Source organism: Curtobacterium sp. Csp2 (genome assembly GCF_013347165.1).
Genome location: NZ_CP054593.1, coordinates 1,184,717 through 1,225,806 on the forward strand (window position 1 = coordinate 1,184,717; position 41,090 = coordinate 1,225,806).

36 protein-coding genes and 1 pseudogene are annotated in these 41,090 nt (G+C 72.8%); 18 read left to right on the forward strand and 19 right to left on the reverse strand.

The annotated features are described in order from the left end of the window. Positions 1-50: 50 nt before the first annotated feature. Together HUN59_RS05920 and HUN59_RS05925 are read right to left on the reverse strand one after the other, a co-directional pair. On the reverse strand, positions 51-413 hold the full coding sequence (locus HUN59_RS05920; RefSeq protein WP_174777836.1) for a hypothetical protein: 363 nt from the start codon (positions 411-413) through the stop codon (positions 51-53). Then, on the reverse strand, positions 410-1,387 hold the full coding sequence (locus HUN59_RS05925) for an ABC transporter ATP-binding protein (protein ID WP_174777837.1): 978 nt from the start codon (positions 1,385-1,387) through the stop codon (positions 410-412). Before HUN59_RS05925 ends, HUN59_RS05920 begins: the two co-directional genes overlap by 4 nt. Before the next feature lie 118 nt (positions 1,388-1,505). On the opposite strand from HUN59_RS05925, the gene HUN59_RS05930 reads away from it, so the two are divergent. Together HUN59_RS05930 and HUN59_RS05935 are read left to right on the forward strand one after the other, a co-directional pair. Then, positions 1,506-1,928, forward strand: a complete 423-nt coding sequence (locus tag HUN59_RS05930) for a chemotaxis protein CheY (protein ID WP_174777838.1) — start codon at positions 1,506-1,508, stop codon at positions 1,926-1,928. Further along, positions 1,925-2,236: a winged helix-turn-helix domain-containing protein gene (locus HUN59_RS05935; RefSeq protein WP_174777839.1), complete on the forward strand. Its 312-nt coding sequence runs from the start codon at positions 1,925-1,927 to the stop codon at positions 2,234-2,236. Before HUN59_RS05930 ends, HUN59_RS05935 begins: the two co-directional genes overlap by 4 nt. Positions 2,237-2,486: 250 nt before the next feature. Here HUN59_RS05935 and HUN59_RS05940 read toward each other — a convergent pair whose 3' ends face one another. The 4 genes from HUN59_RS05940 to HUN59_RS05955 form a co-directional block, all read right to left on the reverse strand. Beyond that, positions 2,487-4,148, reverse strand: coding sequence for a glycoside hydrolase family 13 protein (locus HUN59_RS05940; protein ID WP_174777840.1), 1,662 nt, complete (start codon positions 4,146-4,148; stop codon positions 2,487-2,489). A 71-nt stretch (positions 4,149-4,219) separates the two neighbouring features. Then, a complete protein-coding gene (locus tag HUN59_RS05945; RefSeq protein ID WP_174777841.1) occupies positions 4,220-5,137 on the reverse strand; it encodes a carbohydrate ABC transporter permease in 918 nt (305 codons plus the stop codon). Further along, positions 5,137-6,087 (reverse strand): carbohydrate ABC transporter permease, encoded by a 951-nt coding sequence (locus HUN59_RS05950; protein ID WP_254630007.1) that lies wholly within the window; start codon positions 6,085-6,087, stop codon positions 5,137-5,139. The genes HUN59_RS05945 and HUN59_RS05950 overlap by 1 nt, the downstream gene beginning before the upstream one ends. A gap of 10 nt (positions 6,088-6,097) precedes the next feature. Beyond that, positions 6,098-7,396 carry an ABC transporter substrate-binding protein gene (locus HUN59_RS05955; protein WP_144804507.1) on the reverse strand — a complete coding sequence of 433 codons (1,299 nt, stop codon included), beginning with the start codon at positions 7,394-7,396 and terminating at the stop codon, positions 6,098-6,100. A 134-nt stretch (positions 7,397-7,530) separates the two neighbouring features. Between HUN59_RS05955 and HUN59_RS05960 the strand changes: the two genes are divergently transcribed. Further along, positions 7,531-8,727, forward strand: a complete 1,197-nt coding sequence (locus HUN59_RS05960) for an ROK family protein (RefSeq protein ID WP_114849812.1) — start codon at positions 7,531-7,533, stop codon at positions 8,725-8,727. Between the two features lie 160 nt (positions 8,728-8,887). Further along, positions 8,888-10,015 carry a glycoside hydrolase family 5 protein gene (locus HUN59_RS05965; RefSeq protein ID WP_174777842.1) on the forward strand — a complete coding sequence of 376 codons (1,128 nt, stop codon included), beginning with the start codon at positions 8,888-8,890 and terminating at the stop codon, positions 10,013-10,015. 106 nt (positions 10,016-10,121) lie between these two features. On the opposite strand, the gene HUN59_RS05970 is transcribed toward HUN59_RS05965, so the two are convergent. Both HUN59_RS05970 and HUN59_RS05975 read right to left on the reverse strand, forming a co-directional pair. After that, complete coding sequence (locus HUN59_RS05970; protein WP_174779391.1) at positions 10,122-11,312, reverse strand: alpha-hydroxy acid oxidase; 1,191 nt, start codon at positions 11,310-11,312, stop codon at positions 10,122-10,124. A 366-nt stretch (positions 11,313-11,678) separates the two neighbouring features. After that, positions 11,679-12,689, reverse strand: a complete 1,011-nt coding sequence (locus tag HUN59_RS05975) for a threonine aldolase family protein (RefSeq protein ID WP_174777843.1) — start codon at positions 12,687-12,689, stop codon at positions 11,679-11,681. 58 nt (positions 12,690-12,747) lie between these two features. Here HUN59_RS05975 and HUN59_RS05980 point away from each other — a divergent pair, with 58 nt between their 5' ends. Together HUN59_RS05980 and HUN59_RS05985 are read left to right on the forward strand one after the other, a co-directional pair. Continuing rightward, positions 12,748-13,662 carry a metallophosphoesterase gene (locus HUN59_RS05980; protein WP_174777844.1) on the forward strand — a complete coding sequence of 305 codons (915 nt, stop codon included), beginning with the start codon at positions 12,748-12,750 and terminating at the stop codon, positions 13,660-13,662. A 303-nt stretch (positions 13,663-13,965) separates the two neighbouring features. Next, entirely contained in the window at positions 13,966-15,027 is a 1,062-nt protein-coding gene (locus HUN59_RS05985) for an NADP-dependent oxidoreductase (RefSeq protein WP_174777845.1), read from the forward strand. Positions 15,028-15,097: 70 nt separating this feature from the next. Here the strand turns inward: HUN59_RS05985 and HUN59_RS05990 are convergent, their stop codons facing one another. The 7 genes from HUN59_RS05990 to HUN59_RS06020 form a co-directional block, all read right to left on the reverse strand. Then, positions 15,098-15,940 carry an ABC transporter permease gene (locus HUN59_RS05990; protein ID WP_174777846.1) on the reverse strand — a complete coding sequence of 281 codons (843 nt, stop codon included), beginning with the start codon at positions 15,938-15,940 and terminating at the stop codon, positions 15,098-15,100. Next, positions 15,927-16,979, reverse strand: a complete 1,053-nt coding sequence (locus HUN59_RS05995) for an ABC transporter ATP-binding protein (RefSeq protein WP_174777847.1) — start codon at positions 16,977-16,979, stop codon at positions 15,927-15,929. Before HUN59_RS05995 ends, HUN59_RS05990 begins: the two co-directional genes overlap by 14 nt. Further along, entirely contained in the window at positions 16,976-18,043 is a 1,068-nt protein-coding gene (locus HUN59_RS06000; RefSeq protein ID WP_174777848.1) for a LolA family protein, read from the reverse strand. The genes HUN59_RS05995 and HUN59_RS06000 overlap by 4 nt, the downstream gene beginning before the upstream one ends. 118 nt (positions 18,044-18,161) lie before the next feature. Beyond that, positions 18,162-18,647, reverse strand: a complete 486-nt coding sequence (locus HUN59_RS06005) for a ribose-5-phosphate isomerase (protein WP_174777849.1) — start codon at positions 18,645-18,647, stop codon at positions 18,162-18,164. Continuing rightward, complete coding sequence (locus HUN59_RS06010; RefSeq protein WP_058743378.1) at positions 18,644-20,383, reverse strand: dihydroxyacetone kinase family protein; 1,740 nt, start codon at positions 20,381-20,383, stop codon at positions 18,644-18,646. The genes HUN59_RS06005 and HUN59_RS06010 overlap by 4 nt, the downstream gene beginning before the upstream one ends. Positions 20,384-20,561: 178 nt before the next feature. Continuing rightward, positions 20,562-21,890: an MFS transporter gene (locus tag HUN59_RS06015; protein ID WP_217483592.1), complete on the reverse strand. Its 1,329-nt coding sequence runs from the start codon at positions 21,888-21,890 to the stop codon at positions 20,562-20,564. An 18-nt stretch (positions 21,891-21,908) separates the two neighbouring features. Continuing rightward, a complete protein-coding gene (locus HUN59_RS06020) occupies positions 21,909-23,087 on the reverse strand; it encodes a zinc-binding dehydrogenase (protein ID WP_174777138.1) in 1,179 nt (392 codons plus the stop codon). 142 nt (positions 23,088-23,229) lie between these two features. Between HUN59_RS06020 and HUN59_RS06025 the strand changes: the two genes are divergently transcribed. Continuing rightward, a complete protein-coding gene (locus HUN59_RS06025; protein WP_174777850.1) occupies positions 23,230-24,084 on the forward strand; it encodes a GolD/DthD family dehydrogenase in 855 nt (284 codons plus the stop codon). A gap of 53 nt (positions 24,085-24,137) precedes the next feature. After that, positions 24,138-25,103, forward strand: coding sequence for a sugar-binding transcriptional regulator (locus HUN59_RS06030; RefSeq protein WP_058743316.1), 966 nt, complete (start codon positions 24,138-24,140; stop codon positions 25,101-25,103). Positions 25,104-25,166: 63 nt separating this feature from the next. Here the strand turns inward: HUN59_RS06030 and HUN59_RS06035 are convergent, their stop codons facing one another. Further along, a complete protein-coding gene (locus HUN59_RS06035; RefSeq protein WP_058743315.1) occupies positions 25,167-25,703 on the reverse strand; it encodes a DinB family protein in 537 nt (178 codons plus the stop codon). A 190-nt stretch (positions 25,704-25,893) separates the two neighbouring features. Between HUN59_RS06035 and HUN59_RS06040 the strand changes: the two genes are divergently transcribed. Further along, the gene (locus tag HUN59_RS06040) at positions 25,894-27,396 is read left to right on the forward strand and encodes an MFS transporter (protein WP_114849802.1); all 1,503 of its coding nucleotides are present in this window, start codon (positions 25,894-25,896) and stop codon (positions 27,394-27,396) included. Between the two features lie 103 nt (positions 27,397-27,499). Here HUN59_RS06040 and HUN59_RS06045 read toward each other — a convergent pair whose 3' ends face one another. After that, complete coding sequence (locus HUN59_RS06045; RefSeq protein ID WP_174777851.1) at positions 27,500-28,537, reverse strand: GTP-binding protein; 1,038 nt, start codon at positions 28,535-28,537, stop codon at positions 27,500-27,502. Positions 28,538-28,595: 58 nt separating this feature from the next. Here HUN59_RS06045 and ykgO point away from each other — a divergent pair, with 58 nt between their 5' ends. Both ykgO and HUN59_RS06055 read left to right on the forward strand, forming a co-directional pair. Then, positions 28,596-28,718, forward strand: coding sequence for a type B 50S ribosomal protein L36 (ykgO, locus tag HUN59_RS06050; protein WP_058743312.1), 123 nt, complete (start codon positions 28,596-28,598; stop codon positions 28,716-28,718). Between the two features lie 28 nt (positions 28,719-28,746). Beyond that, the gene (locus HUN59_RS06055; protein WP_174777852.1) at positions 28,747-29,403 is read left to right on the forward strand and encodes a histidine phosphatase family protein; all 657 of its coding nucleotides are present in this window, start codon (positions 28,747-28,749) and stop codon (positions 29,401-29,403) included. A gap of 178 nt (positions 29,404-29,581) precedes the next feature. On the opposite strand, the gene HUN59_RS06060 is transcribed toward HUN59_RS06055, so the two are convergent. Further along, on the reverse strand, positions 29,582-31,327 hold the full coding sequence (locus tag HUN59_RS06060) for a glycerol-3-phosphate dehydrogenase/oxidase (protein ID WP_058743282.1): 1,746 nt from the start codon (positions 31,325-31,327) through the stop codon (positions 29,582-29,584). 189 nt (positions 31,328-31,516) lie between these two features. On the opposite strand from HUN59_RS06060, the gene HUN59_RS06065 reads away from it, so the two are divergent. The 4 genes from HUN59_RS06065 to ald all read left to right on the forward strand — a co-directional run bounded on the left by HUN59_RS06065 (position 31,517) and on the right by ald (position 36,230). Then, complete coding sequence (locus HUN59_RS06065) at positions 31,517-32,479, forward strand: sugar-binding transcriptional regulator (RefSeq protein WP_058743281.1); 963 nt, start codon at positions 31,517-31,519, stop codon at positions 32,477-32,479. Positions 32,480-32,529: 50 nt separating this feature from the next. Next, positions 32,530-33,570, forward strand: coding sequence for a helix-turn-helix transcriptional regulator (locus HUN59_RS06070; protein ID WP_174777853.1), 1,041 nt, complete (start codon positions 32,530-32,532; stop codon positions 33,568-33,570). Positions 33,571-33,620: 50 nt separating this feature from the next. Further along, a complete protein-coding gene (locus HUN59_RS06075; protein ID WP_174777854.1) occupies positions 33,621-35,009 on the forward strand; it encodes an FAD-binding oxidoreductase in 1,389 nt (462 codons plus the stop codon). A 123-nt stretch (positions 35,010-35,132) separates the two neighbouring features. Continuing rightward, positions 35,133-36,230 carry an alanine dehydrogenase gene (ald, locus tag HUN59_RS06080; protein WP_174777855.1) on the forward strand — a complete coding sequence of 366 codons (1,098 nt, stop codon included), beginning with the start codon at positions 35,133-35,135 and terminating at the stop codon, positions 36,228-36,230. A 151-nt stretch (positions 36,231-36,381) separates the two neighbouring features. Here ald and HUN59_RS06085 read toward each other — a convergent pair whose 3' ends face one another. Then, complete coding sequence (locus HUN59_RS06085) at positions 36,382-37,206, reverse strand: tryptophan-rich sensory protein (protein WP_254630008.1); 825 nt, start codon at positions 37,204-37,206, stop codon at positions 36,382-36,384. 135 nt (positions 37,207-37,341) lie between these two features. Here HUN59_RS06085 and HUN59_RS06090 point away from each other — a divergent pair, with 135 nt between their 5' ends. From HUN59_RS06090 to HUN59_RS19350, 3 genes and pseudogenes are all read left to right on the forward strand, one after another. Beyond that, positions 37,342-38,325: a magnesium and cobalt transport protein CorA gene (locus HUN59_RS06090; RefSeq protein ID WP_058742680.1), complete on the forward strand. Its 984-nt coding sequence runs from the start codon at positions 37,342-37,344 to the stop codon at positions 38,323-38,325. 79 nt (positions 38,326-38,404) lie between these two features. Continuing rightward, entirely contained in the window at positions 38,405-40,621 is a 2,217-nt protein-coding gene (locus HUN59_RS06095) for an alpha-galactosidase (protein WP_174777856.1), read from the forward strand. A 109-nt stretch (positions 40,622-40,730) separates the two neighbouring features. Next, positions 40,731-41,090 (forward strand): annotated as a pseudogene (locus HUN59_RS19350) (chloride channel protein); the annotation flags it as partial.

A 41,090-nucleotide genomic window follows, 5' to 3' on the forward strand; every position in this document is an offset into this window, starting at 1 on the left:
AGATGTGTATAAGAGACAGACGCTGCAGTCCGCGGCGATCTTCGCGCTGATCATCCCCCTGTACGCGGCGTTCTTCGTGATGACCACCCCGGGGTCCTGGGGTAGACGACGAACAGGTCGAGTCGCCCCGCACGGACAGCCGCCTGGTCGGCCTCGGGGTCGGTGGACGGTGAGCCGCCCCACTTCGCCGCGACCGAGCGGTCGACGAGCCCGGAGTGGTCGACGTAGTGGAACGGGGTCTTCGCGGCCGAGGAGCTCGAGCTGACCGAGTCCGCACCGGCGGCCTGGCCGACCCCGACGAGCAGCGACACGACGACCACGACCAGGGGGAGTGCGAGCGTGCCGATCCAGAACGCGGGCTTCTTCACGGCGCGGACGAACTCGAACCGGACGACCGTCCCGAGGCGGCTCACGCGGCTGCTCCTCTTGCGCCGGTGCCGGTGCGGGTCTTCTCGTGCTCGCTCGCGGTGGCCACGTCGTCGTGTCCGGCGTCGTGGCCGTAGACCTGCACGAAGATCTCGTCGAGGGGGATCCGCCGCATCGTGAACCCGGTCACGTGCACCCCGGCGGACACGAGCGCGGCGAGGACGTCCGACCCGTCCGGCACGGCGGCGTCGGTCAGGGCGAGGTACGCCACGTGCCCCTCGTGCCGGACCACCCGGTACAGCGGCGACTCCGGCACGCTGCCGTCGAGCGTCACGTGCGCGACCGCACCGCCGAAGGCGTCCTGCACCTCGGGGATGCTGCCGTACGCGGCGGCGCGCCCGTCCTTGAGCAGGAGGATCCGGTCGCACAACCGCTCGACCTCGTCCATGTGGTGCGTCACGAGCACGACCGTGGCGCCGTCGGCCTTCCGCTCGGCGACCAGGTCGAGGAGCAGCCGGCGGTTGACCGGGTCGAGGCCCTTCGTCGGCTCGTCGAGGATGAGCAGGCGCGGGCGGTCCATGATCGTGATGCCGAGCTGCACCTTCTGCTGTTGCCCACCGCTGAGCTTGTCCACGCGGAGCTTCGCGCGGTCCGCGAGCCCGACGCGCTCCAGGTAGGCGGTGCTCCACGCGGTCGCCTCGGGACGGCGCAGGCCACGGAGCATGCCGAAGTACGTCATCACGTCGATGACGGACTCCTTGCGGTAGAGCCCGCGCTCCTCGGGCAGGTAGCCGATGCCGCCGGTCGCCGGACGGTAGGGGACGCCGTCGACCGTCAGGGTCCCGGCGGTCGGGGTCGTGATGCCGAGCAGGGCCCGGATCGTGGTGGTCTTGCCCGAGCCGTTGCTACCGAGCAGACCGAAGGTCTCGCCGGGGGCCACGTCGAAGGACAGGCCGTCGACCACGTCCCGGTCGCCGAAGCGCATCATGAAGTCCCGCACGCTGATGTCCGCCCCGCTCATGGTGCCGACCCTACCGACGGTGGGGCGGGGGTCACCGGGTACCGGCACTTGCCACTTTGGAAAGTAGTTGTCATGATGGGAACACTTCCCGGGGTGGGGAGGGACCAGAGGGGGAACCATGACCGATCCGCAACCGTCCGAGGCCCGCGCACTCCTCGCGCACGCCGACCGTCTCGCCCGTCGCACGCACGACGCCGTCCGGTGGCCGTACGTCGCCTTCATCGTCGCCCTCGGCGCGACGACGTCCCTCGGGACCTTCGCGATGGGGATGTCGGCGGGCCGTGCCTTCGCGGCGGCCTACGTCGGCACGATCGTCGTCGTGCTCGCGCTCGTCCTGTGGTTCAGCGCCGCGATCCGTGGTCGTGCCGCCTTCGCCCGCGGCCGGCGGTGGATCACCTACGTCGCCGCGTGGGGGCTGAGCTACTGCGCCGCGATCGCCGTCGTGGGCTGGGCGCACGGCTCGGTGCTGTGGTCGGCGGTCACGTCCGGTCTCGTCCTCGTCGTGTCGCTCGCCTGCGCCGCGTGGGAGTCCCGCGGATGAGCAGCTCGCACCCGCGACACCGACTCGACGACCTGCTGCAGAACCCGGTGCGGTTCTCGGTCGTCGCAGCGCTCGACCGGGCTGGGACGCTCTCGTTCCGCGAGGTCCGGGACACGCTCGAGGTCACCGACTCCGCGCTGAGCAAGCAGGCCAGCGCGCTCGAGGCGGCCGGGTACGTCACGGTGGGCAAGGCGCACGTCGGCAGGACCCCGCGGACGTCGCTGTCCCTGACGCGGGCGGGTCGTCTCGCGTGGCAGGCGCACCTCGCCGCGCTCCGGGAGATCGCGGGATCGGTGGGCTCGTCCTGAGCGATCTGTCCCATCACTGGTGACGTGGGAGGTGGATCCGCGCATGGTGGGTCGGAAGGGGCGACCTCCCATGCGCGGATCGCCATCCCGCGCGCGGATCGGCACCCCAGGCGCGGATCGGCACCCCACGCGCGGATCGGCACGGCACGCCGGGTGCGGGACGCGACCCCGGGACGGACGGGAGGCACGGTGCCTGCCCGCACCGTGCCTCCCGTCCGCCTGCTGGTCCCGTCAGGAACGCGCGGTCCCGTCAGGAACGCAACCAGGCGGTCCCCACACCCGACAGGGCGCCGTCTGCCACCGGCGCGGAGGCGAGCAGGAGCTCGCCGGCGGGGAGTGCGAACGGCTCGTCGCCGAACACCGTCACGCTCGTCCACCCGTTCGGGCGACGGAACGCGAGCACGTCGTCGCGGCCGGTCTCGATCCACTCGAGGTGCTCCTCGGACCGGAGCTGGCCGCGCAGCCCGAGGGCCTTCCGGTACAGGTTGAGCGTCGAGTCCGGGTCGGCGTCCTCGGCCTCGACCGAGAAGTCGGCGAACCAGGCCGGCTGCGGCAGGTGCGAACCGCCCGTGCCGAAGCCGAAGGACGGCCCCGAGCGGGTCCACGGGATCGGCACGCGGCAACCGTCGCGGCCGACGTCGACGCCCGGGTTCCGGAAGAACGCCGGGTCCTGTCGTTCGGCGTCGGGGATGTCGCCGACCTCGTGCAGGCCGAGCTCCTCGCCCTGGTACAGGTACGCCGAGCCGGGCAGCGCGAGCTCGAGGAGCGTCGCCGCCTGCGCGCGCCGGAGCCCGAGGGCGCGGTCGAGGTCCTCCTGCGCGCCGCCGGCAAGGAGCCACGCGGCGCCCTGCTTCTCCTCGGCGCCGTTGCGGGCGGGGAGCGCGTACCGGGTGGCGTGCCGGACGACGTCGTGGTTCGAGAACACCCACGTCGTCGACGAGCCGGACTGCTCGGCGAGCCCGAGGTTGAACTCGATGATCGTGCGGAACTGCTGCGCGTCGAAGTCGGCCTCGAGCAGGTCGAAGTTGAACGCCTGCCCGAGCCCCTCGGCGGAGGCGTACCGGGCGCGGCGGTCGGCGGCGACCCAGGCCTCGGCGACCGCGGTGCGGGCGGGGGTGTACTCGTCGAAGACCCGGCGCCACTCGGCGTAGATCTCGTGCACGTCGTCGCGGTCCCAGAGGATGTGCGCGCCGTCCTTCGGGCTCGCGAGCACCTCGGCCCACGTGGGCAGCTCGCCGGCCGGCAGGTCCTTCGCGAGACCGTGGGCGACGTCGATGCGGAAGCCGTCGACCCCGCGGTCGGACCAGAAGCGCAGGGTGTGCAGGAAGTCGTCGCGGACCTCGCGGTTCGCCCAGTTCAGGTCGGGCTGCTCCTTCGCGAAGTTGTGCAGGTACCACTGGCCGTCGCCGACCGCGGTCCACGCCGGGCCGCCGAAGATCGACACCCAGTCGGCCGGCGGCTCCTGGCCGTCCGGGCCGTTGCCGTCGCGGAAGACGTAGCGGTCCCGCTCCGGGCTGCCCTTCGGCGCTGCGAGGGCCTCGCGGAACCAGGCGTGCCGGTCGCTCGTGTGGTTCGGCACGATGTCCACGATCACGCGGATGCCGGCGCCGTGCAGCGCCGCGACCATGTCGTCGAAGTCGGCGAGCGTGCCGAGCCGCGGGTCGACGTCGCGGTAGTCGTCGACGTCGTAGCCGCCGTCGGCGAGGGCGGAGGGGTAGAACGGGCTGAGCCAGACCGCCTCGATGCCGAGCGAGGCCAGGTACGGCACGCGGCTCGTCACACCGTGCAGGTCGCCGATGCCGTCGCCGTCCGCGTCGGCGAACGAGCGCGGGTAGACCTGGTAGACGCTCGCCTGACGCCACCACGTCTCGTCGGTGGTGGTCGCAGCGGGCTGGGCGAGGGTGTCGGTCACGTAGGGCCTTCCGTCGTTCGTGGGAGTGGGAGTGGGAGTGGGGGTCGTGGTCGTGGCGGTGTTCGGCTCGGTCACTTGATGGCGCCCTGCGTCACCCCGGCCATCACCCACCGCTGGGTGACGAGGTAGACGATGATCGCCGGTGCCATCGCCATCAGGTACGAGGCGAAGGACACGTTGTAGTTGTTGCTGAACTGGGTCTGGAACATCTGCTGCAGCACCGGCAGGGTCTGCAGCGCGGGGTCGGAGGTGATCAGCGACGGCATCACGAAGTCGTTCCAGGACGCGAGGAACGCGAAGATGCCGACGGTGGCGCTCATCGGTGCGAGGAGCGGGAACACCAGTCGCCAGAACGCCTGTCCCGTGCTCGCGCCGTCGATGCGTGCACTCTCCTCCAGTTCGGCCGGGATCGACCGCAGGAACGCGGTGAACAGCAGCACGCTGAAGGACAGTTGGAACATGACGTGCAGGATCGCGACGCCGAGTGGGTTGTCCAGGTGAGCCAGCCCGGTGAGCTTCACCTGCGAGAGTGCGAGGACCGGGAACGGCAGGAACATCGCGGCGAGCAGGTAGAAGAACGACCAGCGGAACAGCCGGCGCTCCCAGTTCCGGGCGATGGCGTACGCGGTGAACGACGCGAGCAGGATCGTCCCGGCGACGGTGATCGCGGCGATGAGCACCGAGACGCCGAACGCCCGCGGGAAGTCGGTGAGCTCCCACGCCTGGACGAACCCGTCGACGCTGAACGGCGCCGGCAGCGAGAACGCGTTGCCGTCGACGGCCTGGCTCGTGGTCTTGAACGCCATCGTCACCGTGACGTACAGCGGGACGAGGACGGAGAGCGCGCACAGCACGAGGACGATCGTCACCGGCCAGTTGGCGCGGTCGCCACGGCCGCCGCCGCGTCGTCCGGCGGTGCGGTCGGCGTCCACGGAGCGGATCGACCCGGTCGCGGTGGTGCCCGGTCGGAGGGGTGCCTGCATGGTCATCAGAGCGCTGCCTTCCCGCGGGTCGCCCGCAGCTGGATCACGGCGATCACGACCGCGATGACGAAGAAGATCGTCGCGTTCGCCATCTGGTAGGCGTAGTCGCCACTGCTGAAGCCCTTGAAGATCGACATCGCGACGCTGGTCGTCGCGGTACCGGGGCCGCCGTCGGTCATGCCGACGATGATGTCGTACGAGTTGAGGAAGTTCTTGAACCCGATCACCAGGTTGATCAGGATGTAGCCCGCCGTCAGCGGGGCCGTGATCGACACGAGCTGCCGCCAGGAGCTCGCGCCGTCCAGGGCGGCGGCCTCGTACACCTCCCCGGGGATCGACAGGACCCCGGCGATGTAGATGAGGAGCGTCGACGGGATCGCCTGCCACGCGGTGACGACCACGATCGCGACCCACGCCAGGTCCGGGTTCGCGAGGATGCTCTGCTCGAGCGGCGCGAAGCCCAGTGCGGTGGCGAGCGCCGGCAGCGAGTTCGCGAACAGGAACGAGAACACGTAGGCGATGACGATGCCCGAGATCACCATCGGCAGGACGAACACCGCCCGGAGCGCGATCTTCCCGCGCACCTTCGACGTCAGCGCGATGGCGAGCAGGAACGCGATCGCGTTCACGACGAGGACGGTGACGAGCGAGAACCCGATCGTGAACAGGTACGCCTGCAGGATCGCCGGGTCGGAGAACACGGCGACGTAGTTGGTGAGCCCGGTGAACCGGAACTCGCCGAACCCGACGGAGTCCGTGAAGCTCAGCACGATGCCCATCACCGCCGGCAGCGTGATGGCGAGCGTGAAGAGCACCAGTGTCGGGACGAGGAAGACGAGGAAGAGCGGTTCGACGCGCTTCCGGCGTCCGCGGCTGCCGGACTGGAGGCGCGGTGCGGCTCCGCCCCGTCGGCGGCGGTCCGCCGTCGTGATCGCTTCGGTGGTCGTGGTGGCCAAGGTCGTCTCCTTACGCGGCCGTGCGGAGCGCGAGCCGCGCCCAGTCGCCGTCGAGGGTGCGGAGTTGCGGAGCGGGGGCACCGCCGAAGGCGATGGACTGCAGGTAGTTCGCCACCGGGATCTCGGCGGGGATGAGCTGCGAGGCGCCGAGGGAGAAGGCGGCGCGGTCGTACGAGTCCTGCATGCCACGGAGAGCGGGGTTCGACACCGGTGGGGAGTCCTTGCGGACGCCGAAGCCGTTGTTGTCGGCGTTGTACCGGTCGCTGACCGCCGGGCTCATCAGGAACGACAGGAACTCGCGCGCGGCCTCCTGCTTGCGCGACGCCTCCGGGATCCAGAGCCCCAGGTCGACGTTCACGCGCACCTTGTTGTCCGCGGCGTCGTCGGTCGCGGGGAACGGGAAGGTGCCGAGCTCGACGTCCTTGTTCGACTTCGCGATCTCGCCGAGCGCCCACGGTCCCTGCAGGTACATCGCGGCCTTCCCCTGCGCGAACGCCAGGTTCCCGTCACCGTACCCGCGGCTCGCGGCGCCCTTCTGGTGCCACTGGAGCAGGTCCACCATGCGGTCCACGGGCGCCGCGAAGTCCTTCTCGAACGAGACACGGGAGCCCTTGCCGACCCGGGTTCCCTCGCGGTCGAGCGCGGCGAAGGTCTGCTGCAGGTCGAGCATGCCGCCGACCGAGTAGTCGAACATGCCCTGGGCGATCGTCCAGTTGTCCTTGTACGTGCCGTACATCGGGGTGATGCCGGCGCGGACGAGCCGCTCGCACACGTCGCGGAACGCCGACCACGTGGTCGGCACCTCGAGCCCCTGGTCGGCGAAGATCCGCTTGTTGTAGATCACGGACGCCGCCGTCACCGAGTAGGGCAGGACGCTGGTGCGGCCCGGGTAGTCGGCCGTCTGCTGCATGAGCGGCCACAGGTCCGGGTTGATCGTGTCCTTCTCCGGCAGGTCCGACAGGTCCGTCAGGGCGCCGTGCTCGACGAACGAGACCATCGCGTAGTTGTAGTTCAGGCACCCGAGGTCCGGCGGCCGGTTCCGGACGAAGTTCGCGGACATGTTCGACGTCGAGTCGCGGACCACGCGGATCTTCGACTGGCTGTCGTGGAACTTCGCGATGACGTCGTCGAAGTAGCCGATGACCTCGGGCTTCGACACGTAGAAGGTGATCGTCTCGGGTCGGCTGCTCGAACCGCCGAGCGGGGCGCACCCGGCGAGTGCCAGGCCCGCGCCGATGCCGCCGGCCCCGAGGAGGAACCCGCGGCGGCTGAGCGCGGCGGTGTCCCTGGTGGTGGCGTGTGGTCGCACGTCGTCTCCGTCCGTCCGGACCCGGCGTCCCTGCCGTCCCGGTCAGCGGACCGGCGTCGGTGCCGGCTCGCGACACTTAATCTACTCAGAAAATCTAATCGCGCAAGCAATGTTCCCCGCGGTAGGGTCAGCGCATGTCCCGACGCCGTGAGCCCGCTCGTGCGACCAGCGCCGAGACGGTCCTGGCGTCCGCGTTCGACGCCGCCGCGTTCACCGCGACCGAAGCCATCGACGCCACCGGCCTGACCCGCTCGACCGTCCTCGCCGCGTGCGCCGAGCTCGTCCGGCTCGGGTGGCTCCGCGACCTCGACGACGCCCGGGCTGCGGGGGAGGAGTACCGGAAGGGCCGACCCGCCCGCCGCTACGAACTCGACGCGGGAGCCGGGGTGGTCGTCGGGGTCGACGCCGGGCAGCACCGCGTCACGGCGCTCGTCGCAGACCTGCGCGGGACGGTGCTCGCACGGGCCGAGGGCGCACTCGGCGATGCCGGCCTCGAGGTCCCGGTCCGCCTCGGCGTCACGGCCGACACCGTGTCCAGGGCGCTCGCCGACGCCGGGGTCGACCCGACGCGCGTGCTGGTGACCGTCATCGGCATCCCCGCGCCCGTCGACGCCTCGGGTGCGTCGCCGGACGACGGCGGGTTCTGGAACCGGATGAACCCGGGCTTCGCCGACGTCGTGCCGCACGGTGTCGTGGTCGTCGAGAACGACGCGAACGCGGCGGCCCTCGCCGAACGGCCGTCCTCCGGGGACGCCTCGTTCGCGGCGCTGCTGTCCGGTGAGCGCTTCGGCGCCGGGCTCGTCGTCGACGGGGTCCTGCTGCGCGGGGCGCGCGGCGGTGCCGGCGAGCTCCGGGTGCTCGACCTGGTCGACGGTGTGGCGTCCTCCGACGGCATCGGTCGCACCGCACGCACGCTCGTTCGGCAGGCGCGGGCGGCGGGCCGTGTCGGCGCGTCCTCGCTCCTCGGCGGCGACGAGGAGCCCGACGCCGCGGCCGTCCTGACCGCCGCCGCACTCGGCGACGCGGTCGCGGTCGGGATCGTCGACGCGCTGGGGGATCGTCTGGCGCGGGTCTGCGTGCTGCTCGCGAGCCTGCTCGACATCGACCGCGTGGTCGTCGCCGGGGCGATCGCGGACGCGGTCGAGCCGGTGATCGACCGGGCACGGGCGCACCTCGCGGCGTGGGAGTACGACCCGACGCCGGAGGTCGTGGCCTCCCGGCTGGGTGGCGACGTCGTCGTGCTCGGGGCGCTGGCGCTGGCGCTCGACACTGTCCGCGCCGACCCGATGGCGTTCCCGCTGCCGGCCGCCCAGCCGGTCCCCGCAGCCTGACCGCCGCGCCGCCCGAGCACCCGTTGACACCGCGCCCGCGCAGTGCCACGCTGCTTGCGTGTTGACGTTGCCATGAGCGTGCCAGGGGGCACGCGGGAGCGCCGACGACCGGCACGACGACGTCGTCGTGCCGCTGCAACGATGCAGTCAGGGAGAACCCATGCACACCTCGACCACCCCACGCCGACGCCGCCTCGTCGGCACGCTCGCCGTCGTCGCCGGCGCCACCGCGCTCGCCCTCGCCGTCCCCGGCACCGCGACCGCCGCCCCGGCCGCGACCGCCGCGGCGCCGGCCCACAGCCGTCCGAACCCGGCGCCCGCCCTCGACCCGACGCAGTTCCACGGCGTCAACTGGGCCGACCCGCGGGACAACTACGTGAACGGGCCCGTCGTCCCCTCGGGGCTCTCGACGTCGGACGACTACCGCACCGTGTACAAGACCTCGGAGCGGATCGTCCGCGAGTTCCGGAAGGACCTCGGCGCCGACACCGTCCGCCTGCCCGTCAACCCGTACTCCGTCGGCACGGCGTGGTGGACGTCCTACAAGGGGGCGATCGACGCCGCCCGGCACCAGGGCGTCAAGGTCGTCCTCGGCTACTGGGAGGGCAGTGACGCCAGCAAGGACGGCAAGGTCGACGACCCCGCCGCCTGGACCGCCATGTGCGACATGCTGACGAGCACCTACCGCGGTGACGCCGGCGTGTACTTCGAGCCGATGAACGAGCCGTTCGGCTACGCACCCGCCGACTGGATCCAGGTGGCCACCGACTGGGTCGACCGCTACACGGCCCGTGGGATCCCGCGCGACCGCGTGTTCGTCAGCGGCACCGGCTACAACGACCGCGTCGACGCGGTCTGCGCTGCGCCGGCACTCGCCGGGACCTACGTGTCGCAGCACTTCTACGGGTTCTGGGGCACGCACGACGCCGCGGGCTGGGCCGCCGACTTCGAGAGCCGACTCGGCGACCAGGCGTGCGGCGCCCGCACCGTCCTCGACGAGTTCGGGGTCCCGATGACCACCGGGATCGACTACCGCGGTTCCGCGACGACCGGCAACGCCGACGCGGACAACTCGGTCGCCTTCCTGCAGACGGTCACGACGATCGTCCGCGAGCGGCACCTCGGCGCCGTGTACTGGCCGGGGCTGCGCACCGGTGACACCTACAGCCTCGAGGAACTGCAGGGCGCCGGGTCGCACGTGGAGCTCGCGGTGACGAACGAGTCCGGGCTCGCCCTGCTGCGGTGGGCCTGGGGCGAGGGTGAGCGCGCGCCCTTCGGGACCCGCTGACGCGACCACGGACCGGGACGCGCGACGCGACCACGGACCGGACGGGAGGCACGGTGCCAGCTGGCATCGTGCCTCCCGTCCGTGGGGTGGTCGCGTCGGCGACGGATCAGCGCCGGACCGGCGCCAGTCGCTGCAGCTGGGTGACGTGTCCCGGTTCGAGCTCGTCGAGCGTGGCGACGCCGAGCAGGCGCATGGTCCGTTCGATCTGCTCGGAGAGGATCTGGATCATCCGGTCGACACCGGCCTCGCCGCCGGCCATGAGGCCGTAGAGGTAGGCGCGGCCGACCATCGTGAACCGGGCGCCGAGCGCGACGGCGGCGACGACGTCGGCGCCGGACATGATGCCGGTGTCGAGGTGCACCTCGGTGTCCGCACCCACCTCCTTGACGACCTCGGGGAGCAGGTGGAACGGGACGGGGGCGCGGTCGAGCTGCCGGCCACCGTGGTTCGACAGGGTGATGCCGTCGACCCCCATCGACGCCAGGCGCTTGGCGTCCGCGAGGGACTGCACGCCCTTGACGACGACCTTGCCGGGCCACTGGTCCCGGATCCACGCGAGGTCCTCGTAGGTGACCGTCGGGTCGAACATGTGGTCGAGCAGCTCGCCGACCGTGCCCGACCAGCGGTCGAGCGAGGCGAACGCGAGGGGTTCCGTGGTGAGGAAGTCGAACCACCACCACGGCCGCGGGATCGCGTTGACGATGGTCTTCACGCCGAGCTGTGGTGGGATCGAGAACCCGTTGCGCTTGTCCCGCAGCCGTGCGCCCGCGACGGGGACGTCGACCGTGACGAGCAGCGTGTCGAACCCGGCCTTCGCGGCCCGGTCGACCAGCGCCATGCTCTTGTCGCGGTCCTTCCACATGTAGAGCTGGAACCAGTTCCGGCCGTGCGGGTTCGCGTCACGGACGTCCTCGATCGCCGTGGTGCCCATCGTCGAGAGCGAGAACGGGATGCCCGCCCGACCGGCGGCCCGGGCGCCGGCGCGTTCGCCCTCGGTCTGCATCATCCGGGTGAAGCCGGTGGGGGCGATCCCGAACGGCAGGGCGGTGGGTGCGCCGAGCACCTCGCGGGAGGTGTCGACCTTCGAGACGTCGCGCAGGATCGCCGGGGTGAACTCGATGTCCTCGAACGCCTGGCGGGCGCGGGCGAGGGAGCTCTCGGCCTCCGCCGCACCCTCGGTGTAGTCGAACGCCGCCTTCGGGGTGCGGCGCGCGGCGATCCGGCGGAGGTCCCAGATCGTCAGCGCGGACTCGAGCCGCTGCCGCCGCCCCGGCAGCGCGGGCTTCTTGAACTGCATCAGCGGCACCAGGTCGTGCACGGTCGGCAGCTGCCGCCGGACCCGGACCCGGTTCGTCGACGGGGTTCCCGGCGTCGGTGCCGGAGCCCCGGTCGCCGGGTCGACGCGGTGCTGGTCGTCGGTCGAGGTCATACAGACATCCTATGTCTGTATGGGGTCGTTGGCGAGGGCGATGCGGCAGGGGTGCGCTCTCGGGCAAGGAGCGCGCTGCGCCAACGCGTCGACGGAGCCGGGGATGTCGCGAGACGTCCGATCAAGCTCCCTCCCACAAGACGCAACGTCGGCGGGTCTCGCGCGAAGAACCGCCGCGAGAACCCGCCGACGTTGCGTTTCGCGATCGCCGGAGCCCGCGAGCGCCAGCGCCGGTCAGCGGGGGAGCGCGGCCAGGACCTCGGCGGCGCGGGCGGCGTCCTCGGCGCTGACGTCCAGGTGCGTCACGAGCCGGACGGCCCGCGGTCCGAGCTGCATCACCCGGACGCCCCGCTCCGCGGCCCCGGCGACGAACGCCCCCGGGTCGGCGACCTCCGCGAACACGATGTTCGTGTCGACGGTCGCCGGGTCGACGTCGAGCGCCGCGGCGAGCACCCGGGCGTTCGCGTGGTCCTCGGCGAGCCGGTCGACGTGGTGCCGGACGGCGTACCGACCCGCGGCGGCGAGGAACCCGGTCTGCCGCGTCCCCGCGCCGTACCGCTTCCGCCAGACCCGCGCGGCCGCGACGCGCTCTCGGGAGCCGACGAGCACCGAGCCGACCGGGGCACCGAGGCCCTTCGACAGGCAGACCGACACCGTGTCGAAGCCGGCCGCGAGCTCGCGGAGCGGGGTGCCCGACGCCACGTGCGCGTTCCACAGCCGGGCGCCGTCGAGGTGCACCGCGATGCCGTGCTCCCGCGCGTACGCCTGCACGGCCCGGACCTGGTCGAGGGGCTGCACGGTGCCGCCACCGAAGTTGTGGGTGTTCTCGACCGCGATGGCCGTCGTCGACACCGAGTAGGCGCCGGCGTCCGGCTCCGCGATCGCCTCGACCGCCGCGGCCACGAGTCGTCCGCGCTCCGAGGCCCACGTTCGCGTCGTGATGCCGGAGAACACCGCGGCGGCGCCGAGCTCGGCCCGCACGACGTGGGCGCGGACGTCGGCGAGCAGCTCCTCGCCCGGGGCGACGTGCAACCGCAGCCCGAGCTGGTTCGCCAGGGAGCCGGTCGGGGTGAAGAGTCCGGCCTGGTGCCCGAGCAGGTCGGCGACCTCGCGCTCGAGGGCGTTCGTCTCCGGGTCCTCGCCGAAGACGTCGTCGCCGACCTCGGCGCCGGCCATCGCGGAGCGCATCGCCGGGGTCGGTCGGGTGACGGTGTCGGAGCGCAGGTCGATCGGGGCGTCGGTCACCAGGCAACGCTAACGCGCCGTTCAGATCGTCGATGCGCGACGCCGCTAGCGTGGCGCCATGCAGCAGCCAGCCGCGGGGTCGCTCCGCATCCTCCACCTCTCCGACACGCACCTGACCGGCGACGGTGCACTCCACCAGGGGTCCGTCGACACCACCGCGGCGCTCGACGCCGTGCTCGCCCACGTGGACGGTGTCCCGGGCGTCGGGCTCGTCGTCGTGTCCGGCGACGTGTCGGAGGACGGCAGCCCGGAGTCCTACCGGACCGTCCGGGAGCGCGTCGGCGCCTGGGCGGAGCGGCGCGGCGCGGCGTTCGTCGCGGTCCCGGGCAACCACGACCTGCGCGAGGGCTTCCGTCAGGTCCTGGCGAACGGGCACGTCCTCGGCGAGGGCGGCCGGCCGCTCGCGCACACGATGGAGCACACCCCGCCGGAGGTCCCGGTCTCCGGACAGTCCACCGTGCACGGCTTCCGCATCGTCACCGTCGACACGAGCGTCCCCGGCGCTGGCTACGGACACCTCGACGAAACGGCGCTCGAGCGGCTCCGGACCGCGCTGACCGGCGAGCCCACGGAGCACGGCACGGTCGTCGTGCTGCACCACCCGCCGGTGCCGTCGCCGACGCTCCTGCACGAGGCGCTCCGCCTGCAGAACCCGGAGGACCTCGCGGAGGTGCTCGACGGCTCGGACGTCCGGGTCGTCCTCGGCGGCCACCAGCACCACCACGCCGTCGGGTCGCTCGGCGGGATCCCCGTGCTCGTCGCACCGGGCGTGGCGAACGACACCGACGTCGTCGGTCCGTACGACGAGGAGTCCGCCCACGTCGCCGCCGGTGCACTCATCGTGGACGTCGCGCCGGACGGCTCGGTGTGGTCCACCCCGGTGCGCGTTCCCCAGCCGGACGCGGATCCGCTCGCGTTCGCGCTGGACGCCGAGACGGTCGCGCGGATCGCGGAGCAGGCCGGCCCGCGCTGAGCGCGAGGCACGGGCCGGTCCGCGCAGGGCTGACGCAGGCTCGGTCGCGCGGGCCGGGCTGCGCGGGCCGGGTCGCGCAGGCCGAGTCGCGCAGTCCGGGCCACGCGGACCGGCCCGGCACCCGGCCGGGGACGGACCGGACGGGAGGCACGGTGCCGGACCGGCGCCGTGCCTCCCGTCCGTCCCGTGCTCGCGTGGGGCGACCGCGCCCACGGGAGGGGACCCGTCGAGTACCCCGCGCTCCCGGACACCGTCCCGGTGGCGCGAGTACACCGGGGGTCATGCAGACGGAAGGAGTCCCTCATGCGCATCGGTAGTGCCGTGCAGTACGACCGGTACGGCGGGTTCGACGTCGTCGACCTCGTCCCGCAGGAACGTCCCGAACCCGGACCCGGCGAGGTCGTCGTCGAGGTCGTCGCCGCCGGCCTGAACCACGTCGAGCGGTTCCTCCGCGAGGGGAAGCTCCGCGACCACATCGACCTCGCGTTCCCGGCCCACCAGGGCGTCGACTTCGCCGGCATCGTCCGCGCACGCGGCGCCGAGGTCAAGGACCTCAAGGTCGGCGACGAGGTCATGGGACACGCCCCGGACGGCGGCGCGCACGCCACGTGGGTGCGCGTGCCGCGCGGCGCGGTCATCAAGAAGCCCGAACACGTCGGTTGGGAGGTCGCCGGTGGGCTGTACCTCGCCGGAGCGACCGCCGCGACGATCGTTCGCGGCCTGCGCCTCGGCCCCGAGGACACCGTCGTGATCAGCGCCGCCGCGGGTGGGGTCGGGCACATCGAGTGCCAGCTCGCCCACGACGCCGGCGCGACCGTGATCGCGCTCGGCAGCCCGCGGAACCACGACTACCTGCGCCAGATCGGGACGCTGCCCGTGGCCTACGGCGAGGGCGAGGAGGACCGCATCCGCCAGATGGCGGCCGGCCGACCGATCACCGCGTTCATCGACAACCACGGCGGGGGCGGTGCGGCGGACCTCGCGGAGCGCCTCGGCGTGCCGTCGGAGCGGCTCGTGACCTCCGAGCACCGCCGCGACGTCGAGCTCCGCTTCCTCCGCGCCCCCGCGGACGACGAGGAAGCGCGCGACCTGCTCGTCATGCTCGCCAAGGCCGTGCAGGACCGGCGCGTGCAGGTGCTCATCTCCGGCTTCTACCCGTTCGAGTTCATCGTGGACGCGTACGAGGACCTGGCCGAGATGCGCTCCCGCGGCAAGGTCGTGATCGGCATGCAGACCGTCGAGACCGGTGCACGCCTCGACTGGTACCGCTCCGAGAAGGCCCGGGACCTGCGCGACCGCTACGGCGAGCAGCGCGGTGCCGACACCGAGACGATGGCGGGCGGGAGCGCGTCACCCGCGTCCTGAGCGAGGTTCGTCCACGACGACGAGTCGGTCCGGCCCCGCGGGATCGGACCGTCTCGTCGTTCGACCGTCGCTAGCTCAGGACGTCCTTCGTCGCGAACCGGCCGTACGCCAGCGCGCCGAACACCGCGACGTACCCGAGCTGCAGCAGAGCGTTCTGCCCGAACGAGTCGAACGAGATCGGGTCGCGGAGCAGGTCTCCGAACCCGAGCCACAGGTGTGAGAACAGGAACGGGTGCAGCCAGTCGAGCTGGGGGAGCTGGTCGAGCACCTGCGACACCCCGGCGAGCACGACCGTCGCCGCCATCGCCCCGACCGGGACGGTCGTGAGCGTCGACGCGAACAGGCCGAGCATCGACAGGCCGAGCATCGACAGGGTCACGTAGAGCGCGAGGAGCACGGCCCGGCCGGCGTACGACCAGCCGTCGACCTGGGTCCCGGACAGCAGCGTGACCGGGCCGATCGGGAACAGCAGTGCGCCGATCGCCGCGCCGACGAGCACCACGAGGAGCGTCGCCGCCAGGCTGAACGCGACCGCCCCGACGTACTTCACGACGATGAACCGGAGCCGGCCGGTCGGTGCGACGAGCAGGTAGCGGATCGTGCCGTGGTTCGCCTCGCCGGCGACGGTGTCCCCGGACACCACCCCGACGGTGAGCGGCAGGAACAGCGGGATCGACACCGTCAGCGCCGTGAAGGCGACGAAGAGCCCGTTGTTCGTGATGTCGCCGAGGAACGCGGGGCCGCGGTCGCTCGGGTCCGTGGTCAGCCGGACGGCGATCGCGATGAGCACCGGCACGAAAGCGAGCGCGCCGAGCATCGCCCACGTCCGACGTCGACGGAACAGCAGGGCGAGTTCGGAGCCGAGCAGGGCGAACGGTCGCCTGGGCCGGTGCGCGGTGTCAAGCTGCGACATCGAAGCCCTCCCCGGTGAGCGCGACGAACAGGTCCTCGAGGGTGCCACCGCCGAGCGCGATGCCACGGACGCGGACGTCGGCACGGACGAGCGCCGCCGTGATGGTCTCCGGCTCGAGGTCGGCGGGCAGGTCCGCGACGAGGGCGTCCGAACCGGCGTCGCGCCGGGGGGAGAGCCCGATCCGGACGAGGACCGCGGAGGCCTCGCCGACGTCCGGGGTCCGTACGGTGACGGTCCGGCCACCGGTGGCGCGCAGGTCGTCGAGGGACCCCTGCGCCACGAGGCGTCCGCTCCGCATCACGGCGGCGTGCGTGCAGACCTGCTCGATCTCGGCGAGTAGGTGGCTCGACACGAACACCGTGGTGCCGTCGTCGGCGAGCGAGCGGATGAGGTTCCGGACCTCGCGCGTGCCCTGGGGGTCGAGACCGTTCGTCGGCTCGTCGAGCACGAGCAGGTCGCGCGGCGCGAGCAGGGCGTTCGCCAGCCCCAGGCGCTGCTTCATGCCGAGCGAGTAGGCGTGTGCCTTCTTGTCCGCGGCGTGGGTGAGCCCCACGCGTTCGAGGGCGACCGCGACGCGGTCCCGACGGGTGCGCGGGTCGGAGCTCGGGTCGGCGACGTCGAAACGCTGCAGGTTCGCGCGTCCGGACAGGTACGGGTACGCGGCCGGGCCCTCGACGAGCGCGCCGACACGGGGCAGGACCTCCTGCAGAGCGCCCGGGACCGGTCGGCCGAGCACCTCGATCGTGCCGCTCGTCGCCGAGGACAGTCCGAGGAGCATGCGGATCGTGGTGGTCTTGCCCGAGCCGTTCGGGCCGAGGAACCCGAAGACCGACCCGCGCGGTACGGCCAGGTCGATGCCGTCGACGGCCCGCTGCTTCCGGAAGACCTTGACGAGCCCCTCGGTGCGGACCGCGAGCTCGGACGACGCGTCGTCCGGCTGCCGCGCTGTCTCGCCCGGCTGCCGCGCTGTCTCGCCCGGCTGCCGCGCTGTCTCGCCCGGCTGCCGCGCTGTCTCGCCCGGCTGCGGTGCTGCCGTCACTTCGCGGCGGCGACCAGCGCGGACACCGGCACGGCGCCGGCGAGCACCCGGCCGTCGTCCGTCAGGTACACCGAGACGAGCGATGTCTGCAGCGCCCGGCCGCCGTCGACCGGCTTCGTCAGCTGGTCGAGGAGTGCCGATGCGTCAGGGTCCCGGGTCGTCCGGGCGGAGTCCCCGGTCGGCAGCTCGACGATGCTGTCCCAGCCGGACCCGGTCACCGTCGGCCGGACACGGGCACCCTGTGACTGCCCGTGCTGGCTCGGTCGGTGCTGACCCGCGTCGGAGAGGTCCTTCGTCATGACGTCCGCGCCGGCCGGCGGCGTGAAGTCGAACAGTCGGGCGTCGGGTGCGCCGTAGTCGAGACTCGTGAAGCCGACCTGGAACGCCGGGTCGTCCTGCCTGGCCGCCGTCACCGTGACGCGGAGCGGGAGCCCGGTCTGCTGGTCCACCGCCAGCCGGACGCTGCCGACCAGCGTGTCGTCGGACCTCGGCGTCAGGATGACCTGCCACGCGTCGTGACCGGCGACGCGGACCGTCGTCGGCTCGGAGACCCGGGTGCTCGGTGTGATCGCCGCGACCGCACGCTCGGCGGCCTGCGCCGGCGTGGTCGCGCCGGCCGTGGGGGCATCGGAACCGGCGGGGAGCGTGAGGTGCACGGCCTTGCGCTCCTCCGAGTCCCACGTCCACACGTCGGACCCGTTCCGGACGACGTCCTGCTCGGCGAGCTGCTGCGTCAGCTGGAAGCGCTGTTCGTCCTCGCCACCGACGTACAGGCGCGCGGTGTGTGATGCGGTGAGCAGCCCGAGGACGTCGGACGCACCACCCTCGAGCGAGGACCCACCGCTGCCCGAGGGGAGTTCCGGCAGGCCGAGGTCGCTCGTCTGCGAGAGCGTGCCCGAGTACTGCGCGTCCCGGGACGCCGCGATGCTCGCGAGCACGTCCGCCGCGCTCGGGTCCGTGCCGGCGACCGGGTCGGCGGCGGCGTTCGCGATGACGGGCGCGGCGATCGCTCCGGCCACGACGACCGGGGCGATCGCGGCGGGCAGCCAGGCTGACTTCTTCATCGGGTCCCCTTCGGTGGTGCGGTGGGTGCACGAGCGGCGTCGCCGTGGAGCGTCGGGTGCGCGAGCACCGTACGTCGCGCACCCGACAGCGCGCTGGGGATCCGCGGACCCAGCGCCCTCATGCCCTCCCGACGTCGGTACCGACCGGCACCGAGCCGTCGTAGCCGCAGATCGCCGCGACCTTCTCGGCGCTCGCGCTCGTCGAGTCGAACTCGTACCCGAGCCACTCCTTCGCCAGTCGCCGTGCGAGCTCGAGCCCGATCACGCGCTGCCCCATGCAGAGCACCTGCGCGTTGTTCGACAGCACGGAGCGCTCGACGCTGAACGAGTCGTGCGCGGTGACGGCTCGGATGCCGGGGACCTTGTTCGCGCTGATCGCCACCCCGAGCCCGGTGCCGCAGACCAGGATCGCGCGGTCGGCCTGACCGTCCGCCACCATCCGCGCCGCGTCCACCGCCACGTGCGGGTACGCCGTGTGGCCCTCGGCGTCGACCCCGACGTCGACGACGCTCGCCACGCGGTCGTCCGCCTCGAGGTCACGCTTGATGACCTCCTTGTAGTCGAAGCCCGCGTCGTCGGAGCCCACCACCAACCGGTACGTCATGCGTCCACTCCTTCGCGTCGTGCGCGGACCGCGAGCACCTCGCCGATCCGCGTGAGGACCATCCCCATCGAGGTGGCGCCCGCGTCGGGCGTCCCCACGCTCTTCTCGGCCAGCGGCCGGGCACGCCCGACCCTCGGCCGCAGGTCCGCCGTGGCCGCCGCCTGCTCGACCGCGACCCCGGCCGCCGCCTGCCACGCCTCCGCCGTGTCGGCACCCTCGTCGACCCGGGACCGCAGCTCGTCGACGAACGGCATCAGGGCGTCGAGCAGGGTCTTGTCACCGCGGGACGCGCCACCGAGGTGGACGATCGAGTCCGCGAAGGCCTGGGCGGCCGCGACGACGTCGGCCGCGTCCACGTGCTCGGCGTCGTCGCCGAGCGCGCGGCCGAACGCCTCGAGTGCCGCACCCCACAGCACACCGGATGTGCCGCCGGCCGACGCGGCCCACGCCTCACCGGCACGGCCGAGGACGAAGGCGACCCCGGCCTCCCGGTCGGTCTGCTCGACGGCGCGACGGGCCGCACCGATGCCCTTGACCATGCCGCGACCGTGGTCGCCGTCACCGGCGACCGCGTCGATGCGGCCCAGCGTCTCCTCCTGCTCGCGGAGCAGGACGTCCATCGCCTCGACGGCGACGCGTGCGGTCTCGGCGGCCCGCCGGGAGGCACCGGTCGCCTCCGGCACGACCGTCGCCTCGGCAGCGGCCTCGGTGACGGCCGCGGCCGGCACGAGCGCGGCGACCGGGGCGGCGACCTTGCGGTACGCAGGCGTGTAGGCATCGGCGCGCCAGTACCGTTCGAGCTCGTCGTCGAGGAACTGCAGCGTCAGCGAGCAGCCGCCCATGTCGAGGCTCGTGACCAGTTCGCCGACCTCGGGCTCGACGACCTCGAGCCCCGCGTCCTCGAGGAGGGGCAGCACCCGGCCCCACAGCAGGAAGAGCTCCTCGTACTTCGTGTCGCCCAGGCCGTTGAGGATCGGCGCCACCCGCGGTCCGGCGCCCTCGGGTCGTTCGGCCAGCAGACGCTCGACGAGCAGCGCGGCGAGGTCCCGCGCCGGCAGCACCGGGACGTCCTGGATGCCGGGTTCGCCGTGGATGCCGAGCCCGAGCCCGAGGTGGCGGTCGGGGACCGAGAAGAGCGGCTCGGTGGCGCCGGGCATGGTGCAGCCGGAGAATGCGACGCCGATCGTGCGGGTGGCGGCGTTCGCGGCGGTGCCGACGCGCTCGACCTCGTCCAGCTCCGCGCCGGCGGCCGCGGCGGCACCCATCGCCTTGAACACCGAGAAGTCGCCGGCGATGCCGCGACGCTTCGTGACCTCGTCCGCGCTCGCCACGTCGTCGGTCACGACGACGATCCGGGTGTCGATGCCCTCGGCGCGGAGCCGCTCGGCTGCGAGCCCGAAGTTCATGGTGTCACCGGCGTAGTTGCCGAAGGACAGCACGACGCCGCGGCCCTGGTCGGCGGCCTTGGCGACCGAGTAGACCTGCGCCGCCGAGGGCGAGGTGAAGACGTTGCCGACGACGGCACCGGTGGCGAAGCCCGGACCGACGACGCCGCAGAACGCAGGGTAGTGCCCGGAGCCGCCGCCGACGACGACGGCGACCTGGCGCTCGGCGCCCTCCGTCGGGAGTGCGACGACGCCGCCGTGCACGCCGCGGACGCGGTCGGCGTACAGGGCGAGCCAGCCGGCGAGCTGGTCCTCGGCGAAGTCCTCGGGGTCGTCGTGGATGGTGGTCATGGGGGTCGTTCCTGTCGTGCGGTGGACCGGGGTCCGGTGGATGGGGTCAGGATCGGGTCGGACGACCGGGTGCGTCGGTCGGGTCGGAGGGGTCGCGTGCCGGTGAGGGGGTGTGCGCATCGGGGGGACCGGGCGGCGGTGGGACGGCCACCGCCGCCCGGGGTCGGGTCGACGTGCCTCAGTGGGTGCCGCGGTGCGGGCGCCCCTGCGGCACGTCGAGGAAGTGGATCATCACGAACGCGCAGGCGTAGAGGCCGACGAACGTCCAGGTGACCGCCTGGCCGCCGCCGCCCAGCGCGAAGACCGCTGCGACGACGCCGGTGCCGAGGAACGCCGCGCCGCCGGCGGCCGTGGTGTACATCGCCATCGCGGCACCCTTGTGCTCCGGAGCGAGCGCCGGCATGATCGCGCCCATCGGGACGAAGCCCGCGAGCAGGCACCCGAACACGCAGCCGGCCACGACCGAGAGCACGTAGCCCCAGTCCGACCCGGCGGGCACCAGCTGCGGCACGTACCACCAGGCCACGAGCCCGGTCGCGGAGCCGACGATGCCGAACCACTTGACGGTGCGCTGCCAGCCGATGCGGTCGCCGACCCAGCCGAACAGGGCGTTCACCAGGATGTTCGTCGCGTAGACGCAGACGGTCATGAGCAGCCAGCGGCTCTGGCCCCAGCCGCGGTCGTTCGCGATCACGGCGGGCAGCACGACGAACATGCCGAACTCGGGTGCGGTGTTGATGAGGCGGACGAGGAAGCCCATCAGGATCTTCGGTCGCGTCGCGGTGAGGCGGATGCCGCTCGTCAGGACCCGCCAGGCGCTCTCCGCGGCCGGCGCGATCCGCGAGAAGCCGTTCGGCAGGCGGACGCCGAACAGCATGATGAGGAACCCGGCGACCACGAGGCCGATCGAGGCGATCATCGCGCCCGTCTCACCGATCGTCCCGCCACCGAACACCTGGATGGCCCCGATGGCGAACAGGGAGCCGAGCGTCGGCAGGCCACCGGTGAAGGCGACGTAGAACCACCCCACCGCTGCGCCGTTGCGCTCGACCGGCGTGGTGATGTTCACCCAGACCAGGAAGGCGAACGCGAAGAGCGGGTAGCCGAAGCCGCGCAGGGCGTAGGCGACGGCGGCGAAGGGCACGCTCTCGACGTTCAGCGCCAGCAGGAACAGCGCCTCGAAGACCACCCAGACGGCGAACCCGAGGATCATCACCCGGCGCGGCCCGATCAGGTCGGAGAGGGCGCCGGAGACGTAGCTGCCGATGAGGGCGGCGAGGCTGTAGAACGTCACGATCGTGGCGACGGTGGCCTCGGGGCTACCGAGGACCGCGACCATGTGCGGCGTGATGAAGTTCGACTCGACGCCGTTGCCCGTCATGAAGACGAGCACGGCGACGAAGCCGAGGGCGAGCGGACGGGGGATGCCCATCCGGTCGAGTCGACCCTCGGGGCGGGCGGCGGCGGTCGTGGGCGCGGTGGTGGTGCGCGCGGTCGTCGTCGACATCGCGGGACTCCTCGGCGCTCAGGCCCGCGCGGCGGACACGGTCGGGGCGGACGTGGTGGGCGCCGAGAGCGACGGGATGATCGACACCTTCACCGACGCGCCGGCGGAGTCGCCCACCAGGTCGAGGGCCTGCTGGAAGTCCTCGAGCGGGAACTGGTGCGTGCAGATCTCGTCCATCGGCAGCGTGCCCGACTCGAGCAGCTTGATCGCCGCCGGCCAGGTGTGCGGGCCGAGGTGGGCGCCCCGGACGTCGAGCTCCTTGTCGTCGGAGATGATCGACCAGTCGACCGAGACGGCGTCCTTGAAGACCGAGTACTCGACGAACGTGCCGAGCTTGCGGAGCAGGTTCAGGCCCTGGGGCACCGCGGAGGGGTGACCGGTCGCCTCGATGTAGACGTCGGCGCCGTAGCCGTCGGTGAGTTCCTTGACCCGGGCGACGGCGTCCTCCTGCGCGATGTTGATCGTCAGGTCGGCACCGACCTTGCGGGCGAGCGCGAGCTTGTCGTCGACGACGTCGAGCGCGATGATCCGCAGCGGGTTCTTCTGGCGGGCACCGGCGATGGCGGACAGGCCGATCGGGCCGGCGCCGGCGATCACCACGGTGTCGCCGAACCTGATCTCGCCGCGCTCGACGGCGTGGAAGGCGCAGGAGAGCGGCTCGGCGAAGGCGGCGACCTGGCCCGGCAGCGCGCGGTCGACCGGATGGGTCAGGGCCTTCGCCGGGACGAGCACGTACTCGGCCATCGCACCGTCGAAGCCCTTGAACCCGAACATGTCGTGGACGGCGCACATCCAGTAGGCACCCTCGAGGCAGTACCGGCACTCCCAGCACGGGACGATCTGCTCGCACGCGATCCGGTCGCCGAGCGTCACACCGCGCTTCGCGAGTGCGGCGTCGTCACCGGCGACGATCGTCCCGACGAACTCGTGGCCGGGGATCCGGTCGGCCTCCGCCCACGCCGGCCGGTTCTCGTCGCCCCAGAACTTCGCGGCGCCGTGGTAGCACTTCAGGTCGCTCGCGCAGATGCCGACGGCGTCGGTGCGGAGCAGCAGTTCGCCCGGGCCGGGCTGCGGCACCGGACGTTCCTCGAGTCGGTAGTCACCGGGCCCGTGCACCACGACGGCGCGCATCGTGGTCGGGATCTCGAGGTGCGCCTCACCCTGCGCCGGGGTCTCGGTCGTCGTCGTCGTCGACATGTGCTGGTCCTCCGTTGGTCAGCCGGGCGGGGCGCCCGTTCCGATGGTTCGGCGACGACTGTACACCCGTCGGAACAGATGTCCAGAACACAATTTCTGCTATGGTTCCCACACCACACCGATCCATCGCAAGGGAGCGACCATGACCGACGCCGTCGACAGCGCCACCGGCACCGACACCGCCACCGCCACCGCCACCGCCTTTGCCGCGGCACTGCGACCCGGTCCCGGGACCGTCGACCTGACGAACGACCTGACCGGCCGGACCGCGGTCGTGACGGGCGGCGCGTCCGGCATCGGGAACGCCATCGCGCACGCCTTCGCCTCCCGCGGTGCCCGCGTCGCCATCGTCGACGTCCGTGCGGACCCCTCGGCGGCGGCCGCCGCCGAGCTGCCCGCCGTCACGGCCGGGGAGCACCTCGGCCTCGCGTGCGACGTCACCGACGACGGCTCCGTCGCGGCCGCGGTCCAGCAGGTCGTCGACGCCGTGGGCTCGATGGACGTGCTCGTGAACTGCGCGGGCATCGTCGCGCTCGACGCCGCCGAGGACCTCGACGCCGGGGCGTGGGCGCGCACCCTCGACGTCAACCTGACGGGCACCTTCCGGCTCGCGCAGGCAGTCGGGCGGCACATGCTCGCCGCCGGCACCGGGCGCATCGTGAACATCGCGTCGCAGGCGGCCCACGTCGGCCTCGACCGGCACGCCGCGTACTGCGCGTCGAAGGCCGGCGTCCTCGGTCTGACCCGGGTGCTCGCGCTCGAGTGGGGCGGGCGCGGGGTCACGGTCAACACGGTCTCGCCGACGGTCGTGCTCACCGACCTGGGTCGTGCGGCCTGGGCGAACGCGGCGGGCATCCGGCACCAGGACGAGATCCCGACTGGCCGCTTCGCGACCCCCGCCGAGATCGCCGCCGCGGTGCTGTTCCTGGCGAGCGACGGTGCCGCGATGGTGAACGGCGCCGACCTCCGCGTGGACGGCGGGTTCACGATCCGGTGACCCTCGGTCGGACTACGATCCGAGTGTCCGACCGATCCGAAGGGTGCCGCAGCATGTCCTCCGAGAGCACCACCGGCGCCGAGGGGTCGCGGGCCCGTTTCCCGCTGGACACCGTCTACCAGGCGGCCCGGATGTACTACCTCGAGGACGCCACCCAGGTCGAGATCGCCTCGCGCCTCGGGGTCTCGCGCCCCACGGTCAGCCGACTGGTCGCCGAGGCGCGCCGCGCCGGCCTCGTCCGGATCGACGTCGTGGACCCCTTCCAGGACGAGACCGTCGCGCTCGCCGAACGGCTGCAGGTCGTGCTCGGGCTGCGCGCCGTGCACCTGGCGGCCGTGACGCACCAGGCGACGCTCGGCGCCGACCTGGCCGCCCCGATCGCGACCGCTGTCGAGGGGATGGGGCTCACCCCGGGCGACGCGGTCCTGGTGTCGTCCGGTCGGACGGTCTACGACGTCGCGCAGACCGGGATGCCGCAGCTCGCGGGCGTGCAGCTCGTCCCCACCGTCGGCGGGCAGGCGGACCCGATGCCGTGGTTCCAGACGAACGAGATCACCCGGACGGCCGCCGAGCACTCCGGCGCGATCCCGGCGTTCCTGTTCGCGCAGGCCCTGCCGTCGGCCGCCATGCGGGCATCGCTCGACGAGGACCCCGCCTTCCAGCACGTCGTCGGCCTGTGGGGGCGGGCGAAGGGTGCGATCCTGGGCGTCGGCGCACCGACCCCCACACGCGATGCGCTGGCGCGGGGGATCCCGGTCGAGGACGCCGTGTTCGACCAGGCCGCCGGTGACGTCTGTCTCAACTTCTTCGCCGCCGACGGGTCGCCGATCGAGTTCCCCGGCAGCGAGCGCATGGTCCGGACGTCGCGCGAGGTGCTCGCGGGCGTCCCGCACGCGGTCGGCGTCGCCGTCGGGTCGGCGAAGGTGCCGAGCATCATCGGCGCCGTCCGTGCCGGCATGATCAACGAGCTGGTGACCGACGCCGTGACCGCGCGCGCCCTGCTCGACGCACTCGCCTGAGTCGCGAGGCGACCAGGGGCGGACGGGAGGCGCGGTGCGGGCCGGCACCGCGCCTCCCGTCCGTCACCCCGTGCGGTGGGCGGTCCGGCGCACGTCCCACAGGTGGTGCACCGGGTCGTGCGCGTAGTAGGTCGCGAGGGTCGTGACCGTGAAGGCGCTGCCGTCCGAGCGCCGCCCCGTCCGTCCGACGGCGCCGTCGGGGACGGCGGCGAACGCGGCCGCCGCGTCACGGGCCGCATCGGTGAGCTCCCGGGCGACGACCGCCGGGTCCTGCTCGCCGTAGCGGTCCTGGGCGGCGGTGGCGTCCTGGTCCCAGTTCGGGAAGGTCGGGTCGTCCTCGGCGAGCACGAGCCGGAGCCGTTCCGTCATCTTCCGGTGGACGTCGCGGACGTGCGCGCCGTACTCCAGTGGCGACCACGTGCGGTCGTCGGGGCGCTGCCGGACGTCCGGACGGGCCAGCTGCTCCGGCCACGCGGCAGCGTTCTCGGCGATGACCGACGGGACGTCGCGGAACGCCAGGGTCGCCCCGTCGAAGCCGCAGTCGGGGCACGCGGTCCCGATCACCCAGGTCCAGTTCTTCGTGTCCGGTTCGATCGCCACGGGGCAGACGTTACCGCGTCGTGACCTCCGGGCCGATCGGCACCGTCGTGCGGATCGGGCGTGACCCCCGTCCGGGTGACACGCCGGTACCTGTGAATCTCCGGCCAGTGACATGTCGGTCGCTCGGTACCGTTGCTGGCTGTTCCGGGCCGGTACCGATCGGCCCGTCCCCACCACGAGGAGATCGCGTATGGGTTCCGACCCCAGCAGTACCACCACCCGACCGCCCCGACGTCTGCGGGTCAGCGACGTCACGGTGGTCGACAAGAGCATGATGCGCCGGGCCGTCAGCGGGATGGTCGTCGGCAACACGATGGAGTGGTACGACGTCGGGGTGTACGGCTACCTGGCGGTCACGATGGGCAAGGTGTTCCTGCCCACGGCCGAGCCGTCGGTGCAGATCCTGTTCAGCCTCGGGGTGTTCGCGGCGACCTACGTCGCGCGACCCCTGGGCGGCATCGTGTTCGGTCGGCTGGGGGACCGGCTGGGACGGCAGAAGGTGCTCGCCACGACGCTGATCCTGATGGCGTCGTCGACGTTCCTGATCGGAGTGCTGCCGGCATGGTCGACCATCGGCGCGGTCGCTCCGGTCGTGCTCGTCGTGCTGAAGCTCGCGCAGGGCTTCTCGACCGGTGGCGAGTACGCCGGCGCGACCACGTTCGTGACCGAGTACGCCCCTGACCGTCGGCGCGGCTTCTTCGCGAGCATCCTCGACTTCGGCAGCTACATGGGCTTCGCGCTCGGCGCCACCGTGGTGACCGTGCTGCAGGTGTCGCTCGGCGACGAGACGATGACCGCGTGGGGCTGGCGCCTCCCGTTCCTGCTCGCCGGCGTGATCGGCGTCGTCGCGATCTGGTTCCGCCTGCGCATCGAGGAGTCGCCGGTCTTCCAGGCGACCCAGGCGGCGCAGGAGGCCGCCGCCTCGGACCGCGAGGCCGCCGAGGGCGGTCGGCCCGCCAACGTGCTCGTCATGGTGCGGGACCACTGGCGCCCGATCGTCATCGCGATCATGCTCGTCGGCGCCTCGAACACGGTCGGCTACGCGCTGACCTCGTACATGCCGACGTACCTGACCGACTCGCTGGGGTACTCGGCGATCGACGGGACGCTCCTCACCATCCCCGTGCTCGTGCTGCTCGCGGTGATGCTGCCGGTCGCCGGTCGCGTCTCCGACCGGATCGGTCGTCGCACGGTGATGTGGATCGGTGCCGGCACCACGGTCGTGCTCGCCGTCCCGGCCTTCCTGCTCATCGGGCACGGAGCGCAGTGGTCGACCCTCGCCGGACTCGGGCTGCTGGCGCTGATGACCGCGCTGTGGGTGTCGAACCAGGCGGCCTCGTTGCCGGCGCTCTTCCCGACGTCGACCCGGTACGGGGGCATGGGCTTCGCCTACAACATCGCCATCGCGGTGTTCGGTGGAACGACGCCGCTCATCGTGCAGGCGCTCCTGACCGCGACGGGGGATCAGCTCGCGCCGGCGTACTTCCTCGTGGCGATGAGCATCGTCGGGGCGATCGGTGTGTTCTGCATGCGCGAGTCCTCGCAGCGGCCGCTCCCGGGGTCGATGCCCGCGGTGGAGTCCGAGGCCGAGGCGCGCGAGCTCGTGCTCACGCAGGACACGAACCCGAACCTCGACCTGGGCGACCTGCCCTTCGCGGCGCACGACGGGATCGCGGAGACCGCCCGGCGCTGAGGGCGTGCAGCGCCGGTCGTCCCGGGGCGCCGGTCGTCCGGAGCACGGCGCGCGGTCTGCGACGACGCACGCGTCGATCGACGCGTGCGACGTCGCACACCGGTCAGTCGTGCCGGTGTCCGTGCGAGGGGTCGAGCGCCGGCCACACCGGGAACGGGTCCGGCCACCGACGCCAGACGTCCGGCCCGGCGAGCAGCTCCTCCGATGTGAGGAGTGCGCCGTCCAGCGCGCGTTCGATCGCGTGCACGTCGAGGCGCTCGCCGACGAACCAGATCGCCTGCCCGACCGGCGCGTCCTCGTCCCACGACGGGTTCGCGGTCGGGTCCAGAGCGAGCATCGCGCCGAAGCTCGACCACGAGCCGACGTGGTCCGGCCGGGACGCCAGTCGGAAGAACCCCTTCGAGCGCAGGACCCGGCCGTTCGCCCCCGCCGCGAGGTCGTCCGCGATCACGCCGGCGAGTCGCCCGGGGTGGAACGGCAGCGGCTCCCGGTAGCGCATCGTAACCAGGTCGTCCTGTGGCCCCCGCCCGGAGTCCGTCCGGCCGGCGTCACTCGACAGTGCGCGCATCCAGCCGGCGCCGGAGGCCAGCAGGCGGGCGGCGCCGCCGTTCGACGCCGGCAGGTCGAGCGGCCCCCTGACGGCGGGTGCCGCGACGATCGCCGCCTGCGGAGCCATGCGGTGGAGCAACGCCACGAGCGCCCGACGACGACGGCCGGAGAGTGGCTCGAGTCGGTCGAGCGCGACCACGGTCGCGTACTCGACGAGGGCCACCACGCGCTCAGCGGCCACGAAGGCGTCGTCCACGTCCGACCAGAGCAGGTGGGCGACGTCGTCCGCCCGGAGCACGGCGACCACGTGGCGCAGGACCCGGTCGTCGCCGGTCTCCGAACGGGCGGCGTTCGCGAGGAGCATCCCGACCGCGCGGACGTCCACCTCCGGCGCGAGCGTGACGACGAGGTCGTGGTCGGCGTCCGGTCCGCACACGCGGTCGAGCTGGTCGCGTCGCGCGGCGATGCCCCTGGCCGCCGCGAGGGCATCGCCCTGGACGTGCATCCGGTGGCCGCTGCCGATCCGGCGCGCGACGCGGACTGCGTCGGCATCGTGCAGTGCGGTGACGAGGGTGGTTGCTGCAGGGCGCATGTCGGGTAGCCTACATGACAACCGTTCTCAACAAGGAGTCGGTGCAGGAAGGAGACCCGTGAAGGTCCGCAACTCGCTCAAGGCGCTCAAGAAGATCCCCGGCTCGCAGATCGTGCGACGCCGCGGCCGCGTGTACGTCATCAACAAGCGGGACCCGCGGTGGAAGGCGCGGCAGGGCTGACGTCGGCGGCCCTCCCTAGGGTGGGTCCATGCGACTCCTGCTCATCCGTCACGGTCAGACCCCCGCCAACGTGGACGGCGTGCTCGATGCCGCCGTCCCCGGTCCGGGGCTGACGGACCTCGGGCAGCAGCAGGCCGCGGCGCTGCCGGACGCCCTCGCCGACCGCGGGATCGAGCGGCTCTTCGTCTCGACCCTGGTCCGCACCCAGCAGACGGCTGCGCCCCTCGCCGCCGCGCTCGGGCTCGAGCCGGTCGTGCTCGACGGGCTGCGCGAGATCGAGGCCGGCGACACCCAGGGCAAGCGCGACCGGGTCTCGGTGCAGCTGTACATCTCGACCGTGCACGGCTGGTCGGCGGGGGACCGGGCCAGCCGGATGCCCGGCGGCGAGAGCGGCGAGGAGTTCTTCGCCCGCTACGAGGGCGCGATCCGGCAGGTCGAGGCCGCCGGCGTCGCGGTCGCCGCGGTCGTCAGCCACGGCGCGGCGATCCGGACGTGGGCGAGTGCCGTCGCGCAGAACACCCCGGACGAGTTCGGGACGAAGCGCAACCTCGAGAACACCGGCATCGTCGAGCTCGAGGGCTCGACCGCCGACGGGTGGCGCCTGGTCGACTGGGAGGGTGAGCCGGTCGGCGGCGACGAGCTCGTCGACCGCACGGCGCAGGACCCGACCGGCGAGCGGTTCTAGCGCGGCGAGGCGCACTCGCCGCCGCGAGACGCCGCCGGATCCGGCGGCGTCTCGCGGACGAGGCGGCGTCTCGGCGCCGGGCGCGGCGTCGCGCTGCAGCAGACGTGACCACACGACGGACGGGAGGCACGGTGCCAGCTGGCACCGTGCCTCCCGTCCGTGGGGTGGTCGCGACCGACTACGCGGGCTGCGCCGCCGACGTGTGCAGCGGCACGATCACGCCGTGCGACTCGCGCAGGACGTCGAGCGTGCGCTGGACCTCGTCCGCGCGCTCCTCGGCCGTCCAGCCGAGCGCACCGGCGAGGACGTCGGCCAGCTCGTCGAGCAGGTCGATCGTGACGCCGCCGACGAACGCCAGGTTCGTGCGACGGAGCACCACGTCCACCAGGTGGACCGCCTGCTCGTGCTCGGCGAAGTACGCGACCTCGGCGCGGGTGAGCGACGGGTCGGACTCGAGCGGCTCGACCGGGCCGTCGGTCAGGACGTCCACGACCTCGGCCGCACGGGTGCCGTAGCGCTCGAGCAGGCCGTCGACGAGCTGCTCGTCGAGACCGTCCCGGTGCGACTTGATCCACAGCGCGCGCTGGGCGTCGGTCGTCGGGAAGTCCTTGCCGCCGCCGATCGGCATGCCGGTCGTGTCGACCTTCCGGTCCACACCGAGCTTCGTCGTGACGTCCGAGGACAGGTGCGCGGCGAGGGCACGGAACGTGGTCCACTTTCCGCCGACGAGCGAGAGCACGGTCGTGCCGGGCAGGCCGGCGATCGGGGTGTCGACGATCCGGTAGTCGCGGGACACGAAGCCGGGTGCGGTGTCCTCGTGGCGGGGGAGCGGGCGGATGCCGGAGTAGCGGTACACGATGTGGTCGCGGTCGAGCGCGATCTGCGGGAAGACGTGCTTGACGAGCCCGAAGAAGTAGTCGACCTCCTCCTCGGTGCACACCGCCGGCTGCGACGGGTCGGCGTCGATGTCCGTCGTGCCGATGAGCACCCGGCCCTTCAGCGGGTAGATGAGGACGATGCGGCCGTCGTTGTTCTCGAAGAACAGCTCGCGGCCCTTCGTCGCCTCGAGGAGCTCGGGGTTGTCGACGACGATGTGCGAGCCCTTCGTGCCGCCCATGAACTTCGTCTCGCCGCCGAACGCCTGGTTCGTCAGGTCGGTCCAGGGGCCGGAGGCGTTCACGACGACCTCGGCCGAGAAGACGAACTCCTCGCCGGTCTCGCGGTCGCGGAGCACGACACCGCCGTCGCGGGTGCCGGCTGCCTCGACGTAGTTGACGGAGCGGGCGGTCGCGGCGCTGCCGGAGCCCTTCGCCGCGGCGAGGCCGTCCTTGAGCACGTCGAGCGCCAGACGCTCCGGCTCGTGCACGGACGCGTCGTAGTAGGTGCCCGTGTACTTCAGGTCCTTGTTGAGCGCGGGCATGTCGGCCAGCGCGGCCTTCTTCGTGAGGAAGCGGTGCTTCGGCACCGAGCCGCCGTCGCGCGAGAAGGAGTCGTAGATCGTCATGCCGATCTTGATGAGCGCGGCGCCGCGCTCCTTGGTCGAGCGCTGCTTGTGCGTGAGCATGCGCAGCGGGGCGTTCATGATGCCGGAGAACGTCGAGAAGATCGGCATCGTCGTCTGCAGCGGCTTCACGTAGTGCGGCGCGATGCGGATCAGGCCGTTGCGCTCCTGCACGCTCTCGCGCACCAGGCGGAACTCGCCGTTCTCCAGGTAGCGGATGCCGCCGTGGATCATGTGGCTGGACGCGGCCGAGGCGCCGCCGGCGTAGTCGCCGCGCTCGACGAGCACGACGTCGACGCCCTGCAGGGCGAGGTCGCGGAAGGTGGCGATGCCGTTGATGCCGCCACCGACGATGAGGACCTGGGCGTTGGGGCGCTCGGTGAGCGCGGTCACCGTGTTCCGGGGCTGCGTCTTCTTCGACATGGTGCGTCGCTTCCTTGGGTCGGTTCCGTGGGGTCGACTCCGATCGTGCGCCTCGGTGGGAGGTCGGGCAACCTGCGTGCACGAACGTGCAGCACACCTGTCGCTGCGGCCCGGCACGGGGCCGGGGAGCGGACGGGAGGCACGACAGGGGTTGCAGAGGCCGTGCACGTCCGTGCATGCTCGGTTCCCATGAGCGATGCTGCGCAGCCGATGCGGACCCAGCAGGCGCTGCGCGCCGCACACCTGTACTACCTGCAGGACCTGACGATGGACGCCATCGCGGACGAGCTCGGCACCTCGCGGTCGTCGGTCTCGCGGTTGCTGAAGTACGCCAGGGACACCGGGCTCGTGGACATCCAGATCCGCTCGCCGCTCGACCAGGCGGCAGCGCTCAGCCGGAACATCCGGGCGCGGTTCGGCGTGCACGCCCACGTCGTGCCGGTGCCGGACCACACGAGCGACGTCGACCGGCTCGAGCGTGTCGCCCTGTCCGCCGCGCGCATCCTGACGCAGTACGTCGAGTCGAACATGGTCGTCGGCATCTCGTGGGGCTCGACCGTGAGCGCGGTGAGCCGGTACCTCGTGCCGAAGACGACCCACGGCTCGACCGTCGTGCAGATCAACGGTGCGGCGAACACCCGGACGACCGGCATCGTCTACGCGTCCGAGATCCTGCGGCGGTTCGGCGAGGCGTACGGCGCGTTCGTGCAGCAGTTCCCCGTCCCGGCGTTCTTCGACGACCCGGCGACGAAGGAGATGCTCTTCCGCGAGCGCTCCATCCGCCGCGTGCTCGACCTGCACGAGCGGATGGACCTCGTCGTGTTCGGTGTCGGCGCTCCGCAGGCCCCGGTGCCCTCGCACGTGTACTCCGGCGGGTACCTCGACCCGGCCGACCGCGACGAGCTCGCGCAGGCCGAGGTCGTCGGCGACGTCTCGACGGTCTTCTACCGGGCGGACGGGTCGTGGAAGGACATCGGCGTGAACGCGCGCGCCGGCGGACCCGACCTCGACACGATCAAGCGGGCGCCCCGCCGTGTGTGCGTCGTCGCGGGCCGGGGGAAGGCGGCGTCGCTCAAGGGCGCCCTCGCCGCGGGGCTCGTGACCGACCTGATCCTGGACGAGAGTGTCGGGCAGGCGATCCTCCAGCCTTAGGTCAGTTCCTGACCGACTCGATGTCGGTGGTGCGCCCTAGGCTCCGGTGCATGGTGTTCTCTCGTGCGACCCAGCCGGCGACGGCGCCCGTTCCGGGTGTCCCGACGTCGCCGGACGTCTCCGACGCCAGCCGACAGGACGACGGTCGGCGCCGTGACGCCCGCTACTTCCGGCGCCTCGCCGGGACCGACATCGACGAAGCCCTCGCCTTCTTCACGGGCGACTACGACTTCCGGGCGCCCCGCGTCCGCCGGACGCACACGCAGCAGCACTGGGACTTCGCGGGCGTCGGTGACGCGCGGATGTCGCTCCGGTCCTCGCGGCTGCTGGTCGACCTGCAGACCGAGAGCATGGTCGACGACGAGTTCCTCGTCGCGTGGATGCGCTCGGGCACGAGCACGATCACGTTCCAGGGACGCGAGCACGCGCTCGAGCCCGGCGTCCCGGTCGTGCTGCCCTTCGCCGAGGCGTACGCGCTGCACCACCGGGACATCGGGCTGAACCTCGTGCACCTCGACCGCGACTTCGTGCGGTCGGTGGTCGGCGAGGACGACTTCGCGTTCGAGCCGATGCGCCGCCCGACGGCCGAGGGGCTGCGCGCCTGGCAGTCCGTCGTCCGTGCGCACTCCGGCACCTGGCTCGACGTCGAGCACGACCTGACGCCGATCGTGCAGCGGTCCATCGCCGAGTCGTTCGTCGCCGCCGCCGTGCAGGCGTTCCCGCGACGGGACCGCTGGCGATCGTCCGTCACCGGCTCGGGGCCCGAGCACGACCGGCTGCGACGCGCGCTCGAGTACGTGCACGCCCACGCCCGCGAACCCATCGGGACGACCGAGATCGCCGAGGCCGCCGGGCTCAGCCCCCGTGGCCTGCAGCAGTCGCTCCGGCGCCACCTGGACCAGACGCCGGGCGACCTGCTCCGGAGCGTCCGGCTCGACGGTGCCCGGTTGGACCTGCTCCGCGCGGACCGGGACGCCACGAACGTGGCGGAGATCGCCCGCGCGTGGGGCTTCGGGCACCTCGGACGGTTCTCGGCGACCTACCGGGCCCGGTTCGGCGAGCTCCCGAGCGAGTCGCTCCGCACCCGCTGATACCGGGCACGTGCTCGGTCGGCGGCGTGCGGCTCGGTAGCGTGGCGCGCATGGACACCGTCGTCACCGCCCTCCGCTCCGCCCTCGCGGACCCGGACGGCGCCGTCGTCCGCACCGACCCGGCAGTGCTCGACGCCGCACGGACCGACAAGTCCGGCTGGACCGCACCCGGCGGGCCGGTCGCCGTGGTCGAGGCCCGGTCGGTCGCCGACGTCCAGGCCGTCCTCCGGACCTGCTCCGCGGCGCGGGTGCCGGTCGTCCCACGGGGCGCCGGCACCGGGCTGGCCCGCGGGGCGAACGGCACCGAGGGCTCCGTCGTGCTCAGCGTCGCCCGGATGGACCGCATCCTCGAGGTCTCGGTCGCCGACGAGTACGCCGTCGTCGAGCCGGGCGTCCTGAACGGCGCCCTCGACGCCGAGGTCGCCGAGCACGGGCTGCGCTTCGCCCCGGACCCGGCCAGCGCGGCGATCTCGACCGTCGGCGGCAACATCGCGACGAACGCCGGCGGCCTGCGCTGCGTCAAGTACGGCGTGACGCGCGAGGCTGTGCTCGGACTCGACGTGGTCCTGGCGGACGGCCGGCTCGTCTCCACCGGACGCCGCACGGTGAAGGGCGTCACCGGCCTCGACCTGACGGCGCTGTTCGTCGGCTCGGAGGGCACCCTCGGGGTGGTCGTCGGAGCGACCGTCCGGCTCGTGCCGCTGCCGGCCGGAGCGCCCGCGACGCTCGGGGCGGTGTTCCCGACCGTCGCCGACGCGGCCCGCGGTGCCGCGGCCGTCGTCACCGGCGCGAGCCGGCCGTCGACGGTGGAGCTGCTCGACGCGGCCGCCCTCGCGGGCATCGCCGCACACCTCGGACCGCAGGTGCTGACCGAGACGCTCGGGAGCAGCTCGGCGGACGGGGCGTTCCTGCTCGTCGAGTTCGACGGGCCGGACGCAGCGCAGGCCGCGCTGGGAGCCGCACCGCGCCTCCAGGCCGAGGGCGGCACCGTGCACCACGCGACGTCCGCCGTGGAACGCGAGCGCCTGCTGACCGTCCGACGGTCCTTCCACCCGGCCATGGAGGCGCGCGGCCGGGTGCTGATCGAGGACGTCGCGGTGCCGCGGAGCCGGCTCGCGGAGATGTTCGAGCGGGTCGAGGCGATCGGGCGCCGGCACGGCGTGGCGATCCCGACGGTGGCGCACGCGGGGGACGGCAACCTGCACCCGAACTTCGTCTTCGCGGGGGACGAGGTGCCCGCGCACGTCTGGGCCGCGGCCGACGAGTTGTTCCGCGCCGCGATCGACCTCGGGGGCACGCTGACGGGCGAGCACGGTGTCGGGGTGCTCAAGCGGCGGTGGCTCGGTGACGAGCTCGGTGACGACGTCCTCGACCTGCAGCGGGGCGTGAAGGCGGTGTTCGATCCGCTCGGGATACTCAATCCGGGCAAGGCGATCTGACCGGTTCGTCGAATCTCGTCGTACCGAACGACCGCTCGTCGCGCAGATGTTCGGCGGAAACGAGTCTGAAACGAACCAGAGCGCATCGTGGTCGTACCTGCACCGCCCACGAAGGAGTCCGTGATGCTGATCGGCGTCCCCACAGAGGTCAAGAACAACGAGTACCGCGTCGCGGCGACGCCGGCGGGGGTCGGTGAGCTGACGCTGCACGGCCACGAGGTCCTCGTGCAGTCCGGCGCCGGCACCGGGTCGTCCTTCGGTGACGACGAGTACCGCGCCGCCGGGGCCACGGTCGTCGACACCTCGGCCGAGGTCTGGGCCCGGGCCGAGCTCGTGCTCAAGGTGAAGGAGCCCGTGGCGTCGGAGTACGCCTCGATCCGCCCCGGACAGGTGCTCTTCACGTACCTGCACCTGGCCGCCGACCGCCCCCTCACCTCGGCGCTCGTCGAGTCCGGCGCGACCGCGATCGCCTACGAGACCGTGCAGCTGCCGGACCGGTCGCTGCCGCTGCTCTCGCCGATGTCCGAGATCGCCGGACGACTGTCGGTGCAGGTCGGCGCGGCGCAGCTCATGCGCGCCGCGGGCGGCCGCGGCCTGCTGCTCGGCGGAGTCCCCGGGACGCCGAAGGGCCGGGTCGTCGTGATCGGCGGTGGCGTCGCGGGAGAGCACGCGGCGACGATGGCGCTCGGCCTGGGCGCCGAGGTCACCGTGTTCGACATCAGCCTGCCGCGGCTCCGTGCGCTCGACGCCCGGTTCGACGGCCGCATCACGACGCTGCGGTCCTCGTCGCACGCGATCGCCGAGGCGCTGCGGGGCGCGGACCTGGTGATCGGGTCGGTGCTCATCCCCGGGGCCTCGGCGCCGAAGCTCGTGACCGACGCGATGGTCGCCGGCATGCGCGAGGGTTCGGTGCTCGTCGACATCGCCATCGACCAGGGCGGGTGCTTCGAGGGCTCGCGGCCGACCACCCACGACGACCCGACCTTCCGGGTGCACGACGCCGTGTACTACTGCGTGGCGAACATGCCCGGGGCGGTGCCGCGCACGAGCACGATCTCGCTGACGAACGCGACGCTGCCCTACGCCCTCGCCGTCGCCGACCAGGGGTGGGAGCGGGCGACCGCGGCGGACCCGGCGCTCGCGAAGGGGCTGAACGTGCACGCGGGCCGCGTCGTGAACGACGCGGTGGCCGCCGCGCACGGGCTGGCGGCCGCGCGGTAGCCGGCGCCGCGCCCGCCGCGCTGCGCGGTCGCGCCGCGCGCGGTGGCCGGTGCCGGTTCATGCGCTCAGCGACAGTTCACGGGCTCACGAGCCCGTGAACTGTCGCTGAGCGCGAAAGGTGTCCGGCGGGGCGCGGCCCCGGCGCCCTGGCCTACGCCACCCGCGCGGCGCCCGCGCCGCGGCGCGCCCCGACCCACCCGACGCGGGTGCGCACCACGAGTGTGACGAGCACGACCGCCGCGATCGACACCACCGCCGCCACGGCCGTCGGCACGGACACGAGCGGCCCGTCGAGCCGCCCGATCGCGACCCACGCCAGGCCCCACGCGAGCGACACCGTCGGGGCCAGTCGTCCGCCGCCCCACACCGCCAGGAGCACCCCGACGAGCCCGGCGACGAGCGCCACGACCACGCCCCAGACGTCCTGGCCGAGACCGAAGCCCTCGAACCCGGCCGCCGCGAGCACCGCCGCGGTGTTGGCCGCCGTCGCGACGCAGACCCACCCGAGGTACAGCCCGAACGTCCCGTCGGTCAGCACCTGCTCGACGACGCCCGACGCCGTGGTCCGCCGGAGCACCGCGAACGTCCACACGAGCACGACGAGCAGCGCGACGATGACCGGCTCGCTCAGCCACAGCGCCCCGAACTGCACGGACAGGATCCACGCCGCGTTGAGCAGCAGGGACAGCGTCGCCGGCAGCGCGAGCCGTGCGTGCCGCGCGTCGTCGGCGGTCCGGAAGCACTGCCGCACCGCGTACGCGAGCAGCCCGACGTAGATGACGCTCCAGATCGAGAACGCCGGACCGTCCGGCGCGATGGCGGTCGAGGACGCCGACAGCGCCCCGCCGGCCGCGTCCTGGATCGGGGTGCCCACCACCGCTCCGGACCCGACGAACGCGCCGATCACCGCGACGACCGCGCTCACCGCGACCACGATCCTCCAGGCCTTGCCCATGACCACTCCCTTCGTCAGCATGCTGATGACCTGCACGGTAGGCGCGTGGTCACCCCGCGCGCGCAGCGCGCGTCCAGCGGGCGGGGGACGGGCCACGGCCGGGAGGCACGCCCCGCGTCCGGCACGTCGGCCGTGCGTGGTGCGTACGGTTGCCTCGTGACCGTCGAGCTCAACACCGTCTACGTGGACCGGATCGCCCCGATCGTGTGCCCCTCGCTCGAGACGACCTTCCGGATGATCGGCGACCAGGGTGCGAGCGCGTGCATCGTGCTGCACCGCCCGGACGCCGAGGAGCTCGGGGACGTCGCGGTGGCCCTGGGGCTGCACGAGCTCGCGGTGGAGGACGCCGCCGAGGGCCACCAGCGCCCGAAGCTCGAGCGGTACGGGTCGACGCTCTTCGCCGTGCTGAAGCCCGCCGTGTACCACGACGGCCGCGAGGAGGTGGAGTTCGGCGAGGTGCACGCCTTCGTGGGGGAGTCGTTCTTCCTCGCGGTCGTCCCGGCGGACCCCCGCGGTCCCCAGGCCGTCCCGCGCGCGCTGCAGCGGATGAGCGGCAAGCCCGGTCTGGTCACGGTGGGGCCGCAGGCGCAGCTCTGGGCGCTGATGGACTCGATCGTGGACGGGTACGCGCCCGTGATCGACGGCCTCGAGGAGGACATCAACCAGATCGAGGACCAGCTGTTCTCCGGTGTCCCCGGGGTCTCGAAGCGCATCTACGAGCTGTTCGGCGAGGTCGTCGACTTCCAGCGGGCCGCCCGTCCGCTCATCGGCATGATCGAGAACCTGCACCGCGGCGCCGACAAGTACCACCTGCCGGTCGAGATGCAGCGGCGCTTCCGGGACGTGCTCGACCACGCGATCCGGACCGTCGAGCGCCTGGACACCTTCCGCTCCCTGCTGCAGAACGCGCTGACGGTCGACTCGACCCTGGCGGCGCAGAAGCAGAACGACGACACGAAGCGCATCTCCGGCTGGGCGGCGATCCTGTTCGCCCCGACGCTCATCGCCGCGATCTACGGCATGAACTTCACGCACATGCCCGAGCTGTCGTGGACGTGGGGCTACCCGCTGTCGATCGTCGCGATGGTGCTGTTCGCGGCCGTCCTGTACGTCGTGTTCAAGGTGAAGCGCTGGTTCTGACCCCCGCGCGCGCGTCGAGTTGCGGGAGCGCTCCCAGGCGGGGAGGCTCGTCCTGCCGACGACGCCGACCGGAGCAACGATGCCGACCCAGACCGCAGCGACCACGACCACCAGCTCCCCGACGCCGGGGATCGTCCACCTGACCGCAGGGGGCGTGTCCCTCGTGCTCGACTGCCGCGACGCCGCGCTGCCGGCGATCGTGCACTGGGGGGCCGGGCTCGGCGCCCTCGACGAGGACTCCCTCGTCGCCCTGGCCGCCGCCTCGGTACCGCCGGTGGCGCAGAACGAACCCGACGTGCCGGTCCGGCTCTCGGTCCTGCCCGAACCGCACCGCGGGTGGAGCGGGCGCCCCGGACTCGCCGGACACCGTGACGGCCGGGACTGGTCGCCCGCGTTCACCGTGACGGCCCTGGACGTGCGGCTGCACGGGGACGACGGACGCGACGACGCGGGTACGGGCACGAGCGCTGGCACGGACGCGGGCGCGGGCGGCACCGTCACGGCCGACGCCGAGGACCGCACCGCCGGACTCGCCGTCCGCGTCACCGTCGAGCTGCTCGCGTCCGGGCTCGTCCGCGCCCGGGCCGCCGTCACGAACACCGCCGCGGGGACCTACACCGTCGACGACCTGACCGTCGCCTTCCCTGTCCCGTCCCGCGCCCGCGAGGTCCTCGACCTCGCCGGCCGTTGGGGCAAGGAGCGCACCCCGCAGCGCCGGGAGCTCGTCGTCGGCACGCACGAGCGCGACAGCCGCAAGGGGCGCACCGGTCCGGACGCCGCGACCGTGCTGAGCGTCGGCGTCCCCGGGTTCGGGTTCGCGTCGGGCGAGGTCTGGGGTGTGCACACGGCCTGGAGCGGCAACCACCGGCACTACGCCGAGCGCCTGTCGACCGGACGCCAGGTGGCCGGTGGCTCGGAGCTCCTGCTGCCGGGCGAGGTCCGTCTCGGCGCCGGGGAGACGTACGAGGGGCCGTGGGTCTACGCCGCGTACGGCGACGGCCTCGACGACCAGGCGCGCCGCTTCCACCGCTGGCTCCGCAGCCGGCCGCAGCACCCGACGTCGCCGCGCCCGGTCACCATCAACGTGTGGGAGGCGGTCTACTTCGACCACGACCTCGCCAAGCTGACCGAGCTCGCCGAGCGGGCCGCGCGCCTCGGCGTCGAACGGTACGTGCTCGACGACGGCTGGTTCCGCCACCGCCGCGACGACCACGCCGGACTCGGCGACTGGTACGTCGACGAGGGCGTCTGGCCGGACGGCCTCGGCCCGATCGTCGACCGCGTCCGTGCCCTCGGCATGCAGTTCGGCCTGTGGTTCGAGCCCGAGATGGTGAACGAGGACAGCGACCTCGCCCGCGCGCACCCGGAGTGGATCATGCAGGCCGACGGGCGGCTGCCGGTGCGCTCCCGCGACCAGCAGGTCCTCAACCTCGCGATCCCCGAGGCCTTCGCACACGTCCTCGAACGGATGACCGCGATCATCGGCGAGTACGGCATCGACTACGTCAAGTGGGACCACAACCGCGACCTGGTCGAGGCCGGGCACCGCGGGGGCGGGGCCGCCGTGCACGAGCAGACCCTGGCTGCCTACCGGCTCATGGCGACGCTCAAGGAGCGCTTCCCCGCGCTCGAGATCGAGGCCTGCGCCTCCGGTGGGGCACGCGTCGACCTCGGCGTCCTCGAGCACACCGACCGCGTCTGGGTGTCCGACGACATCGACCCGCTCGAGCGGCAACAGATGCACCGGTGGACGCAGCAGCTGCTGCCGCCCGAGCTCCTCGGCGCGCACGTCGCGAGCGGCACGAGCCACAGCACCGGACGCCGCCACGACGTGTCGTTCCGCGCGGGCACGGCGATGATCGGGCACTTCGGTATCGAGTGGGACCTCACCCAGGCCACCCCGGAGGAGGAGGCGACGCTCGCCGAGTGGATCGCGCTCCACCAGGAGTGGCGCGGCCTGCTGCACGGCGGGGACCTCGTCCGGAACGACGAGGTCGACCCCACGCGCCTCGTGTACGGGGTCGTCGCGCCGGACCGTCGGGACGCACTGTTCTTCCTCGTCAGCACGGGCCGCTCCGAGGTGTCGGGCACCGGACCGATGCGCTTCCGCGACCTCGACCCCGGCGTCACCTACCGCGTCGACCCGGTGTTCCGCGGCCCGGACCACCTGCTGAACCCGCCGTCGTGGTGGTCGGGGGAGCGCCGGTTCCCCGGCCGCGTCCTCGGCACCGTCGGCCTCGAGGTCCCGCTGCTCCCCGCGGACTGCGTGGTCCCGTTCCGCGTGACGGCCGTCTGACCCGGGACGCACCGGCCCGACACGGGACGGCCTGGAGGATCGTGGCGGGCCCCGCCACGCGCCTCCAGGCCGGCAGTGGACCGCTCCGGCGGCCGCTAGGCTTCCGGACATGCCGCAGACCGGGAACGCGACACGAACGTCCACGCCGGTCGCCGGGAGTGCACGCTGGGCCGTCAAGCTCGCGGTGATCACCGCGCTCGTCGGCGTCGCCGGCGGCGTCGCGGGCATCAGCGTGTGGCTCGCGCTCCAGCTCATCCAGTTCGTCGCCTTCGGGTACCCCTTCGGCGGGCACCTCGAGGCGGCCGACGCGCCCTCCGGCTGGAACCGGTTCGCCGCGCTCGCCGCGGCCGGTGTGCTGACCGGCGTCGCGTGGTGGGCGCTCCGACGGTGGGCGAAGCCCGTCGTGTCGGTGCCGGCGGCCGTCGGCGGCAAGCGGATGCCCGCCCTGTCGACCGTCGCGAACGCCGGC

What these genes read in the sequence shown, in the direction of transcription:
- HUN59_RS05925 (WP_174777837.1), bottom strand. Translation starts at nt 1,387, where the DNA reads ATGAGCGGGGCGGACATCAGCGTGCGGGACTTCATGATGCGCTTCGGC.
- HUN59_RS05930 (WP_174777838.1), top strand. Translation starts at nt 1,506, where the DNA reads ATGACCGATCCGCAACCGTCCGAGGCCCGCGCACTCCTCGCGCACGCC.
- HUN59_RS05935 (WP_174777839.1), top strand. Translation starts at nt 1,925, where the DNA reads ATGAGCAGCTCGCACCCGCGACACCGACTCGACGACCTGCTGCAGAAC.
- HUN59_RS05945 (WP_174777841.1), bottom strand. Translation starts at nt 5,137, where the DNA reads ATGACCATGCAGGCACCCCTCCGACCGGGCACCACCGCGACCGGGTCG.
- HUN59_RS05960 (WP_114849812.1), top strand. Translation starts at nt 7,531, where the DNA reads ATGTCCCGACGCCGTGAGCCCGCTCGTGCGACCAGCGCCGAGACGGTC.
- HUN59_RS05965 (WP_174777842.1), top strand. Translation starts at nt 8,888, where the DNA reads ATGCACACCTCGACCACCCCACGCCGACGCCGCCTCGTCGGCACGCTC.
- HUN59_RS05970 (WP_174779391.1), bottom strand. Translation starts at nt 11,312, where the DNA reads ATGCAGTTCAAGAAGCCCGCGCTGCCGGGGCGGCGGCAGCGGCTCGAG.
- HUN59_RS05980 (WP_174777844.1), top strand. Translation starts at nt 12,748, where the DNA reads ATGCAGCAGCCAGCCGCGGGGTCGCTCCGCATCCTCCACCTCTCCGAC.
- HUN59_RS05985 (WP_174777845.1), top strand. Translation starts at nt 13,966, where the DNA reads ATGCGCATCGGTAGTGCCGTGCAGTACGACCGGTACGGCGGGTTCGAC.
- HUN59_RS05990 (WP_174777846.1), bottom strand. Translation starts at nt 15,940, where the DNA reads ATGTCGCAGCTTGACACCGCGCACCGGCCCAGGCGACCGTTCGCCCTG.
- HUN59_RS06000 (WP_174777848.1), bottom strand. Translation starts at nt 18,043, where the DNA reads ATGAAGAAGTCAGCCTGGCTGCCCGCCGCGATCGCCCCGGTCGTCGTG.
- HUN59_RS06005 (WP_174777849.1), bottom strand. Translation starts at nt 18,647, where the DNA reads ATGACGTACCGGTTGGTGGTGGGCTCCGACGACGCGGGCTTCGACTAC.
- HUN59_RS06010 (WP_058743378.1), bottom strand. Translation starts at nt 20,383, where the DNA reads ATGACCACCATCCACGACGACCCCGAGGACTTCGCCGAGGACCAGCTC.
- HUN59_RS06015 (WP_217483592.1), bottom strand. Translation starts at nt 21,890, where the DNA reads ATGTCGACGACGACCGCGCGCACCACCACCGCGCCCACGACCGCCGCC.
- HUN59_RS06020 (WP_174777138.1), bottom strand. Translation starts at nt 23,087, where the DNA reads ATGTCGACGACGACGACGACCGAGACCCCGGCGCAGGGTGAGGCGCAC.
- HUN59_RS06025 (WP_174777850.1), top strand. Translation starts at nt 23,230, where the DNA reads ATGACCGACGCCGTCGACAGCGCCACCGGCACCGACACCGCCACCGCC.
- HUN59_RS06030 (WP_058743316.1), top strand. Translation starts at nt 24,138, where the DNA reads ATGTCCTCCGAGAGCACCACCGGCGCCGAGGGGTCGCGGGCCCGTTTC.
- HUN59_RS06040 (WP_114849802.1), top strand. Translation starts at nt 25,894, where the DNA reads ATGGGTTCCGACCCCAGCAGTACCACCACCCGACCGCCCCGACGTCTG.
- HUN59_RS06045 (WP_174777851.1), bottom strand. Translation starts at nt 28,537, where the DNA reads ATGCGCCCTGCAGCAACCACCCTCGTCACCGCACTGCACGATGCCGAC.
- HUN59_RS06055 (WP_174777852.1), top strand. Translation starts at nt 28,747, where the DNA reads ATGCGACTCCTGCTCATCCGTCACGGTCAGACCCCCGCCAACGTGGAC.
- HUN59_RS06060 (WP_058743282.1), bottom strand. Translation starts at nt 31,327, where the DNA reads ATGTCGAAGAAGACGCAGCCCCGGAACACGGTGACCGCGCTCACCGAG.
- HUN59_RS06065 (WP_058743281.1), top strand. Translation starts at nt 31,517, where the DNA reads ATGAGCGATGCTGCGCAGCCGATGCGGACCCAGCAGGCGCTGCGCGCC.
- HUN59_RS06070 (WP_174777853.1), top strand. Translation starts at nt 32,530, where the DNA reads ATGGTGTTCTCTCGTGCGACCCAGCCGGCGACGGCGCCCGTTCCGGGT.
- HUN59_RS06075 (WP_174777854.1), top strand. Translation starts at nt 33,621, where the DNA reads ATGGACACCGTCGTCACCGCCCTCCGCTCCGCCCTCGCGGACCCGGAC.
- ald (WP_174777855.1), top strand. Translation starts at nt 35,133, where the DNA reads ATGCTGATCGGCGTCCCCACAGAGGTCAAGAACAACGAGTACCGCGTC.
- HUN59_RS06085 (WP_254630008.1), bottom strand. Translation starts at nt 37,206, where the DNA reads ATGCTGACGAAGGGAGTGGTCATGGGCAAGGCCTGGAGGATCGTGGTC.
- HUN59_RS06095 (WP_174777856.1), top strand. Translation starts at nt 38,405, where the DNA reads ATGCCGACCCAGACCGCAGCGACCACGACCACCAGCTCCCCGACGCCG.